Origin of the sequence: Pseudomonas sp. AOB-7 (assembly GCF_003696305.1) — a bacterium.
Lineage (GTDB): Bacteria > Pseudomonadota > Gammaproteobacteria > Pseudomonadales > Pseudomonadaceae > Aquipseudomonas.
Genome location: NZ_RFFK01000002.1, coordinates 109,315 through 166,309 on the forward strand (window position 1 = coordinate 109,315; position 56,995 = coordinate 166,309).

Genomic DNA, 56,995 nt, shown 5'->3' on the forward strand with positions numbered 1-56,995 from the left:
CGACAGGGGGCGGCCGGCGAGCCAGGCTGATCGCCGGCAAGCCGGCTCCCACAAGGGTTTCTGATGCAGCAACGAAAACGGCGCCCGCAGGCGCCGTTGTCTTTACTGCAGGGCAGCTGTCACTTGCCGGCCCAGCGCTTGAGCACCAGGGTGGCGTTGGTGCCGCCGAAGCCGAAGCTGTTGCTCATCACGGTGTCGAGCTTGGCGTTCTCCACGGTCTTGAGCTGGATCGGCAGGTCGGCCAGTTCCGGATCGACTTCCTCGATGTTGGCCGAGGCAGCGATGAAGTTGCCTTCCATCATCAGCATGCAGTAGATCGCTTCCTGCACGCCGGCGGCGCCCAGGCTGTGGCCGGACAGGCTCTTGGTCGAGCTGATGGCCGGCGCCTTGTCGCCGAACACCTCGCGCACCGCGCGGCTTTCGGCGACGTCGCCGACCGGGGTGGAGGTGCCGTGGGTGTTGAGGTAGTCGATCGGCGTGTCGACGGTGGCCAGGGCCTGCTGCATGCAGCGCACCGCGCCTTCGCCGCTCGGCGCGACCATGTCGTAGCCGTCGCTGGTGGCGCCGTAGCCGACGATTTCGGCGTAGATCTTCGCGCCGCGGGCCAGGGCGTGTTCCAGCTCCTCGACCACCACCATGCCGCCGCCGCCGGCGATGACGAAACCGTCACGCTTGGCGTCGTAGGCGCGCGAGGCCTTGTCCGGGGTTTCGTTGTACTGGGTGGAGAGGGCGCCCATGGCGTCGAACAGGAAGCTCTGGCTCCAGTGTTCTTCTTCGCCGCCACCGGCGAACACCACGTCCTGCTTGCCCATCTGGATCTGCTCCATGGCGTGGCCGATGCAGTGAGCGCTGGTGGCGCAGGCCGAGGAGATCGAGTAGTTCACGCCCTTGATCTTGAACGGCGTGGCCAGGCAGGCGGAGACGGTGCTGCCCATGGTGCGCGGCACGCGGTACGGGCCGACGCGCTTGACGCCTTTCTCGCGCAGGATGTCGAGGGCTTCCATCTGGTTGAAGGTGGAGGCGCCGCCGGAACCGGCGATCAGGCCGGTGCGCGGGTTGGAGACCTGTTCCTCGCTGAGGCCGGCGTCCTTGATCGCCTGCTCCATGGACAGGTAGGCGAAGGCGGCGGCGTCGCCCATGAAACGGTAGACCTTGCGGTCGATCAGCTCTTCCAGGTTCAGGTCGACCGAACCGGAGACCTGGCTGCGCAGGCCCATCTCGGCATAGGACGGGTTGAAACGGATGCCCGACTTGCCGGCACGCAGGCTGGCGGCTACGGCTTCTTTGTCAGTGCCCAGGCAGGAAACGATGCCCAGACCGGTGATCACTACACGACGCATGTGCAAGTCCTTCAGAAACTGTCGGTGGAGGTGAACAGGCCGACGCGCAGGCCTTCGGCGCTGTAGATCTCGCGTCCGTCGACGCTGACGCTACCGTCGGCGATGCCGAGGATCAGCGAGCGGCTGATGGTGCGCTTGATATGGATGTTGTAGGTGACCTTCTTCGCCGTCGGCAGCACCTGGCCGAAGAACTTCACTTCGCCCGAACCCAGAGCGCGGCCGCGGCCGGGGTTGCCCTGCCAGCCGAGGTAGAAGCCGACCAGCTGCCACATGGCGTCGAGACCGAGGCAGCCGGGCATGACCGGGTCGCCCTCGAAGTGGCAGCCGAAGAACCACAGGTCCGGATTGATGTCGAGCTCAGCGACGATTTCGCCCTTGCCGTGCTTGCCGCCGGTTTCGCTGATGTGAACGATGCGGTCGATCATCAGCATGTTCGGGGCGGGCAGTTGCGCGTTCCCCGGACCGAACAGTTCGCCGCGGCTGCAGGCGAGCAGGTCTTCCCGGGTATAGGCGTTTTGTCTTGTCATGCGAGCTCCTCAATTGTCCCCACGCTTCTAAGGCTGGGCGAATCGTCCTGGCCGGCCACGCCTGGTAGGCGTCTGCCGGCAGCCTAGTCATAGACTGTTGCGTTGTGGTGAAAGTCACAGCGCGGTGAGTACAGTTGTACTCCGCTGCCGCGGCCTTGTCACAGCCGCCGGCATTTCTCCTTGTAACCCCGCCACCGCGCCACTGCCACTCGCCTATGGTCGGGGTGGCAGCCAGCGCTGCAGGATGTGTTGCAGATCCGCGCGCTTGAAGGGCTTGGCCAGGTAGTCGTTCATCCCCGCGGCCAGGCAGGCCTCGCGGTCGCCCTGCAGGGCGTTGGCGGTCAGGGCGATGATCGGTATCTGCTGGCCTCTGGCCTGCTGGCGGATCTGCCGGGTGGCTTCGTAGCCGTCCATCAGCGGCAGCCGGCAATCCATCAGGATCGCTGCGTAATCGTGCTGGGCGAAGCTGTGCAGCGCCTGCTGGCCGTCGCCGACCAGGCTGACCCGGTAACCCAGGCTGCGCAGCATGGCTTCGATCACCGTCTGGTTGACCGGGTTGTCCTCCACCAGCAGCACCGGTTGGCCGTCGCCGCCCGGCTTGAGGCTCTCGCTGGCCTGTTCCTGTTCGCTGCGCTGGCGGAACGGCAGGGGAATCTCCAGGGTGAACACCGAACCGGCGCCGACCTCGCTATCGGCGCGCAGGGTGCCGCCCATGCGTTCGGCCAGGGTGCGCGCGATGGGCAGGCCGAGGCCGGTGCCGCCGTAGCGGCGGGAGATCGAGGTATCGGCCTGCTGGAAGGCGTCGAACATGTGCTCCAGGCGCTCGGCGTCGATGCCGATGCCGCTGTCGTGCACCGCGCAGGTGAACCACAGCACCTGCTCGTCCAGCGGTTGCCAGCGGGTTTCCACGCGGATGCCGCCATCTTCGGTGAACTTCAGCGCATTGCCGATCAGGTTGACCAGGATCTGCCGGATGCGCGTGGGGTCGCCGCGCATCTCCAGCTGCTCCAGCCCCGGCTGGCTGTCCAGTTGCAGCTGCAGGCCGCGCTGCTGGGCGCTGTGCTGGAACACCTGGATCGAGCCCTGCAGCAGCTCCGGCAGGTTGAAGGGGATGGCCTCGAGCTCCAGCGCGCCGCGCTCGATACGGGAGAAGTCGAGGATGTCGTTGATCACCTTGAGCAGGTGCTCGGTGGATTCGGTGGCCAGCGCCGCGTACTCGGCCTGCTCGTCGTTGAGACTGGTGGTCTCCAGCAGCTGCAGCATGCCCAGCACGCCGTTCATCGGCGTGCGCAGCTCGTGGCTCATCATCGCCAGGAAGTCGGACTTGGCGCGGTTGGCCTGCTCGGATTCCTCGCGCGCCTGGATCAGTTCGGCGATTGCCTGCTGCTGCTCGCGGCCGCTGCGATCCAGGGCGCTGGCGAGGTCGTTGATGTGCCGCGCCAGGTCGGTCAGCTCGTCGTTGCCGCGCTCGGCCAGCGCCGGGCGGTAGTCGCCGGCCTGGATGCGTTCCAGGGCCTGGCCCATGGCGCTCAGCGGCTGCGCCAGGCGGCGGGCCAGGCGGCGGGCGAGGAGGAAGGTCAGCAGCAGGGCCAGCAGCGACAGCACCCCGGCCTTGAACAGGATTTCCTGCTGGCGGGCGTTGAAGGTGTCGTTGGACATGCCCACCACCACCCGTCCCAGGTAGCCGTCGGCGAGCGTCTTGCCGTGCGGCACCGCAGTTTGCGCGCCGGATGGCGGGCGCTGCAGGCGGATCGGCGCCTGGAACACCTCCACCTGCGGCGTGCTGTGGCCCTGTTCCTTGGGCCGCTCGACGTAGACCAGGATGTTGTCGTCGCGGTCGCGCACCTCGGCGAAGCGCACGTCCGGCGTGCTCAGGGTGGCGCGCAGCAGGTTTTCCAGGGTGCCCAGGTTGCCGTTGAGCACGCCGTACACGCTGGCCGGGGCCAGCTGGTTGGCGATCAGCTGGCCGGTGTGGCCCTGCTCCTGGCGCAGGTCCTGCAGGCGGGTGAAGGTGAGAAAGCCGGTCAGCAGCAGGGTCAGCAGCAGGGCCGGGCCGACGCTGATCAGCTGGGTACGCGTGTGGATGTTCCAGCCGCGGCGCTGGCTCATGGTCGTACTGTCCCTGTCGGAGTGCGGCGCTGCCGGCGGCTGTAGCGGGCAGGGCGGGGCAAGGGGCTGCCTGTGGGCACGGGTCGTCCTTGGCAAATTACGTCGAGCCGGCATGTTAACCGACCCGGCGCGCTTTGCCAGCGCCAGGCGCGCGCACTCTGCACCATTTCGCGTTTGCCCGCCGGGACCGATGCGGCACGGCGAACTTTTGCCCTGGCCGGTCACTCGCGGCTCCGTATAATGCCTGCAGACCGCCATCGCGCATGGCCCCACTCGGAAGTGTTATGACAGAGCTTCAACCCATTGCCGTACTCGGCGGCGGCAGCTTCGGCACCGCCCTGGCCAATCTGCTGGCGGAGAACGGCCAGCGCGTCCTGCAGTGGATGCGCGACCCCGAGCAGGCCGAGCAGATGCGCCGCAGCGGCGAGAATCCGCGCTACCTCAAGGGCGTCAAGCTACACCCGGGCATCGAACCGACCAGCGACCTGGCCGGCGCCCTGCAGCAGGCCGAGCTGGTGCTGGTCGCGCTGCCCTCCAGCGCCCTGCGCGAGGCGCTGCAACCGGTGGCCGGATTGCTCGCCGGCAAGCTGCTGATCAGCACCACCAAGGGCATCGAAGCCAAGACTTTCAAGCTGATGAGCCAGATTCTCGAGGAAATCGCTCCCGATGCGCGCATCGGCGTGCTGTCCGGGCCGAACCTGGCCAAGGAAGTGGCCGAGCACGCGCTGACCGCCACGGTGATCGCCAGCGAGGACGAAGCACTCTGCCTGCGCGTGCAGCAGGCCCTGCACGGTCGCACCTTTCGCGTCTACGCCAGCGCCGACCGCTTCGGCGTCGAGCTGGGCGGCGCGCTGAAGAACGTCTACGCCATCATGTCCGGCATGGCCGCGGCCCTCGGCATGGGCGAGAACACCAAGAGCATGCTGATCACCCGTGCCCTGGCCGAGATGACCCGCTTCGCCGTCAAGCTGGGGGCCAACCCCATGACCTTCCTCGGCCTGGCCGGGGTGGGCGACCTGATCGTCACCTGTTCGTCACCGAAAAGCCGCAACTATCAGGTCGGTTTCGCCCTCGGCGAAGGCCTCAGCCTGGACGAGGCGGTGCAGCGCCTGGGCGAAGTCGCCGAAGGGGTCAATACTCTCAAGGTGCTCAAGGCGCGCGCCGAGGAGCTGGAGGTGTACATGCCGCTGGTCGCCGGGCTGCACGCCATCCTGTTCGAGGGGCGCACGCTGGCGCAGGTGATCGAGTTGCTGATGCGCGGCGAACCCAAGACCGACGTCGATTTCATTCCCACCGCGGGTTTCTAAGGAGCAAGTGATGAACGATGAGAAGCAGGAGCTGGAACGCGAGTCGATCCTGTTGCGCATTCTGTGGATGGTGATCTTCGTCATCGTCTGGCAACTGGCCGAGCTGCTGCTCGGCGCCGTGGTGCTGCTGCAACTCGGCTATCGCCTGTTCTACGGTGCGCCGAACGCCAGCCTGCTGGGTTTCGGCGACAGCCTCAGCCAGTACCTGATGCAGATCGGCCGTTTCGGCACCTTCAACAGCGACGAGAAGCCCTGGCCGTTCGCCGACTGGCCGACCCCGCGCGCGCCGCAAGGCGAGGCCGCCCATAGCATCCCGCCGGCGCCGCACCCGGTGCGCGACGAGGAGCCGAAGCTGTGAGGCTGTGGCTGTTGCGTCACGGTCAGGCCGAGCCGCAGGCCGCCAGCGATGCCGTGCGCGAGCTGACCGCCCACGGCCGCAAGGAGGTGCTGCAGGCCGCCGCGCAATTGGCCGGACGGCCGCTCACGGCGATTCTCGCCAGCCCCTACGTGCGCGCCCAGCAGACCGCCGAACTGGTGCGCGGCGCGCTGGGTTTCGCCGGCGCGGTGGGCACCGTGCCCTGGCTGACGCCGGACAGCGACCCGCGCGAGGTGCTCAAGTACCTCGACGAGCGCGAAGGCGCGGAAATGCTGCTGGTCAGCCACCAGCCGCTGATCGGCGCCCTCGGCGGCCTGCTGGTGCATGGCAATCGCCAGGAGCCGCTGCCGATGCGCACCGCCAGCCTGGCCGAGCTCGACGGCGATCTGCCGGCGGCCGGGCTGATGGAGCTGCTGGCGCTGATCCATCCGCATTGATCCCGCGACACGCGGTTGTAGCCGGCTAGCCGGGCGACCGGGGAAACATTTCTTAACTTGCGCCGTCCTTGTCTGCGTGGAATAGTCGACCAAGCAAGTGCTTGGTTGACCCCCATAAAAACAACAAGGAGGAAGCCCTGTGGCCGATGCGATCCGTCTGCCGCTCGAGCTGTTCTACGAGCGTGAAGCAAAGCACCCGAACAAACGCTACATGGTCCAGCCTCTCGGCGGCGGCCAGCTGCTGGAGCTGAGCTGGGCCGAGGTGGGCGAACAGGCGCGGCGCGCCGCCCACTGGTTGCGCAGCCGCGAACTGGCGCCGGGCAGCCGCATCGCCATCGTGTCGAAGAACTGCGCGCACTGGATAGTCGCCGACCTGGCGATCTGGATGGCCGGGCACGTCTCGGTGCCGCTGTACCCCAACCTCACCGCCGAGTCGATGCGCCAGGTGCTGGAGCATTCCGAAGCGGCGCTGGCCCTGATCGGCAAGCTCGACGACTGGCCGGCCATGGCGCCGGGGCTGCCCGCCGGGCTGCCGACCGTCAGCCTGCCGCTGCACCCGCCGGGCGAGTTCGACTACAGCTGGGACGACCTGCAGCGCTGCGCACCGATCCAGGACGACCCCAAGCCCGCGGCCAACCAGCTGGCCACCATCATCTACACCTCCGGCACCACCGGCACGCCCAAGGGGGTGATGCACCAGTTCGGCAATTTCGGCTTCGCCGCCAGCAATGCCATCGAGCTGTTCGGCGTCGGCGAGGACGACCGCCTGCTGTCCTACCTGCCACTGTGTCACGTGGCCGAGCGGATGTTCGTCGAGCTGGCATCGATCTACGCCGGGCAGACGATCTTCTTCGCCGAGAGCCTGGACACCTTCCTCGACGACCTCAAGCGCGCCCGGCCGACGGTGATGTTCGGTGTGCCGCGCATCTGGACCAAGTTCCAGATGGGCGTGTACGCCAAGATGCCGGCGCACAAGCTCGACCGCCTGCTGAAACTGCCGCTGATCGGCCGCCTGGTCGGCAGGAAAGTGCTCGCCGGGCTCGGCCTGGACTCCGTGCGCTACGCGCTGTCCGGCGCCGCGCCGGTGCCCGAGGCGCTGCTCAACTGGTATCGCCGCCTGGGCCTGGAAATCCAGGAGGTCTACGGCATGACCGAGAACTGCGGCTACTCCCACGTGTGCCGGCCGGGCAAGTTCAAGCAGGGCTGGATCGGCCAGAACAGCCCCGGCGTGGAGGTGCGCATCGCCGAGGACGGCGAGGTGCAGGTGCGCAGCGGCGCCACCATGCAGGGCTACTACAAGGACCCGGTCAAGACCGCCGAGACCCTCACCGAAGACGGTTTCCTGCGCACTGGCGACAAGGGCGAGCAGGACGCCGAGGGCAACCTGCGCCTGACCGGGCGGATCAAGGAGATCTTCAAGACCAGCAAGGGCAAGTACGTGGCGCCGGCGCCCATCGAGAACCGTCTCGGCGAGCATTCGCGCATCGAGCAGGTCTGCGTGGTCGGCGACGGCCTGCCACAACCCCTGGCGCTCTGCGTACTGTCCGAGGCGGGCCGCCAGGAGGCCGCCAACGACAGCCGCGGCGCGCTGGAAAGCAGCCTCAAGGCACTGCTCGAGGAGGTCAACCGGCGTCTCGACCAGCATGAGCGGCTGCAGGGGTTGGTGCTGGTCAAGGAGGTCTGGGCGGTGGAGAACGGCTTCCTCACGCCGACCCTGAAGATCAAGCGCAACGTGGTCGAGGGCGCCTACGGCGCGCGCTTCGCCGAGTGGCAGCAGCGCAGCGAAGCAGTGCTCTGGCACGAGTGAATGTGAGCGGGCCGGCGGCGTCGGCCCGGTTTCCCGACAGCATTAGGAATGCCCCATGAGCCTGTGGCGACAAGCCCCCGATCTCGATGCGCTCAACGCCTTGCAGAAACACACCATCGGCGAGTTGCTGGGCATCCGCTTCGAGTCTTTCGATGATGATTCGCTCAGCGCCAGCATGGCGGTCGATGCGCGTACCCACCAACCCTACGGCCTGCTGCACGGCGGTGCCTCGGTGGTGCTGGCCGAGACCCTCGGCTCCACCGCCAGCTACCTGTGCATCGACAGCAGTCGCTTCTACGGCGTCGGCCTGGAGGTCAACGCCAACCATCTGCGCGGCCTGCGCACAGGGCGCGTGCATGCCGTGGCGCGGCCGGTGCATCTGGGGCGCACCACCCACGTCTGGGACATCCGCCTGAGTGGCGACGACGGCAAGCCCAGCTGCATCTCACGCCTGACCATGGCCATAGTGCCCTTGGGCGAGCAGCCGCCCAAGGCATGAGCGGGCGCCGCCGATAGTTCTGGCCATAGCGCCGCCATCAATGGCGGTTACGGTCATTGCCGCGGCGGCGGGGCTGCCGGAAAATCGCCCGGTGTTCATTTTGCGAGCGCCGCGCATGCCGCAGCCGATCTTCTTCGCCCACGCCAACGGTTTTCCCTCGGCCACCTACGCCAAGCTGTTCGCCGCCCTGGCGCCGGACTACCGGGTGCGCCACCTGCAGCAGCACGGCCACGATCCGCGCTTTCCGGTGGACGACAACTGGGCCAACCTGGTCGCCGAGCTGATCCATCACCTGGAAGGCGGCGACGAGCCGGTCTGGGGCGTCGGCCATTCCCTCGGCGGCGTGCTGCATTATCACGCCGCGTTGCTCAGGCCGGAGCTGTACCGCGGCGTGGTGATGCTCGACTCGCCGCTGCTGACCCTGGCCGACCGCATGGTGATCCGCGCCGCCAAGCGCTTCGGCTTCATCGACCGCATCACCCCGGCCGGGCGTACCCTGGGCCGGCGCGAGGCCTTCGCCGACCCGGCCGAGGCGCGCGACTACTTCGCCGCGAAGAGCCTGTTCCGCCGCTTCGATCCCGAATGCCTGGACGCCTACGTGCGCCATGGCCTGCAGCCGGCGGGGCAGGGGCTGCGCCTGAAGTTCGATCCGGCCACCGAGATCAGCATCTACCGCAGCGTGCCGCACACCGCACCGGGTCGCCCGCAGCAGCTGGCGGTGCCGCTGGCCATGGTCCGCGGCCGCCACAGCAGGGTGGTGCTGCCGCATCACGCCCGCCTGCTGCGGCGCATGCCGCGCGGCGAATACTTGAGCCTGCCGGGCGGCCATATGTTCCCCCTGGAGCGCCCGCAGGCCACCGCCGAGCTGCTGCGCCAGCTGTTCGCCCGTTGGGCCGGCCCGCTTGAGGAGTCCGCATGAGCGCCTGTTTCGAAGAAGTCCGCCTGAGCCTGCCGCATATCGAGCTGGCCGCCCATCTCTACGGCCCCGAGGACGGCCTGCCGGTGCTGGCCCTGCACGGCTGGCTGGACAACGCCGCCAGCTTCGCCCGACTGGCGCCGAAGCTGGACGGACTGCGCATCGTCGCCCTGGATTTCGCCGGCCACGGCCATTCCGAACACCGCCCGGCGGGCGCCGGCTACGCCCTGTGGGATTACGCCTACGACGTGCTGCAGGTGGCCGAGCAGTTCGGTTGGCAGCGCTTTTCCATCCTCGGTCACTCCATGGGCGCGATCACCGCGGTGCTGCTGGCCGCTGCCATGCCCGAGCGCATCGCCCGCCTGGCCCTGATCGACGGCCTGGTGCCCTATACCGGCGAGGCCGACACTGCACCGGCGAAACTCGGCGAGGCGTTGCGCGCCAAGCTCGCCCTGGATGGCAAGCGCAAGCCGGTGTACGCCGAGGTGGCGCGAGCCGTCGAGGCGCGCATGAAGGGCGTCGGCGCGGTCAGCCGCGAGGCCGCCGAACTGCTCGCCCAGCGCGGCCTGATGCCGGTGCCCGGCGGCTACACCTGGCGCACCGACGCCCGCCTGACCCTGGCTTCGCCCTTGCGCCTGAGCTGGGCCCATGCCCAGGCCTTCGTCCGCGCCCTGCAATGCCCGGTCAGCCTGGTGCTGGCCGAGCAGGGCATGATGCAGGCGCAGCCGGCGGTGCAGCAGCTGCTGCAGGGGCTGCCGTTCGAGGTGCGCCGCCTGCCGGGCGGCCACCACCTGCACCTGGACGACGAGGCCGGCGCGCAACGTGTCGCGGATTGTTTCAATCCATTTTTGCGCTCGCCTTGACTTGCCGACGGCTCATGGGGAAAGGTGTGGCGGTCTGCCATGGAGGATCGCATGATCGACCTGTATACCGCCGCCACCCCCAATGGGCACAAGGCATCCATCGCCCTGGAGGAACTCGGCCTGCCTTATCAGGTGCACGCCCTCAGTTTCGAGCGCAAGGAGCAGAAGGCCGCGGCCTTTCTGCGTATCAACCCCAACGGCCGCATTCCGGCCATCGTCGATCGCGACAATGACGACTTCGCCGTGTTCGAGTCCGGCGCCATCCTCATCTACCTCGCCGAGAAGACCGGCCAACTGCTGCCCAGCGATGCCAAGGGACGCTCGCGGGCGCTGCAGTGGCTGATGTTCCAGATGGGCGGGGTCGGCCCGATGCAGGGCCAGGCCAATGTGTTCTTCCGCTATTTCCCGCAAAAGCTGCAGGGCGCCATCGACCGCTACCAGCACGAGACCCGCCGCCTCTACGAGGTGCTCGACGTGCGCCTGGGCGAGGTCGAATACCTGGCCGGCGACTACAGCATCGCCGATATCGCCACCTTCCCCTGGGTGCGCGTGCACGACTGGGCCGGCGTCTCGCTCGACGGGCTGACGCATCTGCAGCGCTGGCTGGACGCCATCGCGGCGCGCCCGGCGGTGCAGCGCGGCCTGCAGGTGCCGCAGCGCGAGGTCGACGAGGCGCGCCTGGTAAAAGCCGCGCAAGCGATGCTGATCCAATGAGGGCGCGTATGAAAGGTTTCGCCCTAGTGGCCGCGCTGCTGGGCAGCGGCGGCGTGCTGGCTGCCGATCTGCCCGGCAGCCGCGACCTCGACAGCCTGCCGCGTTTTCCGGCGAGCACGATCGTTGCCTACAAGGAACGCCCGAGTCTGGAGCGCATCTACCCGCAGGGCTCGATCCGCCGCATCAGCGGGCGCCTGCGCTACGAGCGGGAGATCCTGGCGCAGGGCCGGCACGCCGCGGTGACCTACGAGCTGCCGCGCACCCACAGCGCCGACCAGGTATTTACCAGCGCGCGCGAGTCCCTGCTGGAGCAGGGCGCCGAGCTGCTCTACTGGTGCAAGGGGCGCGAATGCGGCGCCAGCAGCCTGTGGGCCAATTCGGTGTTCGGCAACGCCACCCTGTACGGTTCCGACGACCAGCAGGCCTATGCGCTGCTGCGCCTGGCCGAGCCCAACCACGACAGCCTGCTGGCGCTGTACAGCATCACCCGCGGCAACCGCCGCGCCTACCTGCATGCCGAGCAGCTGGATGCCGAGGCGCCGCTGGGCGAGCTGCTGCCGACCCCGGCGACCCTGCTGCGCCAGCTGCGCAGCGACGGCCTGCTGCAATTGCCGGACGCAGCCCGGGCGGACAGCGCCTGGGTCGAGGTGCTGGCGCGCAGCCTCAACCTCGACAGCACGCTGCGCGTCAGCCTCTCCGGCAGCCAGGCGCAGGCCTGGCGCGAGGCACTGATCGCCCAGCGCGTGCGCGAGGCGCGTCTGGAACTCGGCGAGGGTGCCGGCGAAGCCCTGGCGGTGCGTCTATTGCGCTAAGCTGCGCGGCACAACCAGGCACATCCAGAGCGCCCTCCAGGGGCGCTCTGTCGTTGCAACGAAGGGAGTTTCGGGTCATGGCCACTAACGATCGTCTGCTGGTGCAGATTCTGCTGCTCGGCCTGCTGGCCGCCAGCCTCTGGGTATTGGCGCCGTTCTGGTCGGCGCTGTTCTGGGCCGCGGTGCTGGCCTTCGCCAGCTGGCCGCTGATGCGTCTGCTGACCCAGGCGCTGCAGGGGCGGCTGTCGCTGGCCGCGGGCATTCTCACCTGCGGCTGGGTGATCCTGGTGGCGGTGCCGCTGATCTGGCTGGGTTTCAACCTGGCCGATCACATCAAGGACGCCAACGCGTTGATCAAGGACCTGCAGGTCGAGGGCCTGCCGCCGCCGCCGAGCTGGCTGGTCGGCCTGCCGCTGGTGGGCGAGCGCCTGGCCACTCTGTGGCTGACCATCGACCAGCAGGGCGCGGCCTTCTTCGCCACCCTGCGGCCCTACCTCGGCCAGGTCGGCAACTGGCTGCTGGCGCGCAGCGCCCAGCTCGGCGGCGGCATGCTGGAGCTGGGCCTGAGCCTGGTGCTGGTGTTCTTCTTCTACCGCGACGGCCCGCGCCTGGCGGTGTTCGTGCACAGCCTGCTGGAACGGCTGATCGGCGAGCGTGCCGACCACTACCTGGAGCTGGTGGCCGGCACCGTGCAGCGGGTGGTCAACGGCGTGATCGGCACCGCCGCGGCCCAGGGCCTGCTGGCGCTGATCGGCTTCTGGATCGCCGGGGTGCCGGGGGCGCTGGTGCTGGGCATTCTCACCTTCGTCCTCAGCCTGGTGCCGATGGGCCCGCCGCTGGTGTGGATACCCGCCACCGCCTGGCTGGTGTGGCAGGGCGAGTACGGCTTCGCCCTGTTCCTCGGCGCCTGGGGCATGTTCGTCATCAGCGGCGTGGACAATATCCTCAAGCCCTATCTGATCAGTCGCGGCGGCAACCTGCCGCTGGTGGTGGTGCTGCTCGGGGTGTTCGGCGGCATCCTCGCCTTCGGCTTCATGGGCCTGTTCCTTGGCCCGACCCTGCTGGCGGTGGCCTACAGCCTGCTCAGCGACTGGGTGGCGGAGAAGGCACCGCCAGCCGAGCCCCCGGTCGACGGGCCGCTGTCGGCCGCGGAGCGCGGCGATTGAGGCCGTTCAGCGCTCACGCTCGTAGCGCTCGAGGGTGTCGCGGGCGATCTGGCGGCCGAGCATGATCAGCTCCGGCGCCTTGTAGAACTCGAAGAAACGGCACACGCGCTTGGGCACGTTGATCAGGATGTCCGGCGGGTAGCCGGCGATCTTGTATTGCGCCAGCGAGGTCTGCATCACCTCGAAGCTCTGGTTGACCAGCTCCAGCAGCGAGGCCGGGCCGCTGAACTCGGCGACCCGCGAGCCGCTGGCGGATTTCGGCACGGCGCCGGCGGCGTTGCGGTTCGGCGCCGCGGCCGGGCCGATGGCGTCGGCCTGTTGCTGCTCGGCGGCCAGCAGCAGCACGTCGTCCTCGCTCTTGCGGCGGAAGCTCGGCAGGCGCGAGCCGAGCGTGGTCATCAACTGGTCGATGCGCCCCTTGAGCGCGGCCGGCCGCTCGATCACCGGCAGCTGGTAGTGGCTCTGGTTGGTGGCGTTGAGGTTGACCGCGATGATCAGGTCGCAGTGGCTGGACACCACCGGCACGATCGGCAGCGGGTTGAGCAGGCCGCCGTCGACCAGCATGCGCTTGCCCTGGATCACCGGGGTGAACAGGCTGGGAATCGCCGCCGAGGCGCGCATCGCCTGGTGCAGGCAGCCTTCCTGGAACCAGATTTCCTGCTGGTTGGTGAGGTCGGTGGCGACCGCGGTGAAGGGGATCGCCAGCTCCTCGATATTGATCTCGCCGACTATGTCGTGGATGCGCCCGAACACCCGTTCGCCGCGGATGGCACCGAGGCGGAAGCTGACATCGATCAGGCGCAGCACGTCCAGGTAGTCCAGGCTCTCGGTCCACTCGCGGTACTCGCGCAGCTTGCCGGCAGCGAAGATGCCGCCGACCACCGCGCCCATCGAGCAGCCGGCGATGCAGCCGATCTCGTAGCCGCGCGCCTGCAGCTCCTCGATCACGCCGATATGCGCGTAGCCGCGCGCGCCCCCCGAGCCCAGTACCAGCGCCACTTTCTTGCTCATAGGAAAAATCCCCCGTCGATGTTTCGACCTTACTCGCGCAAAGGCGCTGCGCCAAGGCGGTCTTTGCTAGAATCCGCCGCCAGTCGTCGATGCAAGAGAGAGACATGAGCGAGCCGATTCGTTTGACCCAGTACAGCCACGGCGCCGGTTGCGGTTGCAAGATTTCCCCCAAGGTGCTGGAGGTGATCCTCGCCGGCAGCGGCGCGCAGAACCTCGACCCGCGTCTGTGGGTCGGCAACGCCTCGCGAGACGATGCCGCGGTCTATGCCATCGACGAAGAGCGCGGGGTGGTTTCCACCACCGACTTCTTCATGCCCATCGTCGACGACCCCTACGACTTCGGCCGCATTGCCGCGACCAACGCCATCAGCGACATCTATGCCATGGGCGGCGACCCGCTGATGGCCATCGCCATTCTCGGCTGGCCGGTCAACCTGTTGGCCCCGGAGGTCGCCCGCGAGGTGATCCGCGGCGGCCGCGCGGTGTGCGACGAGGCCGGCATTCCGCTGGCCGGCGGCCACTCGATTGACGCCCCCGAGCCGATCTTCGGCCTGGCGGTGACCGGCCTGGTGGACAAGCGCCATATGAAGCGCAACGACACCGCCACCGTCGGCTGCCAGCTGTACCTGACCAAGCCGCTGGGCATCGGCATCCTCACCACCGCGGAGAAGAAGGCCAAGCTGCGCAGCGAGGACGTCGGCCTGGCGCGCGACTGGATGTGCACCCTGAACAAGCCCGGCAGCCGCTTCGGCAAGCTCGCCGGGGTCAAGGCGATGACCGACGTCACCGGCTTCGGCCTGCTCGGGCACCTAGTGGAAATGGCCGATGGTAGCGGCCTCAGCGCGCGCGTGGAGTTCGCCAGGGTGCCGCGTCTGGACAGCGTCGAGCATTACCTGGAGCAGGGCTGCGTGCCCGGCGGCACGCTGCGCAACTTCGACAGCTACGGCGACAAGATCGCGCCGCTACCGGAGCTGGCCAAGCTGCTGCTGTGCGACCCGCAGACCAGCGGCGGCCTGCTGATCGCCGTGGCGCCGGAAGGCGAGGCCGAGTTCCTCGCCGTCGCCGCCGAGCTGGGCCTGCAGCTGGCGCCCATCGGCGAGATGGTCGAGCGACAGCGCCACGCGGTCGAGGTGCTGTGATGCGGGACAACAGCGCCGACTACCGCGACATCTTTCTGGGCGACCGGCCGATGATGGACGCCCGCGCGCCGGTGGAATTTCTCAAGGGCGCCTTCCCCGGGGTGGTCAACCTGCCGCTGATGGACGACCTCGAGCGGCAGAAGGTCGGTACCTGCTACAAGCAGCGCGGCCAGCAGGCGGCCATCGAGCTGGGCCACCAACTGGTCAGCGGTACGCTGAAGGACGAGCGCATAGCGGCCTGGGCGGCCTTCGCCAAGGCCCATCCGGACGGCTACCTGTACTGCTTTCGCGGCGGCCTGCGCTCGCAGATCGTCCAGCAGTGGCTCAAGAGCGAGGCGGGTATCGACTACCCGCGGGTGATCGGCGGCTACAAGGCGATGCGCGGCTTTCTCCTGGAAACCAGCGAGCAGGCGGTGGCAGAGTGCGACTTCGTCCTGGTCGGCGGCATGACCGGCACCGGCAAGACCGAGGTGATCGGCCAGCTGGACAACGCCCCGGACCTCGAAGGCCACGCCAACCATCGCGGCTCCAGCTTCGGCAAGCGCGCCAGCGCCCAGCCGGCGCAGATCGATTTCGAGAACGCCCTGGCCATCGACCTGCTCAAGCGTCGCGCGCGCGGCCAGCGGCAGTTCGTGCTGGAGGACGAGGCGCGGCTGATCGGCCGCTGCTCGCTGCCGCTGCCGCTGTACCAGGCCATGCAGGACTACCCGCTGGTGTGGCTGGAGGACAGCCTGGAGCATCGCGTCGAGCGCATCCTCAAGGCCTATGTGGTCGAGCTGTGCGCCGAGTTCGTCGCCGTCCACGGCGAGGAGGGCGGATTCGCCGCCTTCGCCGCGCGCCTGCGCGAGAGCCTGGCCAATATCACCCGGCGCCTCGGTGGCGAGCGTTATCAGCGTCTGGCGGCGATCATGGACCAGGCCCTGGGCGAGCAGGCCGCCGCCGGCCAGGTCGACACCCACCGCGGGTGGATCGAGGCGCTGCTGGTGGAGTACTACGATCCGATGTACGTGTTCCAGCGCGAGAGCAAGGCCGGGCGCATCGAGTTCGTCGGCGAGCAGCAGGCGGTGGTGGACTATCTGCGTCAACGCGCCGGGCGCTGAAGCGGGCACTTTCCCCGGGCGCCGGCGTCCTACACTGGGTCAATCCGTAGTCATGTCCTTGTAAGGAGTGTGGTCGATGAAACATTGGATCTGTTTGCCAGTAATGGCCCTGGTGCTGAGCGGTTGCGCCGGCAAGACGGTGTACCGCGACACCTGCGCCAATCAGCTGGACGCGGCCTGGAAGGAGCTGAGCATCGCCGAGGCCGAAGGCTTCGCCGGCACGGTCAGCTACTCCAAGGCGCTGTCGCTGCTCACCGCGGCCAAGACCCAGCAGCAGTTCGAGGCCTACGAGGGCTGCACCAGCAAGGCCGAGCGGGCGCGCTTCTACATCCGCGAATCGCGAGCGGGGCGCTGATGCAGCTCGACTTCGCCACGCTGAGCCCGCTGGAGGCCTACCGCTGGCTGGCCGCCAGCGTCACCCCGCGGCCCATCGCCTGGGCTTCCACCCGCTCCCCGCAAGGGGTGGCCAATCTGGCGCCGTTCAGCTTCTTCCAGGTGATCAGCGACAACCCGCCGACCCTGCTGGTCAACGTCAACACCCGCGACGACGGCAGCCTCAAGGACAGCCTGCGCAACGCGCAGGCCAGCGGCGAACTGGCGATCCAGTTGGTCAGCTTCGCCCAGGCCGAGGCGATGAACGCCAGCGCGGCGATACTGCCGCACGAGGTCAGCGAGTTCGCCCATTGCGCCATCGCCAGCCTGCCGTGCGAGCGCATCGACGTGCCGCGGGTGGCCGGCGCGCCGGTGACCTTCGAGTGCCGGGTGGCGCAGATCCAGCCCTATCCGGCGGCGAATCCCAACTGCCACCTGATCTTCGCCGAGGTGCTGCTGGCGCATATCGACGACGCGGTGCTCAGCGAGCAGGGCCGCCTCGACCCGCTCAAGCTCGACCTGATCGGCCGTCTCGGCGGCAGCGCCTACTGCCGCACCACCGAGCTGTTCCAGATGCAGCGGCCATGAATCCGCTCTGGAAACGACCTTCAGTTAGCTGATCCTGCCATTTCAGGCCCTGCTGGCTTGTCGCCAGCAGGGCGGCGCTCCTATGTTCGGCCATTCGCGGCGAGCAGTAGGCGGGGATGGTCATGGGGAGCGCGTGGAGCAATCGGCTGGCCAGTCTGAGCACGGCCAGCAAACTGATGCTGGGTTTCGCCCTGGTGCTGGGGCTTACCGCGCTGGTGGCCGGCACCGGGCTGCTGGCGCTGCGCGAGGTGAATGCCGGGGCGGCGCTGCAGCAGCGCATGAGTGCACTCGGCGAGCAGCTGCTGCACATGCGCCACAGCGAGCAGGCCTTCGCCCTGGCCGGCGATCCGCAGCAGGCCGCGCGCCTGGCCGAGCAGGCCGAGGCGATCCTGCAGGCCTGCGCCGCCCTGCAGGGCGAACTGGACGAAGGCACCGCCGCGATCCTGGCGCCGCTGGCGCCGGCGCTGGCCGACTACCGCGCCGCCTTCGCCCGTTACGTTGAACTCACCGACAACATGCAGTTGGCGCTGCAGGCCGCCGACTGGCTGGTGGTCAGCGCCGCCAACAGCCTGGAGCTGCTGCAGGAGGGCCTGGCCGAGGACGGCGTCGACCTGCTCAAGCGCAGCCAGGGCGAGCAGGGCGGCGAGGCGGTGCTGCAGGCCGGGCAGGTCGGCAAGATTCACCAGTTGCTGTTACAGGCACTGGACCAGGCCCGCCAGCGTCTGGAGGCGAGCCGCCGCAGCGAAGTGCTCGAGCGGGTCGAGATCGCCCAGGCCGGCGAGGCCCAGGCGCTGGCCGCCGAACTGCGCGATGCGCTGAGCGATCCCGGCTACGCTGCGGTGCTCGGCGAGGTGGTGGTCAATGTCGACTCCTTCAACGAGCGGCTCAAGGAATACGCCGAGCAGCTGCAGCAGCAAAAGCAGGTCTACCTGCAGCTGGTGGCGCAGATCGAACAACTGCTCGGCCAGGTCGAGCAGGCCCTCGGCGCCCAGCGCCAGGCCATGCAGGCCGCGCAGCAGGCGAGCAGCGCCCTGATCCTGCTGGCGGCGGCCCTGGCCCTGCTGGTCGGCCTGGGGGCCGCGCTGGCCATCAGCCTGGCCATAGTGCGGCCGCTGAAACGGGTGATCGGCCTGGCCGAGCGCATCGCCGCCGGCGACCTGAGTGCGCGCATCGAAATCGACCGGCGCGACGAGATCGGCCAGCTGCTCGGCGCCATGCAGGCCATGGCCGGCAACCTGCGCGAGATGGTCGGCCGTCTGCAGGGCGGGGTGACCCAGCTGTCCAGCTCGGCGCAGTCGCTGTCGACGGTGACCGAGCAGACCCGCCAGGGGGTCAACGGGCAGAAGCTGGAGACCGATCAGGTGGCCACCGCCATGAGCCAGATGACCGCCACCGTGCACGAGGTGGCGCGCAACGCCGAGGCCGCCGCGGTTTCCACCGAGCAGGCCGATCGGCGCGTCGACAGTGGCAGCCAGGTGGTGCGCCAGACCCTGCAGCGCATCGACCAGCTGGCCGGCGCGATGGACGCCACCACCGCCAGCATCCAGCGCCTGAGCCAGGACACCCAGCGCATCGACGCGGTGCTGGAGGTGATCAAGAACGTCGCCGAGCAGACCAATCTGCTGGCGCTCAACGCCGCCATCGAGGCGGCGCGTGCCGGCGAGCAGGGCCGCGGCTTCGCCGTGGTCGCCGACGAGGTGCGCGCCCTGGCCAAGCGCACCCAGCAGTCCACCGCCGAGATCGAGGCGCTGATCGCCGCGCTGCGCGAGGGCAGCCGCCGCGCGGTGGCCGACATGGCGCAGAGCGCCAGCCTGGTGAGCCAGACGGTGGAGGGCGCCAACCAGACCGAGGGCGCGCTGACGGCCATCGCCGAGGCGGTGGCGCGGATCTTCGAGATGAACCAGCAGATCGCCGCGGCGGCCGAACAGCAGACGGCGGTGGCCGAGGAGATCAACCGCAGCGTCACCTCGATCCGCGATATCGCCGATCAGTCGGCCAGCGCCATGGAACAGACCGCCGCCTCGAGCATCCAGCTGGCCGAGCTGGGCCGCGAGCTGCAGGGCATGGCCGGGCATTTTCGTCTGTAAGGGCGGGCGCGCTCACAGTTTCGTCAGCAAAGATTGCATAGCACTTTGCCGCACTTGAGTGGCCCAGTAGCATCGGCGGTCTGCATAAGGAGCCAACGATGCGAAGCAAACTGGACGCCTGCCTGGACTCGGTCAATCAGGTGCTGCTGGGCAAGGAGGCGCAGGTGCGCCTGGCGCTGACCTGCCTGCTGGCGCGCGGTCACCTGCTGATCGAAGACCTGCCCGGCATGGGCAAGACCACCTTGAGCCATGCTCTGGCGCGGGTGCTGGGGCTGAGCTTCCAGCGTATCCAGTTCACCTCCGACCTGTTGCCCGGCGACATCCTCGGCACCTCGGTGTTCGACAAGGACAGTGGCCAGTTCGTCTTCCACCCCGGGCCGATCTTCGCCGAGCTGGTGCTGGCCGACGAGATCAACCGCGCCACGCCGAAGAGCCAGAGCGCGCTGCTCGAGGCCATGGAAGAGGGCCAGGTGACCATCGAGGGCGCCACCCGACCGCTGCCCGAGCCGTTCTTCGTCATCGCCACGCAGAACCCGGTGAGCAGCGGCGGCACCTTCGCCCTGCCGGAGTCGCAGCTGGACCGTTTCCTCATGCGCCTGTCGCTGGGTTATCCGGCCCAGGCGGCGGAGAAGGCGCTGCTGCTGGGCGACGCGCGGCGCGAGCTGCTGCCGCGGCTGCAAGCGATTCTCGACCATGCCGAGCTGGCCCGGCTGCAGGCCGAGGTGCCCAGGGTGCGCGCCAGCGATGCGCTGATCGATTACGTGCTGCGCCTGGTCGAGGCCACCCGCAGCCAGCCGCAGTTCGCCTGGGGCCTGTCGCCGCGCGCCAGCCTGGCGCTGCTGGCCGCGGCGCGGGCCTGGGCGCTGCTGGCCGAGCGCGACTACGTGATCCCCGAGGACGTGCAGGCGGTATTGCCGTCGGTGGTCGGTCACCGCCTGCGCGAGCGCGCCGACCCCACCGGCCACGGCGGCGGCAGCCTGGTGCAGTGGCTGCTGCGCGAAGTGCCGGCGCTCTGATGCGTGCCGCGCTGAAACCGCTGTGGGGCCGCTGGCTGGCGCGGCGCATTCCGCCGGCGGCCAGCGTGCGGCTCAATCAGCGGCGCATCTTCATCCTGCCCACTCGGGTCGGCGCCGCCTATGGCCTGGCCCTGCTGCTGATGCTGCTGGTCGGCATCAACTACCAGAACAGCCTGGCCTACGGCCTGACCTTCCTGCTGATGGCGGTGTTCGTGGTCGCCATCCTGCACACCTATCGCAACCTGGCCGGGCTGGTGCTCAAGGCCGGCGGTGGCGGCGCGGTGTTCGTCGGCGAGCAGGCGCGCTTTCGCGTGCGTCTGGAAAGCCGCGAGCGCGAGCACCAGGCCGTGGCCTTGGGGTGGCCGCCGGCCGAGCTGCTGGCGCGCGACGTGCCGCGCCAGGGCCAGGCCGAGCTGGAGCTGAGCCTGCCGGCGCAGCGCCGCGGCTGGCTGCGCCCAGGCCGGCTGCGGGTGGAGAGCCGCTTTCCCCTCGGCCTGCTGGTGGCCTGGAGCTGGGTCGATCTGGATCAGGCGGTGCTGGTCTATCCGCGGCCGCTTGCGGGCGAGCTGCCGTTGGCCGCCGGCCTGGGCGCCGAGGACGAGGAGGGCATGCGCGCCCGCGGCCAGGGCTCCGACGATTTCCAGGGCCTGCGCGACTACCAGCCGGGCGACTCCAAGCGGCGCCTGGACTGGAAGGCCTACTCGCGCGGCCAGGGCCTGCTGGTCAAGGAGTTCGCCATGCTCGGCGGGCGCGACCTGTGGCTGGACTTCGAGCAGTTGGGCGGCGATGCGGAGCTGCGCCTGTCGCTGCTCTGTCACTGGGTGCTGCAACTGGCGGAGCGGCAACAGGCGTTCGGCCTGCAGCTGCCGGGGCAGGTGATCGCCCCGGACTCCGGCGAAGGCCATCGCGACGCCTGCCTGCGCGCCCTGGCGCTGTTCGGTGAGCCGGCATGAGCACACTGCCGGGCATTCCGCGCATTGCCCTGACCTGGCTGCTGGTGGCCCAGGTGCTGGTGATCCTGCCGCATCTGGTGCACCTGCCGCTGTGGATGGTCGCCCTGTGGCTGGGCGCCGCCGCCTGGCGCGTGCAGATCTTCCGCATGCGCGCGCGCTACCCCAACGGCTGGGCCAAGGGCGGTCTGATGCTGCTGGTGCTGGCCGGCGTGCTGCTGTCGCGCGGCACCCTGGTGGGGCTGGACGCGGCGGTGGTGCTGCTGATCGCCACCTTCGTCCTCAAGCTGGTGGAGATGCGCAGCCGGCGCGACGCCCTGGTGCTGATCTTTCTCGGCTTCTTCTGCGTGGTGACCGCCTACCTGTTCGACGACGGCATCCTCGCCGCGCTGTACAGCCTGCTGCCGGTGACCGCGCTGCTCGCCGCGCTGGTGGGGCTGCAGCACAGCGGTTTCGCCGAGCGGCCCTGGCCGACCCTGCGCCTGGCCGGCGGCCTGCTGCTGCAGGCGCTGCCGCTGATGGTTCTGCTGTTTCTGTTCTTCCCGCGCATGGGCCCGCTGTGGTCGCTGCCGATGCCCAGCGACAAGGGCGTCACCGGGCTGTCCGACAGCATGGAGCCGGGGGAGATCGCCGAGCTCAGCCGCTCCTCGGCGCTGGCCTTTCGCGCCAGCTTCGACGGCCCGATACCGGAGCGCCACGCGCTGTACTGGCGCGCCTTGACCCTGGAGCGCTTCGACGGCCGGCGCTGGTCGCAATCCAGCTACGCCGAGCTGCCCGCGACGCCGCAGTGGCGCCAGGCGGGCGAGCCGCTGGACTACAGCATCGTCATGCAGCCCAGCGGCAAGCCCTGGCTGTTCGCCCTCGACGTCGGCGAGCTCGCGCAGGGCGACAGCCGCATGATGAGCGACTTCCGCTGGCAGCGGCGGCGCCCGGTGGATCGCCCCTTGCTCTATCAGGTGCGCTCCTGGCCGCAGGCACTGCGCGAGGCGGACGCCGAACCGCCGGCGTTGCGCCGCGCGCTGCAACTGCCCGAGCAGGGCGATCCGCGTAGCCGCGCCTGGGCCGCCGAGCTGCAGCGTCAGCATCCGCAGGCCGATGCGTTGGTCGCCGCGCTGCTGCAGCATTTCAACCGCGAGCCCTACGTCTACACCCTGCGCCCGCAGCCGCTGGGCGCGGACAGCATCGACGACTTCCTGTTCAACACCCGCCGCGGCTTCTGCGCCCACTACGCCGGGGCCATGACCTTCGTCCTGCGCGCCGCCGGCATTCCCGCGCGGGTGGTGGCCGGCTACCAGGGCGGCGAGCTCAACCCCGGCGGCAACTACATCCAGGTGCGCCAGTTCGATGCCCACGCCTGGGTCGAGTACTGGCAGCCAGGCCGCGGCTGGCGCAGCGTCGATCCCACCTTCCAGGTGGCGCCGCAGCGCATTGAGCAGAGCCTGGAGGAGGCGCTGGCCGAGGAGGACGGTTTTCTCGACGACCAGCCCTTCTCGCCGCTGCGCTACCGCGAGCTGGCCTGGCTCAACCAGTTGCGCCTGAGCTGGGAAAACCTCAACTACGGCTGGCAGCGCTGGGTGCTGGGCTACCAGGGCGAGCAGCAGTTGCAGCTGCTGCAGCGCTGGTTTGGCAGCCTCGACTGGCAGCGCCTGGCGCTGGCCCTGGTCGGCAGCGGCACGCTGCTGCTCGGCCTGCTGGCGCTGTGGTTGCTGAGGCCCTGGCAGCAGCGTCGCGACCCGCAGCGCCAGGCCTTCCGCCGCTTCGAGCAGCTGCTGGCGCGGCACGGCGTGCGGCGCCAGGCGGGCGAGGGGCCGCGTGCCTTCGCCGAGCGAGCGGGTCGCGAACTCCCGGCCCAGGCCGCAGCGATCCAGGCCTTTGCCCGCTGTTTCGAGGCCCAGCGCTACGCCGGCCAGCCCCCCTCGCGGGCGGCCCTGCGCCAGGCGCTGGGTGAGTTGCGCAGGGCTTTGCCCTGGCGCCTGTTGCGCTAGGGCGCGGTCTCGCAATAATCACCTGGGGGTGCGCCGTGCGCTGTGCGCACCGCGAGCGACGGGATGCCCGGTGCGCATGGCCTGGGCGGCCCCGCGACAGCCTACGAGCCGGCGTCAGCGCAATATGCTGCTGCGACGGCGCGTGGGGTGGATGACGCTCTTTTCATCCACCCTTGGTCCGGCAGTGGTGAATGACCGATCCGAGTAAGGGGACGTGCGTATGAAGGGGTTCGTCGAGCGGATTCTGGCCCGGGTGCTGGCGTTGCAGGTGCGTCTGTACGCCTGCCAGGCGCGTCTGGCAGGCGCCACCGACGCGGAAGCCCTGCACGATCTGCGCATCGCCCTGCGCCAGCTGCGCAGCCTGCTGCGACCCTTGCGCGGTTTGCCGGCGGTGGACGCGCTGGAGCAGGGCGCCGCCGTGCTGGGGCGCCTCAGCGGGCCGTTGCGCGACCGCGAGGTGCTGACGGCCGAGCTGCGTCGCCTGGGGCTGAGCGAGTTGGCCCAGGCCGGCGAGGCGCGGCGGGTCGCCGGACATGCCGCCGTCGCCGCCAGTCGCGAGCTGGCCGACTTGCAGCTGCTGCTCGATGCCTGGCCGGGCAACTGGCGCCAAGCCGCAGCCGAGGGCCAGCTGCGCGGCGTGGGCAAGCGCATCCGCCGCCGTTTGCGCCGTCAGCAGCGCCAGCTGGCGCGTGCCCTGCGCGACCCGGCGCACGACCGCCACCGCCTGCGCCTGCTGATCAAGCGGGTGCGTTACGCCGCCGAGGCCTATCCGCTGCATAGCGGCCTGGACGCCGCGACGCAGGGCCGGTTGAAGCACGCGCAGAGCGAGCTGGGCGACTGGCACGATCACCTGCAATGGCTGGCGCAGAGCGATTCCAGCGAGGCCCTGCAGTCCTGCCGCGCGGCCTGGTTGCAGGCCCAGGCGGCAGCCGAACGGCGCGCGGACGAGGCGCTGCTGGCGCTGCATGGCGACTTCCTGCTGGATAAATAAGGCGACATTTTCGCCGGAACTATGGCCGAATAACCATCCTTTCGGCCTATCGTTCGGCCTCCACCATCCCCTAAGATCGACGCCATCTATCGTTTGCGAGGTGGCTATGACCTTTTCCGAATTGCTGCAGGCCGTGCGTACCAACCCCGAGGCGCTGGTGATTCCGTCGCTCTGGGGCCAGGGGCGCGCCAGTTTCGGCGGCCTGGTGGCGGCGCTGGCCTTCGAGGCCATGCGCGCCAAGGTGCCGGCAGGGCGCCCGGTGCGCTCGCTGGCCATCACCTTCGTCGGCCCGGTGGCGGCGGACGTGCCGGTGAGCTTCCAGGCCGAGGTGCTGCGCGAGGGCAAGGCGGTCAGCCAGCTGTGCCTGCGCGCGGTGCAGGACGGCCAGGTGGTGACCATGGTGCAGGGCAGTTTCGGCGCCGCGCGGGCCTCGGCCATCGACGTGGCGCCGCTGCCGGCACCGCAGATCGAGCCGGCCGAGCGTTGCCAGGAGCTGCCGTACCTGCGCGGCGTCACCCCCGAGTTCACCCGCTTCCTGGCCATGCGCTGGGGCATCGGTGGCATGCCCTTCACCAACAACCCTTCGCGGCAGATGGGCGGCTGGGTACGCCTGCGCGGCGAGACCGAGCCGCAGGCACTGAGCGAGGCGCATCTGCTGGCGCTGGTCGATGCCTGGCCGCCGGCGGTGCTGCCGCATTTGAAGAGCCCGGCGCCGGGCAGTTCGCTGACCTGGACCATCGAGTTCGTCCAGCCGCTGCGGGAGCTGAGCACCGAGCACTGGTGCCTGTACCGCGCCGAGATCGAGCACGCCCGTGACGGCTACGGCCATATCGCCGCAGCGCTGTGGAGCCCGGCGGGCGAGTTGATCGCCATCAGCCGGCAGACGGTGACGGTATTCGGCTGAATCAGTGCCGCTTGCGCCGGCGCCAGGCGCGCCACCAGGCGCCGCTGAAGAGAAAGCGCGGGAAGGTCACGCACTGTTCCAGCAGCAGGCGTTTGACCGCATCGCGCTTGCCGGCGAAGGGCTCCGGCGCCTGCTGCTCGAAGCGGTGACCCTGGCGCTGCAGGGCGAGGGCGGCCAGCAGGCCGATGGTGCCCAGTGCCAGGGGTACGAAGCCCAGACGCCACAGGCCGATCAGTAACAGCGCGGCCGACAGCAGAAACAGCGGCACGGCCAGCAGGTGCAGCAGCAGGTTGGTCGGGTGCCGGTGCTGCTCGGCGTAGTGGCGCCATTGCCAGGCCAGCAGGTTGGGGCGGCGTTTGCTCATGCTGCATTCCTCTGGGTCATGCAGCGAGTCTGGGCCGGCCGCCTGGGCCCCGGCGAATTGCCCCTGGCTATGGTGCAGATAGGCTCAAACCTAAAGGCCTGCTATAGGCGCAGCTGGCGGATCGCCTGGCTCAGCTCGCCGGCCAGCTCGGCCAGTTGCTGGCTGGTGGCGGCGGAGTCGAGGGTCTGGCCGACGGTCTGCTCGGTGACGTCGCGGATGCCCACCACCGAACGGCTCATCTCCTCGGCCACCTGACTCTGCTGGGCGGCGGCCACGGCGATCTGGGTGTTGCTGTCGCGTATCAGCGCCACCGCGGCGGTGATCGCCGCCAGCGCCTCGCCGGCTTCCTGCGCCAGCTGCACGCAATGGTTGGCGCTGTCGGAACTCTCGCGCATGAACTCCACGGCGTCGCGGGTGCCGGCCTGCAGGTTACCGATCATCTGGGTGATTTCGTCGGTGGAGTCCTGCACCCGCTTGGCCAGGTTGCGCACCTCGTCGGCCACCACGGCGAAACCGCGGCCCATATCGCCGGCACGCGCCGCCTCGATGGCGGCGTTGAGCGCCAGCAGGTTGGTCTGCTCGGCGATGCCGTGGATTACCCCGACCACTCGGTTGATGTGCTGGCTGTCCTCGGCCAGGCGCTCGATAGTGCCGGCACTCTGCTGCACGCCGCGCGACAGCCCGGCGATGGACTGCTCGACGCGACCGACCGCGGCCTGGCCTTCGCGGGCCAGCTGGTCGGCGTTGTGCGACTGGTCGCGGGTGCTGCCGGCGTGTTCGGCGATGTGCTGCACGGTGGCCGACATCTCATTGATCGCGGTGGCCGCCTGGTCGGTCTCGCTCTGCTGGTCGAGCATGCCCTGGCGCACCGCGCCCATGCGCTCGGCCATGCTGCGGGTGCCGCTGTCCAGTTCGGCGGCGACCTGGCCGACGGTGCCGACCACACGCTGGTAGCCGGCCTGCATGGCGTTGAAGGCGGCGGCCATCTGGCCGACCTCGTCGCGGCCCTCCAGCGGCACGCGCAGGGCCAGGTCGCCGCTGCGCTCGACCTGCAGCATCACGTCCTTGAGGGTGTTGAGGTGGCTGAGCAAAAAGCGGATCAGCAGCTGCGAGGCGGCCAGAAGCAGCAGCATCAGTCCGGCCACGGCGCCGGCGTAGGCCAGTGCGTGCTCGGCGAACAGCTGGCGCAGGCCGGGCGCGCGGGTCAGCAGGGCCAGGCGGCGACCGTCGCTCAGGGTCACCAGCTGCGCGCCGATCAGCGGGGATTCGCTCAGCCATGCGTCGTGCGCCAGCGCCTGCCAGCCGCTGGCGTCGGCCTGACCCAGGGCGCCGGGCAGGCGTTCGCCATCTTGCAGCGTGCGCAACTGCGCGAGGGCCGGTAGCGCCGCCTGCGCCGGCCAGTGCGCCAGCAGGCGCGCCTGCTCGGCCGCGGCCTGGCGGGCATCGACGGCACGTGCGCGTTGTTCGGTATGCAGGGCGAACAGCACCAGCAGCAGGCTGGTGGCGAAGGCCACGGCGTTGACCGCCCAGAACTTGTACTTGAGGGAAATATCGCTGATCCAGGCGCCCATGCTTTGTAGTGTCCGCGTACGACAGCCGCTATTGGCCAAATGCCAGCAGTGTCGTCGAGGCCCGGAGCGCAAGTGTTGACCGGGATCAAGACTCCGCTGCGGCGCGCTCCGGCAGTGGCGGCAGGGCGAAGAAGGCGCGGGCGCAGGCGGTGGTTTCGGCGGCCAGCTGCGCCTGGCTCTGGCCGCGGTGCAGCGCCACCTCGCGCAGCACTTCGCCAAGGAAGGCCGGCTCGTTACGGCCGTTTTTCGGCTTGGGTCGCAGGCTGCGCGGCAGCAGGAAGGGCGCGTCGGTCTCCAGCATCAGACGGCCGCTGGGGATGTCCTTGAGCAGCGGATGCAGGTGGGTGCCGCGGCGCTCGTCGCAGACCCAGCCGGTGATGCCGATATGCAGGTCGAGATCCAGATAGGCGTAGAGCGCCTGGCGCTCGCCGGTGAAGCAGTGCACCACCGCCGCCGGCAGCCGGTCGCGAAAATCGCGGAGTATCTCCAGCAGGCGCTGGCTGGCCTCGCGCTCATGCAGGAACACCGGCATATTCAGCTCGGCGGCCAGCGCCAGCTGCTGCTCCAGGGCCTTCTCCTGCAGCGGTCTGGGGGAGAAATCGCGGTCGAAGTCCAGTCCGCATTCGCCCACTGCGCGCACCTCGGCTTCGCCCAGCAGGGCCTTGAGCCTGTCGGCGCTGGCGCCGTTCCAGCTGCTGGCGTCGTGCGGATGCACCCCGGCGGTACTGAACAGCCGCTCGCCGCTGCCGTCCAGCCGTCGGCACAGCGTCAGGCTGGCTTCGCTTTCGGCCAGACTGGTGCCGGTCAGCAGCATCTGGCAGACGCCGGCGGCGTAGGCGCGCGCGAGCAGGGCTTCGGCCTGCGCGGCGAGGCTGGGATGGGTCAGATTGACGGCGATATCGATGAGTTGCATGGTGCCACCTGGTCTGGGCGAAGGGGGAGCATAGCAGAAGCATTCCGTTCGTCAGAAAGGCAATTAGAAACAATAAGTTGGCGACGCTTTTTAAGATTGATGCAAGGTTGCGGGCTGGCGCCGCCGGCGCCAGCTGTGCGACCCTCCGCGCCCCGCGCGAAGCTTGGGAACTTGTTTCGCGGGTTGTGCTCTGAGTCCGGCGGCCTGCCGCCCATCCCTGGAGAATCGATGTCGCGATTGCTGTTGATCCTGTGCCTGCTGGCCCTGCTGCCGCTACCGGCGAGCGCGCGCCTGATCGGCCCGCCGGAAGTCGGCACTCAGGCCCGCAGCGCCCGCGACCTGCCGGCGATCCGCAGCAGCGGCGAGCTGCGCGTGCTGGTCAACCAGAGCCGCAACAGCTCGGGCTCGGTCAAGGGCCAGAGCATCGGCGTCGAGTACCACCGCCTGCGCGCCTTCGAGCAGTACCTCAACCGCAACGCCCGCGACGGCCGCAGCCTGCGCCTGAAGATCATCCCCAAGGCCAAGGACCAGCTGCTCGGCGCCCTGCAGCGCGGCGAGGGCGATCTGGTGGCGCCGGGCGAGCTGCTCAACGTGCGTGCCGGGCGCGACGTCAGCGCCAGCGCGGCGATCCGTCGCGAGGTGCCGCTGGTGTTGGTGGCGAAGCAGGGCAACCGGCATTACCGCAGCCTCGAACAACTGGCCGGGCGCAGCCTGTCGCTGCCGGCCGGCAGCGCGGTGGGCGAGGCGCTGCGCAAGGTCAACCAGCAACTGGCGGCGCGCAAGCTGCCGCCGATCGTGGTGGAGTGGGTCGACCCCAGTCTGGCGGTGGAGGACGTACTGGAAATGGTCCAGGCCGGCATCTTCGAGCGCACCGCGGTGGAACTGCCGATCGCCGAGCGCTGGGCCAAGGTGATGCCCAAGCTCAGGGTGGACAGGCACCTGGTGCTGGCGCGCGACGGCGACATGAGCTGGTTCGTGCGCCCGGATGCGCCGATGCTGCGCGCCAGCATCGACCGCTTCTTCAGCGGCTACCAGAACCCGGCTGACCAGGACGCCGCCTTCCAGCGCGTCTACCGGCGTCTGTACAAGGTCCATTCGCCGCTCGGCCGCACCGAGCGCCAGCGCCTGGAGCGGGTGCGCCCGGTGCTGCAGCAGCATGCCGAGCGCCAGGGCTTCGACTGGCTGCTGCTGGCGGCGCTGGCATTCAAGGAGTCGACCCTCAACCCCTCGGCGCGTGGCGCCAGCGGTGCCACCGGGCTGATGCAGATCACCCCGGCGGCGGCGCGCGCCGTCGGCGTGAGCAATATCGCCAGCCTGGACGGCAATGTGCTGGCCAGCAGCAAGTACCTGGCGATGATCCGCCGCACCTTCTTCAACAGCCCGCAGCTCAACGAGCGCGAGCGCATGGCCTTCGTCCTGGCAGGCTACAACCTCGGCCCGCAGCGGGTGCAGAGCCTGCGCGCCGAGGCACGCAGGCGCGGCCTCAATCCCAATCAGTGGTTCTTCCAGGTGGAGCGGGTGGCCATGGAGCAGATGGGCATGGGCGTGGTGAGTTATGTGAATGCGGTGAATAAGTACTACCTTGCTTATGACCGTGAGCGCTATTTGCTCGAACCGCATAGACAGCGCCTGACGGCCAACTAAATATCTATAAATTCGATATTAATTAGCGTTTTTTTGCTGTTTTTAAATCGAATTAATTGGTTATTCTGTGCGCCATCAACTCCCACACACGAAGGAAGCGCTGTAATGAACAACCTGATCAAGAGCATCACCGCCACCCAGGCCGGCTTCGGCATCACCATCCTGCGTATCGTCGCCGGTATCACCTTCGCCGCCCATGGCGCGCAGAAGCTGTTCGGCTGGTTTGGTGGCTATGGTCTGGACGGCGTGGCGCAGTGGATGGAAAGCATCGGCCTGACGCCGGGCTACCTGATGGCGCTGGGGGCCGGTAGCGCCGAGTTCTTCGGCGGTGTGGCGCTGATCATCGGTCTGCTGGTACGCCCGGCTGCGGTGGTGCTGGCGGTGACCATGCTGGTGGCCATCTTCACCGTGCACTTCGCCAACGGTTTCTTCATGAGCAACAACGGTTACGAGTTCGCCCTGGCGCTGCTGGCCATCAGCGTGGCGCTGGTGTTCGAAGGGGCCGGCAAGCTGTCGGTGGATGGCAAGATCGCTCGCTGATTCAATCCGGCAACAACGAGAAGGCCCCCACATGCGGGCCTTCTTGCGTTCAGCTGCGAGCTTTCAGGCCGTAGCGGCTTGCTCGGCCTTTTTCTCCTGCGCGGTGACCTGCTGGGCCAGCTCGATCATCTGCTCGCGCATCCAGCGGTTGGCCGGGTCCTGATCGGTGCTTTCGTGCCAGTACAGATGGGTTTCCAGCGCCGGCACGTCGCCGACCGGCAGCGTCACGTGATGCAGGTGATGACGGCGGGCGAAGCGCTCCGGCACGGTGATCACCATATCGGTCTGCAGCATCACGCTGCTGGCCATCAGGTAGTGCTGCGAGCGCAGGGCGATCTTGCGCTGGATGCCCATCTTGCCCAGGGCCAGATCCACGTAGCCCAGACCGCTGCGGCGGCTGGAAATATGGATGTGGGTCAGCGACAGGTACTCGTCGAGGCTGATCTTGTCCTTGGCCAGCGGGTGGCCTGGGCGCATGGCGCAGACGTAGCGGTCATCGAGCAGCTTGACGTGGCGCACCTGCGGGTCGGTGTTGAGCGGCGCGTCGACGGCGAAGTCCAGGCGCCCGGCGGCCAGCTCCTTGGTGGTTTCGCGGCGTTTGGCCAGAAAGCTCTCGATGCACACGTTCGGCGCCAGGCGGCGCAGGCGCTGGAACAGCGGCGGCAGGAGAATCTGCTCGGAGAGGTCGGTCATGCTGATGCGGTAGGTCTTGTTCGCCTGCTGCGGGTTGAAGGTGCGGCTCTCCTGCACCGATACACGCAGCAGCTGCAGGGCATTGCGCACCGGGCCGATGATGTTCTGCGCCATCGGCGTCGGCACCATGCCCTGGGCGGTGCGCACGAACAGCGGGTCGTTGAAGGTCTCGCGCAGGCGGGCCAGGGCGTTGGACACCGCCGGCTGGGTGATGCCGACGATCTGCCCGGCACGGGTCAGGTTGGCCTCGGTGTAGATGGCGTCGAAGACGATGAAGAGGTTCAGATCCACCTTGGTCAGGTTCATGCCGGATGCGCTCCAGGGCTGTCGATATCAATCGATCATATATCGGTTATGAATGTTCATACACACTAAAAATAGGTTCGATAAATCTTAGGCGCTGTTCTAGCATCTTTTCCACAACCGCACAGCCAAGAAGGTAGCCCCCATGGATTTCGCCTACTCCCCCAAGGTTCAACAGCTGCGTGAGCGCGTCACGGCGTTCATGGAAGCGCACGTCTACCCGGCCGAAGCGGTGTTCGAACGGCAGGTGGCCGAGGGCGACCGCTGGCAGCCCACCGCGATCATGGAAGAGCTGAAGAACAAGGCCAAGGCCGAGGGCCTGTGGAACCTGTTCCTGCCCGAGTCGGACTACGGCGCCGGCCTGAGCAACACCGAGTACGCGCCGCTGGCCGAGATCATGGGTCGCTCGCTGATCGGCCCGGAGCCGTTCAACTGCGCCGCGCCGGACACCGGCAACATGGAGGTGCTGGTGCGCTACGGCAACGAGGCGCAGAAGCGGCAGTGGCTGGAGCCGCTGCTGTCCGGCGAGATTCGCTCGGCCTTCGCCATGACCGAGCCGGGTGTGGCCTCGTCCGACGCCACCAATATGCAGGCCAACGCCCGCCGCGAAGGCGACGAGTGGGTGATCAACGGCCGCAAGTGGTGGACCTCCGGCGCCTGCGATCCGCGCTGCAAGGTGATGATCTTCATGGGCCTGACCAACCCGGACGCGCCGCGCCACCAGCAGCATTCGATGATTCTGGTGCCGATGGACGCCCCCGGCGTCACCGTGCTGCGTCCGCTGCCGGTGTTCGGCTACGACGACGCGCCGCACGGCCACGCCGAGGTGCTGTTCGAGAACGTGCGGGTGCCCTACGAGAACGTGCTGCTCGGCGAGGGGCGCGGCTTCGAGATCGCCCAGGGTCGCCTCGGCCCGGGCCGCATCCACCACTGCATGCGTTCGATCGGCATGGCCGAACGGGCCCTGGAGCTGATGTGCAAGCGCGCCGTGAGCCGCACCGCCTTCGGCAAGCCGCTGGCACGCCTGGGCGGCAATATCGACCATATCGCCGACTCGCGCATGGAGATCAACCAGGCGCGCCTGCTGACCCTCAACGCCGCCTACATGATGGACACCGTCGGCAACAAGATCGCCGCCAGCGAAATCGCCCAGATCAAGGTGGTGGCGCCCAACGTGGCGCTCAGGGTGATCGACCGGGCGATCCAGATGCATGGCGGCGCCGGGGTCTCCAACGACTTCCCGCTGGCCTACTGGTACGCCATGCAGCGCACCCTGCGTCTGGCCGACGGCCCGGACGAGGTGCACCGCGCCGCCATCGGCAAGTACGAGATCGGCAAGTACGTGCCGCGCGACGTGATGAAAGCCAGCCGCTGAATCAGGCGCTGAAAAGGACGAGGCCCGCATTTTTGCGGGCCTCGTCGTTTATGTCGGTTGCGACCCCTTGTCGTCGGAGTTCCGTGCCTGATCCAACCAGCCGAGGCGCATGTGCAACTGCGCGGCGAAGGCGCGCGCGGCCAGCTCCTCGTGAAAGGTCAGCGCGCGGCGGCCGACGCGCACCTGCCACAGGCGCTGGCCGCCACGTTCCAGCTCATCTATGCGTACATCCGCCATGCTTCAACTCTGTTGTCGATCGAGACTGGCCCGGTCGCGGGTTCTCAGCAGGGAGAGGATCACGCCGCCGGCCAGCAGGCCCAAGGTTACGCCAAGCGAGAGCAGGGCGGGAACCTTGACCAGGTCGTGGAGGAAGATCTTGCCGCCGATGTACATCAGCACCAGCGCCAGGGCGTACTTCAGGTAGATGAAGCGGTGCATCAGCGCGGCCAGGGCGAAATACAGCGAACGCAGGCCGAGGATGGCGAAGATGTTCGAGGTGTAGACGATGAAGGGGTCCTGGGAAATGGCCAGCACCGCCGGCACGCTGTCGACGGCGAACACCAGGTCGGCCAGCTCGATCAGCACCAGCGCCAGCAGCAGCGGCGTGGCGTGCAGCAGCGGCTTGCCGCTGACCTGGTCCTTCAGGCGCACCAGGAAGTGGCCCTCGTGCAGCTCGTCGGTGACCCGGATATGCCGGCGCAGGAAGCGCAGCAGCGGGTTCTGCGCCAGGTCCGGGTGATGTTCCTGCTCGTGCTCGCTGCGCAGCATCTTGAAGCCGCTGAACAGCAGGAAGGCGCCGAACAGGTAGAGAATCCAGTCGAACTGCTGCACCAGCGCCGTGCCCAGGCCAATCATGATGGCGCGCAGCACTATCACCCCGAGGATGCCCCAGAACAGCACGCGGTGCTGGTAGCGGCGGGGGATGTTGAAGTAGCCGAGGATCATCGCCATGACGAAGACGTTGTCCATCGACAGCGACTGCTCGACGAGAAAACCGGTGTAGTACTCCAGCGCCTTGGTCGCGCCGAGCTGCCACCAGATCCAGCCGCCGAAGGCGACGCCGACGCTGAAGTAGCCCGAATACAGCAGTAGGCTCTCGCGCATCTCGATTTCGTGCTGGTCGCGGTGCAGCACGCCAAGGTCGAGCACCAGCAGGGTGACGATCAGCACGAGAAAGGCCAGCCAGAACCAGCCGGGGGTACCGAACAGCGGGGTGGTGAAAAAGGCGAGTAGAGCGTCCATGAGCCCTCCCTAAATGTCTGCCTGAGTTGAATATCGACTCAGTGACTCCGACATCACGGTGAGAGCTCACCGCCAGAGGGGCCCGGCGTCACGCTCAGACAGGCTAGCGCTTAACCCGGCAAGCCTCAAGCCAGGCCGCGGTTTTGCCTCACTTGCCGCTTGCAACTCTAGTAGACCCAGACCTCGACCCGGCGATTGCGGATGCGCCCGTGGTCTTCGCTGTTGGCCGCCACCGGCAGCTCGTCGCCGAGACCGGTGATTTCGCGAAACAGCACGCCCTGCCTGGCCAGCTCACGGCGCACGGCCATGGCCCGTAGCTTGGACAGCAGCTCGGCGCGGGCCGGGTCGCTCTTGGCGTCGCCGAAGCCCACCAGCACCACCTGGTTATGCAGCTTGTCGTGGCGCTTGAGGTAGTCCAGCACCCGTGCCAGGTCGCGCTGGGCCTTGGTGTCCAGGCTGGCGCTGCCTTCCTGGAAGCGGAAGTTCACCGACAGGCGCTGCGCCCGCTCGGCCAGCTGGCGATAGCCGGCCGGCATCTGTGCGCTGGGCTCGACGCGGATCGCCTGCACCGTCTGGGCGATGAAGCCGCTGGCGTCGACTATGGCCTGGCCGCGCGGGCTGTGGGCGAAGTCGATCAGCGCCTGGGCCCAGGGGTTGTCCGGTTGCGGCTGGTTGTAGAGGAACAGCCGGCGCGACAGCGGGTAGTCCTCGGTGGCGATCAGCGTGGTGCTCGGCGGCATCGGCTGCGAGTCGCCGGCGGCGATGGCCACCGCCTTGGCCTGGCGGATATAGGGTAGGCCGATAAAGCCGATGCCCTGCGGATCGCCGCTGACCGCATCGGATAACTGGGTGCTCGACTCGAAGCGCTGGGCGCCGGCGGCGAGGCTGCGCCCGCCCGGTGCCAGCACCAGCTCCTTGAAGGTGTCGTAGGTGCCGGAGTTGTCGTCGCGGGCGTACAAACGCACCGCCCCGGGGTTGCCGCCCAGTTCGCGCCAGTCGCCGATCTCGCCGGCGAACAGCTGCGCCACCTGTTCGACGCCGAGCGCCGCGATGGGGTTGCTCGGGTGCAGGATGATGGCCAGGCCGTCGATGGCGATCACCTGTTCGGCCTGCGCGCTGCGCAGATCGCCGAGGGCGGCCAGGGCGGTGGCTTCGCCGTCCTTGATCGGCCGCGACGAGGCGGCCAGGTCCGCCGTGCCGTCCTTGAGCGCGGCGAAGCCGGTGCCGGAGCCATGGGCGGCGACCTCGACTATCACCGTGCGGCCGTCGGCGTGGCGCGCCAGCAGGCGCTGTTCGTTCTCCGCCGCGCCGGCCTCGCTGCGGATATCGCGCAGACCCTGGGCCTCGAACAGGCCCTTGACCAGTTCCGGGCCGAGCTTGGCGCCGATGGTGTTGGAGCCCTGCAGGCGCAGCACCGGCTGCCCGCCCTGCGAGGCGGGCAGGGCGGCGAACACCGACAGCGGCAGGGCGTAGCAGATGAAGCCGAGGACCAGCAGGGACAGGGTGCGACTCCAGAGGTCGCGGTCGACGGCGGACGGGGCGCGCGGCATGCGGCAGACACCTTCTGTGGGTGATGGAGAGTGCCGCGCAGATTAAGTCAGTCAGGTTTCAGTGATATGACGGCGCTGGGGCGCGCCGTATAGGCTCTCAGCCCAGTTCCAGCCAGATCGGCGCATGATCCGAGGGCTTGTCCATGCCGCGCAGCTCGTAGTCGATGCCGGCGTCCTTGAGCCGGCCCTGCAGCGCCTGGCTGGCGAGGATCACGTCGATGCGCAGGCCGCGCTTGGGCTCGTCCTCGAAGCCGCGGCTGCGGTAGTCGAACCAGCTGAAGCGGTCATTCACCCCGGGGTTGAGCTGGCGGAAGCTGTCGACCAGGCCCCAGTTCTTCAGGGTCGCCAGCCACTCGCGCTCCTCCGGCAGGAAGCTGCACTTGCCGGTCTTCAGCCAGCGCAGGCGGTTGGGTTCGCCGATGCCGATGTCGCAGTCCTCGGGGCTGATGTTGATGTCGCCCATCACCACTAGCGCCTGCTGCGGATCGAAGCGCTCGACCAGCAACTGCTGCAGGTCGGCGTAGAAGCGCTGCTTGGCGGGGAACTTGACCGGATGCTCGCGGCTTTCGCCTTGCGGGAAGTAGCCGTTCATCACGGTCACCGGCTGGCCCTGGGCGTCGGTGAAGGTGGCGTAGATAAAGCGCCGCTGGGCGTCCTCGGCGTCGCCGGGAAAGCCCTTGTGCAGGTTCTGCGGTTCCTGGCGCGAGAGCAGGGCGACGCCGTAATGACCCTTCTGCCCGTGGTAGTGCACGTGATAGCCGAGCTGGCGGATCTCGGCCTCGGGGAATTGCTCGTCGGCCACCTTGGTTTCTTGCAGGCCGATCACGTCCGGCTGGTGCTTGTCGATCAGGGCCTGCAGCTGATGGGGGCGGGCGCGCAGGCCATTGATATTGAAGGAGACGATTTTCATGGGCGGCGAGTCCTGGGCAAAAGGCGATGCTAGCCGATCCGCCGCGCTCGCGGCCAGCGCCTGGCAGGGCCCCGGCGGCGGTGCTAAGTTGGCTGTGACGCGCCCGACCGCACAACGCATAACAACAGAGGTCCGCCATGCCCCATAACGCTCCTGCCGAAGTCCGCATGCTCGACGGCGGCTACGCCCGCGAAGTGCGTTCGCTGCTCTACCACGCCTACCGCCACGAGCCGACCTTCGCCTACCTGTTCGAGGCCGAGCGGCCGGGCTTCGACCAGCGGGTGCGGGCCACGGTGCGCGAACTGGTGCAGCAGCACTTCGCCGAGGAGCTGCCGGCCATCGGCCTGCTGCTCGACGACCGGCTGATCGGCACCGCGCTGATCGCCCCGCCGCAACGGCGCCTGGATATCACCGAGAGCTGGGGCTGGCGTCTGCGCATGCTGCTGAGCACCGGTTTCCGCTGCACCAAGCGCTACCTCGAATACCACGACGCGGTGCTCGCCTGCCTGCCGCCGGGGCCCTATCACGTGCTGCCGCTGCTCGGCATCCATCCCGAGTTCCAGGGCCAGCACCGCGGCGAGCAACTGCTCGAAGCGCTGCACGACTGGTGCGCCGAGGATGCCGGCTCGCAGGGCGTGGTGCTGGACACCGGCAATGCGCGCTACCTGGATTTCTACAAGCGCCAGGGTTACGAGGAAATCGGCGAACTGGCCATCGGCCCGGTGGTGGAGCACGTGTTCTTCCACCCCAATCCGCAGCCGGTGGCGCGGGCCCGCGCCTGAACCCTGGCTGTCACCGCCGTTCTCCACCGCTCTAGCTCGCCGTCCGCTCCGTGATAGCATCCCCGGCCATGAGCGTATATGGACATATCCGGCGCAGCCTGGCGCTGCTGCTGATCAGCACCGGCGCCCTCGCCGCCGGTGAGCTGGACGTGCGCATCAGCCCGGCCAATGCGGCCCTCAAGGCCAATATCGAAGGCTACGTGGGCAGCCTCGAGGGCCGCGACGGCCAGGCGCTGCGGCGCTTGCGCCGGGTCGCCGAGGCCGAGGCGGACAAGGCCGCGCAGGCGCTGGGCTATTACCAGGCGCGCATCCGCAGCCGCATCGAGGAGGGCGAGACGCCGCGCCTGGTATTGGAGGTGGAGCCCGGCGAACGGGTGCGCCTGCGCAGCGTCGACATCCGCATCGAAGGCCCGGCCAGCGAGCTGGCCGCCTTTCGCCTGCCCAGCGCCAGCCGCCTGCAGCCCGGCGCGGTACTGCACCACGGCCGCTACGAGGACGCCAAGCGGCTGATCCAGAACCAGGCCTCGCGCTACGGCTTCTTCGACGGCCGCTTCTCCCGCCAGCGCCTGGATATAGACCCCGCCGCCGGGGTCGCCGATATCGAGCTGGTGTACGTCAGCGGGCCGCGCTACCGCCTCGGCGACCTCGCCTTCAGCGGCGACTTTCCCTTCGACGAGGCGCTGCTGCGGCGCATGGTGCCGTTCCAGGCGGACACCCCCTACGATTCCGAGCTGATCGCCGAGCTGTACCAGGCGCTGCAGTCCAGCGGCTACTTCGAGTCGGTGCGCATCGATGCCATTCCCACCCAGGCCGAGCAGCTGCGCATTCCCGTGGCGGTCGCGCTGGTGACCCGCGAGCCGCGCACCCTGGGCCTGGGTGTGGGGTTCTCCACCGACGTCGGGCCGCGCCTGCGCGGCTCCTGGACGCGCCACTGGCGCAACCCGCAGGGTCATAGCTACGGGGTGGAGACCGAGCTGTCGGCGCCAAGGCAGAACCTCGGCCTGTGGTACGACATGCCCCGCGACCCGCCGTTGACCGACAAGCTGCGCCTGGCCGGCGGTTACCAGTACGAGGAACTGGCCAGCAAGGACAGCCTCAGCCGTCTGCTCACCCTCGGTCCGGAGTGGCACAGCCAGCGCGCCGGCGGCTGGCAGCGGGTGCTGTCGCTCAAGTGGCAGCGCGAGGAGTACCGTCTGGGCGACGACTCCGGCCTGAGCACCCTGCTGATGCCGGGCGTCAGCTATTCGCTGCTGCGCAGCGACAACCGCCTCGATCCGCGGCGCGGCTATCGCTTGCAGTTCGATGTCTCCGGCGCGGTGGACGGGGTGCTCTCCGACGCCAACGTGGTGCACGGCAACGTCATGCTCAAGGGCCTGACCACGGTGCTGGACAACCATCGCCTGCTCGGCCGCGTGCAGCTGGGCGGCACCGAAACCAACGGCTTCTCCGGCGTGCCGCCGTCGCTGCGCTTCTTCGCCGGCGGCGACCAGAGCGTGCGCGGCTACGACTACCAGAGCCTGTCGCCGGAGAACGACCGCGGCGACAAGATCGGCGGCCGCTACCTGTTCGCCGCCAGCGCCGAGTACCAGTACAGCCTGACGGACAAGTGGCGCCTGGCGACCTTCGTCGACCAGGGCAACGCGTTCAACTCGCTGGACTTTCCCACCCTCAAGACCGGCGTCGGCTTCGGCCTGCGCTGGGTCTCGCCGGTCGGCCCGCTGCGTCTGGACCTGGCCCATGCGCTGGACGACGAGGGCGGCGTGCGCCTGCACTTCTCCATGGGGCCGGAACTATGAGGCGCGCACTCAAGTGGCTGGCGGCGGGGCTGCTGAGCCTGGCGCTGCTGCTCGGTGCGGCAGTGCTGGGCCTGCTGGGGACCCAGGGTGGCAGCCGCTGGCTGCTGGCGCAGGTACCGGGGCTGACGGTGGAGAACTTCAGCGGCCGGCTCGGTGCGGCCTGGCAGGCCGATGCGCTGCGCTGGCAGCAGGACGGGCTGCGCGCCGAGCTGCACCAGGTGGATTTCGCCTGGTCGCCGGCCTGCCTGCTGCGCCTGAGCCTGTGCCTGGATCGTCTGCACCTGCGGCAGGTCGTGCTGAACCTGCCCGCGAGCGGGGAGGCGAGCGGCGAGCCGCTGCGCCTGCCGCAGTTGAAGCTGCCGCTGCGCCTGCAACTGGGTGATATCCAGCTGGGTGAGTTGCGCCTCGACGGCCAGGCCCAGTTCAGCGAGCTGAGCCTGATCGCCGCCTGGAACGAGCAGGGCGTGACGTTGCAGCGCCTGAGCCTGCGCCGCGACGAGCTCAGCCTCGAACTCAGCGGCGAGCTGACCCCGCAGGGCGACTGGCCGCTGGCCGTCAGCGGGCGCCTGCAGTTGCCGGAGGTGGACGGCAAACCCTGGCAGCTGGCGCTGCAGGTTGGCGGCGAGCTGCAGCGCAGCCTGACCCTGCAGGCCGACAGCACGGGCTATCTGGAGGCGCGCCTGGTCGGCGAGGTGCAGGCCCTGGCCGAGCACCTGCCGGCCGAGCTGCGCCTGAGCAGCGGCGACTTCGCGCCCAGCAGCGCCTTGCCGCCGACCCTGCGCCTGCAGCAGCTGGAGCTGCGCGCCACCGGCGATCTGGCCAGCGGCTACCGCATCGACGGCGACGCCAGCCTGCCGGCCGAGCAGGCGCCGATCGGCGTGCGCCTGCGCGGGCGCGTCGAGGCCCAGGGCGCGGATATCGAGCTGCTGCGCCTGCAGGGCGACGCCGAGCAGCACCTGCAGCTGCAGGGCCGCCTCGACTGGCGCGAGGCCTTCGCCGCCGACGCCAAGCTGGACTGGCAGGCCTTCCCCTGGCAGCGCCTGTACCCGCTGGAGCAGGCGCCGCCGGTGAGTCTGCAGCAACTGCAGGCCGAATTCAGCTACAGCGGCGGCAACTACCTGGGCAACTTCTCCGGACAGCTGCAGGGGCCGGCCGGCGCCTTCAGCCTGAGCAGCCCGGTCAGCGGCGATCTCGAGCAGATCAGCCTGCCGCAGCTGCAGCTGCGGGCCGGCCAGGGCAAGCTCGACGGCGTGCTCAAGCTGGGCTTCGCCGCGGGCATCGACTGGCAGGCCATGCTCCAGCTCAGCGAACTGGATCCCGGTTACTGGCTGGCCGAGATGCCCGGCCGGCTCGGCGGGCCGCTGAACAGCCGCGGCAGTTTCAGCGAGGGCCGCCTGCAGGCGCAGGCCGATATCGACCTGGCCGGGCGCCTGCGCGGCCAGCCCGCGCAGCTGCAGGTACAAGGCGCCGGCGCCGGCGAGCAATGGCAGGTGCAGCGCCTGCTGGTGCGTCTGGGCGACAACCGCCTGAGCGGACAGGGCGCACTGGATCAGCGCCTGCGCGGCCAGCTGCAACTGGCGTTGCCGCGCCTCGGTCAGCTCTGGCCGGGCCTGCAGGGCCAGGTGCAGGGCAGCCTGGAACTGGCCGGTACGCTGCAGGCGCCGCAGGGCCGGTTGCAGCTCGGCGGTGAGCGCCTGGCCTTCGGCGAGCCCAGCCTGCGCCGTCTGCAGCTGGACGCTAGCCTGGATGCCCTTCAGCAGGGCAGGCTGGCGCTGCAGGCGCGCGGCATTCGCCTCGGCGACACCTATCTCGGCCGTCTGCAGGCCAATGGTCAGGGCGATGCGCGGCGCCAGGCGCTGCAGCTGGATCTGCAGGGCCCGCTGCTGCAACTGGCCCTGGCGCTGGACGGTAACCTGAGCGAGCAGGGCGACTGGCGCGGGCGCATCGCCCGCGGGCGCATCCAGAGCGGCGGCCAGGACTGGCAGCTGCAACAGCCGGCGGCGCTGCAGCGCCTGGCCAGCGGCCAGCTGAGCCTGGGCGCGCATTGCTGGCGGGCCGGCGATGCCAGCCTGTGCGGCGGTCAGCAGCGCCTGGCGCCGCAGCCGAGCCTGGATCTGCGCCTGGAGAATTTCCCCCTGGCCAGCCTGCAACCCTGGCTGCCGGCGGATTTCGCCTGGCAGGGGCGGCTCGACGGCCGGCTCGAGCTGGAGCTGCCGGCCAGCGGCCCCAAAGGGCGCATCCTGCTGGATGCCGGCGGCGGCAGCCTGCGCATTCGCCAGCCGGAGCAGGACGAGTGGCTGGATTTCCCCTACACCAGCCTGCGCCTGGACAGCACGCTGCGCCCGCAGCGGGTGGACAGCGAGCTGCGCCTGCTGAGCGAACGCCTCGGCGAACTGAGCCTGCAGGCGCAGCTCGATCCTCGTCCAGCGCACAAGCCGCTCAGCGGCCAGTTCCGCCTGACCGGTTTCGACCTGGCCGTGCTGCGGCCCTTCGTGCCCATGGCCGAGCGCCTGGAGGGGCGCCTGCAGGGCAGCGGTACGCTGTCCGGGCCGCTGCTGGCGCCGCAGGTCGATGGCCAATTGCGCCTGGACGATGGCGAGCTGGCCGGCAGTGAACTGCCGCTCAGCCTGCAGGCGCTGCAGCTGCAGGCGCTGATCGCTGGCGAGCGGCTGCAGCTGGCCGGCGACTGGCGCAGCGGCGAGCAGGGGCGCGGCAACCTGCGCGGCGAGCTGAGCTGGGCAGAGGGGCTGAGCGGCGATCTGTCCGTGCAGGGCCAGCGCCTGCCGCTGAAGGTCGAGCCCTATGCCGAGCTGGAAGTGGAGCCGGACCTGCAGTTGCAGCTTCGCGCCCAGCAACTGGCGGTGCGCGGCAAGGTCGGCATCCCGCGCGGGCAGATCAGCGTGCGCGAGCTGCCGGCCTCCACCGTCAAGCTGTCCGGCGATGCGCGGGTGGCCGGGCGCGAGACGCCGCTGGAGGAGGAGGCGCTGGGCATCGCCATGGATGTCGATGTCGAGGTCGGCCAGGACAAACTGGCCTTCCGCGGCTTCGGCCTGAGCGCCGACCTGCGCGGGCGCGTGCATATCGGCGACGACCTCGACACCCGCGGCGAGCTGGACCTGGTGAACGGCCGCTATCGCGCCTACGGCCAGCGTCTGACCATCCGTCGGGCGCGCCTGCTGTTCACCGGGCCCATCGATCAGCCGTTCCTCGACGTCGAGGCGATTCGCCGGGTGGACAATGTGGTCGCCGGCATCCGCCTGTCCGGCAGCGCCGAGCAACCCAGCACCACGGTGTTCGCCGAGCCGGCGATGAGCCAGGAGCAGGCGCTGTCCTACCTGGTGCTGGGCCGGCCGCTGGGGCAGGGCAGCGGCGACAACAACATGCTCGGCCAGGCCGCGCTGGCCCTGGGCCTGGCCGGCAGCAGTTCGCTGACCAGCAGCCTGGCCAGCAGCCTGGGCATCCAGGATTTCCAGCTCGACACCGAGGGCAGTGGCATCACCACCAGCGTGGTGGCCAGCGGCAACCTCACCGAGCGCCTCAGCCTGCGCTACGGCGTCGGCGTGTTCGAACCGGCCAATACCATCGCGCTGCGCTACCAGCTCGGCCGCAGGCTCTATCTCGAGGCCGCCAGCGGCTTGGCCAGTTCCCTGGACCTGTTCTATCGGCGCGATTTCTAGCCGGCGTGGAACTGCTCTGGCTTTTCCGGGGTCGAGCCGGCTTAGCTAGGTGTTTCGTGCGGCTTTTCCCCAACCGTTTGGAGAATGGTCGCGTTAACTTTTTTCTAAATAGTGAAAAGAACTTATTTCGTCTTCGTATACTTAGCCGCCCCCTCGATCCGGTAACCCTGGTGCAGCGCGGGGCGGTGACGAAAAAACGGCACTGTCTATCCGGCAGTCGATCACGCGACGGGTACCCAACCGCGCAACTACAAGAATAAGGACCCTTCAATGGAAGCCATAACCAACTTGGTGAACCAACTCAACGGCCTGGTCTGGGGCCCACCCATGCTGGTGCTGATCCTCGGTACCGGGCTGTTTCTCATGCTGCGCCTGAAGTTCATGCCGCTGGCCAAGATCGGCCCCGGCTTCAAACTGATGTGGCAGGGGCGCAAGAAAGACGACGAAGAAAGCGGCGAGATCAGCCCGTTCCAGGCACTGATGACTTGCCTGGCCGCCACCGTCGGCACCGGCAACATCGCCGGCGTGGCCACCGCCATCTTCCTCGGCGGCCCCGGCGCGCTGTTCTGGATGTGGTGCACCGCGCTGGTGGGCATGGCCACCAAGTACTGTGAAGTGGTACTGGCCGTGCACTATCGCGAGAAGGACGACCGCGGCGAGCACGTCGGCGGCCCGATGTACGCGATCAAGAACGGCCTGGGCGCCAAGTGGGCCTGGCTCGGCGGCGCCTTCGCCATCTTCGGCGGCCTGGCCGGCTTCGGCATCGGCAACATGGTGCAGGTCAACTCCATGGCCCACGCCCTGGAAACCACCTTCAGCGTGCCGCTGTGGGTCACCGGCCTGGTGACCATGGTGTTCGTCGGCCTGGTCATCCTCGGTGGCATCAAGCGCATCGGCAAGGTCGCCGCCTCGCTGGTGCCGGCCATGTGCGTGGCCTACATCGTCGCCTCCATCGTCGTGCTGGTGGTCAACGCCAGCCAGATTCCGGCGGCCTTCGAGATGATCTTCACCTACGCCTTCACCCCGATCGCCGCCACCGGTGGCTTCGCCGGTGCAGCGGTGATGGCGGCGATCCGCTTCGGCGTGGCCCGCGGCATCTTCTCCAACGAGGCGGGCCTCGGCACCGCCGGTATCGCCCAGGCGGCCGGCACCACCAGCAGCCCGGTGCGCTCGGGGATGATCGGCATGCTCGGGACCTTCATCGACACCATCATCATCTGCTCGATGACCGGTCTGGCGATCATCTGCTCCGGCGTGTGGACCAGCGGCGCCAGCGGCGCGGCACTGTCGGCGGCGGCCTTCGAGTCGGCCATGCCGGGCATCGGCGGGGCGATCCTGACCATTGCCCTGGTGGTATTCGCCTTTACCACCATCCTCGGCTGGAGCTACTTCGGCGAGAAATGCTGGGAATACCTGGTCGGCACCAAGGCGATCCTGCCGTTCCGCCTGGTCTGGGTCGTCGCGGTGCCGTTCGGCGCCATCGCCCAGCTGGACTTCGCCTGGCTGCTGGCCGATACCCTCAACGGCCTGATGGCCATCCCCAACCTGCTCTCGCTGCTGTTGCTGAGCCCGGTGGTGGTGGCGCTGACCCGCGAGTACTTCGCCAAGCAAGCGAATGTGTCGCCAGTGTCGGCAAAGTAGTCTGACCTCCGGGTCAGCTTGATCCACAGCCTGACGAGGGCGCGTTCTAGGCTTGCCAAAAGCCCGGATCGCGCCCTTACTCTTCTACCCTCACTTCGCAGAAAAGGATTCTCCCCATGGCGCAAGTCACCCTCAAAGGCAACCCGGTTCCGGTCGACGGTCAACTGCCGCAGGTCGGTCAGCAAGCACCGGCCTTCAGCCTGGTCGGCAAGGACCTCGGCGACGTCAGCCTGGCCAGCCTGGCCGGCAAGCGCAAGGTGCTGAACATCTTCCCCAGCATCGACACCCCGACCTGCGCCACCTCGGTGCGCAAGTTCAACGCTGAGGCCGCGCAACTGGCCAACACCGTGGTGCTGTGCATCTCCGCCGACCTGCCGTTCGCCCAGGCGCGCTTCTGCGGCGCCGAAGGTCTGGACAACGTGATCAACCTGTCGACCATGCGCGGCGCCGATTTCCTCAAGAACTACGGCGTGGCCATCGCTGGCGGCCCGCTGGCCGGCGTCGCCGCCCGTGCGGTGGTGGTGCTGGACGAGAACAACAAGGTGCTGCACAGCGAGCTGGTCGGCGAGATCGCCGACGAGCCGAACTACGCGGCGGCCCTGGCGGTACTCAAGTAACCGCCCGTGCTGGAACGACGGCCTGCTCTGCAGGCCGTTTTTGTTTGTGCCGGCCATCGCCCATGGCCCGGATGCAAACCGGGAAAGAGCGGCGCCCTGCCAGCCCGCTCGCGGATGGCATCCGGGCTACGCACTGCGGGCCGTTTTGCAAACAGTTGGTAACGTAAGAGGAGCGTAAAAAGCGGGTAAATGGGCTTTGCTTGCCGGGTGTCAGTGCTTATCGTTCCGACTCCCTCAAGAAGTGACCCGTCCCCGCCATGTCCGTTACCGCCTCGACCGCCTCGAAAACCTCCCGCCAGTGGCTGATCGGCCTGAGTCTGCTCGCCGTGCTGCTGCTGTTGCTCTGGTGGTTCTGGCCGAGCGAGGCGCAGGCGCCGATGGGCGCTGGCCGCTTCGGCGACCTGGGGCCAGTGCCGGTGCGGGTGGCCGAGGTGCGCCGCGACGACTTCGCCGTCGAGCTCAAGGCCCTCGGCACGGTCACCGCCTACAACACGGTCAACGTGCGTTCACGGGTGGACGGCGAGCTGGTCAAGGTGCTGTTCGAGGAGGGCCAGCAGGTCGAGGCCGGCGATCTGCTCGCGGTGATCGACCCGCGTCCTTATCAGGCGGCGCTGCAGCAGGCCCAGGGCGCGCTGCAGGAGCAGCAGGCGCAGTTGAAGAACGCCGAGCTGGACCTGGCCCGCTACCAGGGCCTGTACGCCGAAGACAGCATCGCCAAGCAGACCCTCGACACCCAGCAGGCGCTGGTGGGCCAGTACCGCGGCAGCCTGCAGAGCTACCAGGCGGATGTCGCCACGGCCAGGCTCAACCTCGACTTCACCCAGATCCGCGCGCCGATCTCCGGCCGTCTCGGGCTGCGCCAGCTGGACGTCGGCAACCTGGTCAGCGCCGGCGACACCACGCCACTGGTGGTGATCACCCAGACCCTGCCGATCGCGGTGACCTTCACCATCCCCGAGGGCGACCTGCCGGCGGTGCTGCAGCGCACCCGCGGCGGCGCGACCCTGGCGGTGGAGGCCTGGGACCGCGGCGAGCGGCTGAAACTGGCCGACGGCGTGCTGGAGAGCCTGGACAACCAGATCGATACCGCCACCGGCACGGTCAAGCTCAAGGCGCGCTTCGCCAATGCCGAGCAGATGCTGTTCCCCAACCAGTTCGTCAACGTGCGCCTGCGCGTGGAAACCCGCGAAGCGGCCACCATCATCCCCTCGGCGGCCGTGCAGTTCGGCGCCCAGGGCACCTTCGTCTACGTAGTCGACGAGGGTGGCAAGGTCAGCCTGCGGCCGGTGACCATCGCCGCCAGCGACGCCGAGCGCAGCCTGGTGGCCGGCGGCGTGCAGCCCGGCGAACGGCTGGTGCTGGAGGGCACCGACCGCCTGCGCGACGGCAGCCAGGTCGAGGTGATCGACCCGGCCGTGGTGCACAGCCCGGACGGTGCGGCGCATCAACCGCTGAGCGAGGGCGGCAAGCCGGGCCGGGGCGAGCGTTCTGCCAAGCCGCGGAACGACGCATGAACATCTCCCGCCCCTTCATCCTGCGGCCGGTCGCCACCACGCTGCTGATGGTGGCGATCTTCCTCAGCGGCCTGATCGCCTACCGCCTGCTGCCGGTGTCGGCGCTGCCGGAGGTGGACTACCCGACCATCCGCGTGCTGACCCTCTATCCGGGCGCCAGCCCGGAGGTGATGACCAGCGCGGTGACCGCGCCGCTGGAGCGCCAGTTCGGCCAGATGGCCGGCCTCAAGCAGATGTCCTCGACCAGCTCTGGCGGCGCCTCGGTGATCACCCTGCGCTTCAACCTGGAGGTATCCCTGGCGGTGGCCGAGCAGGAGGTGCAGGCGGCGATCAACGCGGCGAGCAACCTGCTGCCCGGCGACCTGCCGGCGCCGCCGGTGTACAACAAGGTCAACCCGGCCGACACCCCGGTGCTGACCCTGGCGGTCAGCTCGGCGAGCCTGCCGCTGCCGCGGGTTTTCGACCTGATCGATACCCGCCTGGCGCAGAAACTGGCGCAGACCAGCGGCGTCGGCCTGGTCACCCTGGCCGGCGGTCAGCGCCCGGCGGTGCGCATCCGCGTCAACCCCGAGGCTTTGGCCTCCTACGGCCTGAGCCTGGCCGACGTGCGCAATCTGATCACCGCCAGCAACGTCAACCAGCCCAAGGGCAACTTCGACGGGCCGACGCGGGTTTCCCAGCTCGACGCCAACGACCAGCTGAAATCCGTGGCGGAATACCGCGAGCTGATCCTGACCTACCAGAACGGCGCGGCGCTGCGCCTGAAGGACGTCGCCGAGATCATCGATGGCGCCGAAAACGAGCGCCTGGCGGCCTGGGCCAACCGCAACGCCGCGGTGCTGGTCAACGTGCAGCGCCAGCCCGGGGCCAACGTGATCGAGGTGGTCGACCGCATCCAGACCCTGCTGCCGCACCTGACCGAAGGCCTGCCGGCCAGCGTCGAGGTCAAGGTGCTCACCGACCGCACCCAGACCATCCGCGCTGCGGTGCGCGATGTGCAGCACGAACTGCTGCTGGCCATCGCCCTGGTGGTGATGGTGACCTTCCTGTTCCTGCGCAAGTTGTCGGCGACCATCATCCCGTCCATCGTCGTGCCGCTGTCGCTGATCGGCACCTTCGGCGTGATGTACCTGGCCGGCTTCACCATCAACAACCTGACGCTGATGGCGCTGACCATCGCCACCGGTTTCGTGGTCGACGATGCCATCGTCATGCTGGAGAACATCGCCCGTCACCTGGAGGAGGGCGAGACGCCACTCAACGCCGCGCTCAAGGGCGCCCGGCAGATCGGCTTCACCCTGGTCTCGCTGACCCTGTCGCTGATCGCCGTGCTGATCCCGCTGCTGTTCATGGCCGACGTGGTCGGGCGACTGTTCCGCGAATTCGCCATCACCCTGGCGGTGGCCATCCTGATTTCCCTGGTGGTGTCGCTGACCCTCACGCCGATGATGTGCGCGCGCCTGCTCAAGGTCGAGAAGCCCGAGGACGAAGGGCGCTTCTACCGCGTCGCCGGCGCCGTCATCGACGCCATGATCGCGCGCTACGGCGTCTGGCTGACTTGGGTACTCAGGCACCAGCCGCTGACCCTGCTGGTGGCGGTGGCCACCCTGGGCCTGACCGTGCTGCTCTACCTGGCGGTGCCCAAGGGCTTCTTCCCGGTGCAGGACACCGGGGTGATCCAGGGCATTTCCGAGGCGCCGCAGTCGATTTCCTTCGCCGCCATGAGCGAGCGCCAGCAGCGCCTGGCCGACGTCATCCTGCGCGACCCGGCGGTGGCCAGCCTGTCCTCGTCCATCGGCGTCGACGGCGACAACCCGACGCTCAACAGCGGCCGTCTGCTGATCAACCTCAAGCCGCATGCCGCGCGCGACGTCACCGCCAGCGCGGTGATCGAGCGCCTGCGCCCCGAGCTGGCGCGGATTCCCGGCATCGAGCTGTACATGCAGCCGGTGCAGGATCTGACCATCGAGGACCGCATCAGCCGCACCCAGTTCCAGTTCACCCTGGAGTCGCCGGACGGCGCGCTGCTGGAGCAGTGGACGCCGCGCCTGGTCGAGGCGTTGCGCCAGCAGCCGGCGCTCACCGACGTGGCCAGCGACCTGCAGAACCGCGGCCTGCAGGTGTACCTGCAGATCGACCGCGACGCCGCCGCGCGTCTGGGCATCAGCGTCGGCGACATCGACGACGCGCTGTACGACGCCTTCGGCCAGCGCCAGATCAGCACCATCTACACCCAGGCCAGCCAGTACCGCGTGGTGCTGGAGAGCCGCGACGGCGGGCGCATCGGCCTGGCGGCGCTGGAGCAGATCCACGTCGCCACCGGCGACGGCCAGCAGGTGCCGCTGGCCTCACTGGCGCGCATCGAGGAGCGTCCGGCCAGCCTGCTGGTCAACCATATCGGCCAGTTCCCGGCGGTGACCCTGTCGTTCAACCTGGCCCCGGGGGTGTCGCTGGGCGAGGCGGTGGCGGTGATCGAGCGGGTGGAGCAGGAGATCGGCCTGCCCGGCGCCATCGACACCCAGTTCCAGGGCGCCGCCGAGGCCTTCCGCGCCTCGCTGAGCTCGACCCTGCTGCTGATCCTGGCGGCCATCGTCACCATGTATATCGTGCTCGGCGTGCTCTACGAGAGCTATATCCACCCGATCACCATTCTCTCCACGCTGCCCTCTGCCGGGGTCGGCGCCTTGCTGGCGCTGCTGTTGACCGGCAACGACCTGGGCCTGATCGCCATCATCGGCATCATCCTGTTGATCGGCATCGTCAAGAAGAACGCGATCATGATGATCGACTTCGCCCTGGAGGCCGAGCGCAACCAGGGCATGGCGCCGCAGGATGCGATCTACCAGGCGGCGCTGCTGCGCTTTAGGCCGATCCTGATGACCACCCTGGCCGCGCTGTTCGGCGCCATCCCGCTGATGCTGGCCTCGGGCTCCGGCGCCGAGCTGCGCCAGCCGCTGGGCCTGGTGATGGTCGGCGGCCTGCTGCTCAGCCAGCTGCTGACGCTGTTCACCACGCCGGTGATCTACCTGTACTTCGATCGTCTGTCGCGCCGCGTCAGCGGGCGCAGCGCGGCGGGACTGGCGGTCTAGATGAACCTCTCCGCCCCCTTTATCCGTCGCCCGGTGGCGACCCTGTTGCTGAGCCTGGCGATCATGCTGCTCGGCGGCGTCAGCTTCGGCCTGCTGCCGGTGGCGCCGCTGCCGCAGATGGATTTCCCCACCATCACCGTGCAGGCCAGCCTGCCCGGCGCCAGCCCGCAGATCATGGCCTCGACCGTGGCCACGCCGCTGGAGCGCTCGCTCGGCACCATCGCCGGGGTCAGCCAGATGAACAGCCGCAGCAGCCAGGGCAACACGCGGATCATGATCCAGTTCGACCTGGACAAGGACATCAACACCGCCGCGCGCGAGGTGCAGGCGGCGATCAATGCCGCGCGCGAGCTGCTGCCCAGCGGCATGCGGACCATGCCCAGCTACCGCAAGATCAATCCGTCGCAGGCGCCGATCATGGTCATCTCGCTGACCAGCGCGACGCTCAACAAGGGCCAGCTGTACGACGTCGCCTCGACCATCCTGGCGCAGAAACTGGCCCAGGTCGGCGGCGTTGGCGAGGTGCAGGTCGGCGGCAGTTCGCTGCCGGCGGTGCGGGTGGCGCTGGAGCCGCGCCTGCTGGATCAGTACGGCATCGCCCTCGACGAGGTGCGCCAGACCATCGCTGCGAGCAATGCGCTGCGCCCCAAGGGCGCGGTGGAGGACGCGCAGCGCCGCTGGCAGGTGCAGGCCAGCGACCAGCTGGCCAAGGCCGCCGACTACCTGCCGATGATCATCCGTTATCAGGACGGCGCCGCGGTGCGCCTGGGCGATGTGGCCACGGTCAGCGACGGCGTCGAGGACCGCTACAACAGCGGCTTCTTCAACGACCAGGAAGCCGTGCTGCTGGTGGTCAACCGGCAGAGCGGGGCGAATATCCTGCAGACCATCGCCGATATCCGCGCCGAACTGCCGGCGCTGCGCGAGGTGATTCCGGCCAGCGTGCAACTGGAGGTGGCGATGGATCGCTCGCCGGTGATCCGCGCCACCCTGCACGAGGCCGAGCAGACCCTGCTGATCGCCGTGGCTCTGGTGATTCTGGTGGTGCTGGCCTTCCTCGGTCGCTGGCGGGCGGCGCTGATTCCGGCGCTGGCGGTGCCGGTGTCGCTGATCGGCAGCTTCGCAGCCATGTACCTGCTGGGATTCTCGCTGAACAACCTGTCGCTGATGGCGCTGATCATCGCCACCGGCCTGGTGGTGGACGACGCCATCGTGGTGCTGGAGAACATCTCGCGGCACATTCATAACGGCGAGAAACCGATGGACGCGGCGTTCAAGGGCGCCCGCGAAGTCGGCTTCACCCTGCTGTCGATGAACCTGTCGCTGGTCGCGGTGTTCGTCTCCATCCTGTTCATGGGCGGCATAGTCGAGCGGCTGTTCCGCGAGTTCTCCATCACCCTGGCGGTGGCCGTGGTGATCTCCCTGGTGGTGTCGCTGACGTTGACGCCGATGCTCTGCGCACGCTGGCTCAAGGCCGAGGCCGAGCAGCCGCAGGGCCGCCTGCAGCAGTGGGGCGAGCGCCTGCAGAACCGCGTGCTGGCCTTCTACGGGCGCAGCCTGGACTGGGCGTTGCGTCACTCGCTGCTGATGCTGCTGAGCCTGCTGGCGACCATCGCGCTGAACGTCTACCTGTTCGTCAGCATTCCCAAGACCTTCATGCCGCAGCAGGACACTGGCCAGCTGATCGGCTTTATCCGCGGCGACGACGGTCTGTCGTTCCAGGTCATGCAGCCGAAGATGGAGATCTTCCGCAAGGCGGTGCTGGCCGACCCGGCGGTGCACAGCGTGGCCGGCTTCATCGGCGGCAGCGGCGGGATCAACAACGCCTTTATGATCGTGCGCTTGAAGCCCGTGGGTGAGCGTGAGGCGTCCGCGCAGCAGGTGATCAACCGCCTGCGCGCCAGCGTGCCCAAGGTGCCGGGCGGGCGCATGTTCCTCATGCCGGACCAGGACCTGCAGATCGGCGGACGCGAGGGGCGCAGCTCGGAGAACGAGTACATGCTGCTGTCGGGCGACCTCGACGTGCTGCGCCAGTGGCTGCCGAAGGTGCGCGAGGCGCTGCGCGCGCTGCCCGAGCTGACCGATATCGACGCCAAGGAAAACGAGGGCGCCCAGCAGATTCGCCTGGTGGTGGACCGCGAAGCGGCGCAGCGCCTGGGCGTGGAGATGAGCATGATCACCGCGGTGCTCAACAACGCCTTCAGCCAGCGCCAGGTGTCGACCATCTACGAGGCGCTCAACCAGTACAGCGTGGTGATGGAGATCAACCCGCTGTACGCCCAGCACCCCGAGGCGCTCGACCAGATCCAGCTGATCACCGACGCCGGCGCGCGTGTGCCGCTGTCCACCTTTGCCCGCTGGGAGCGCAGCCTGGAGGAGGACCGGGTCAACCACCAGGGCCAGTTCGCCGCCGAGAACATCGGCTTCTCCCTGGCCGAAGGGGTGAGCCTGGACCAGGCCAGCCGCGCCATCGAGGCGGCGGTGGCGCGGCTCGGCCTGCCCGGCGAGGTGCAGGGCATGCTCGGCGGCACCGGCGCGGCCTTCCAGCAGACCCAGGACAACCAGCCGCTGATGATCCTGCTGGCGCTGGTGGTGGTGTACATCGTCCTCGGCGTGCTCTACGAGAGCTACATCCATCCGCTGACCATCCTCTCCACCTTGCCCTCGGCCGGCGTCGGCGCCTTGCTCGCGCTGCAACTGGTGGGCATGGAGTTCAGCCTGATCTCGCTGCTGGGGCTGTTCCTGCTGATCGGCATCGTCAAGAAGAACGCCATCCTGATGGTCGATCTGGCCCTGCAACTGGAACGCGGCGAGCGCCTCAGCCCGCAGGAATCCATTCGCCGCGCCTGCCTGCTGCGCTTTCGGCCGATCCTGATGACCACCTTGGCCGCGATTCTCGGCGCGCTGCCGCTGGTGCTGGGCAGTGCCGAGGGTTCGGAGATGCGCCAGCCGCTGGGCATCACCATAGTCGGCGGCCTGCTGCTCAGCCAGCTGCTGACCCTCTACACCACGCCGGTGATCTACCTCTACTTCGACCGCCTGCGCCACCGCGTCAACCGCTGGCGCGGCGTGCGCACCGATGCTTCGTTGGAAAATCCGCTATGACCCAGGCTCCTGTCGGCAAAACCCTCCTGTCCCTGTTGCTGGCCGGCGTGCTGAGTGGCTGCATGCTCGGCCCCGACTACCAGCGCCCCGAGCTGGCGGCGCCCATGCAGTTCAAGCAGATCGAAGGCTGGAAGGCGGCCAGCCCCGGCGACGCCCTGGAACGCGGCGCCTGGTGGGAGCTGTACGGCGACGCCGAACTGAACGCGCTGGTCGAGCGCCTGCGGCTGTCCAACCAGAACCTGGCCGCCGCCGAGGCCCAGTACCGCCAGGCCCGCGCCCTGGTGCGCGGCGCGCGCGCCAGCTTCTACCCGAGCCTGTCCGCCAGCGGCGGGGTGACCCGCGCGGGGCAGGGCGGCGGCGACAGCACCATCAGCACCGGCGACGGGGTGAGCGTCAGCGGCTCGAACGCCGCGCGCATCTCCAAGACCTACGAGCTGGGCCTCAATGCGGCCTGGGAGCTGGACATCTGGGGCAAGCTGCGCCGCGGCCTGGAGTCCAGCCGCGCCGAATACGACGCCAGCGCCGCCGACCTGGCCGCCGCGCGCCTGAGCCTGCAGAGCGAGCTGGTGCAGAACTACCTGCAGTTGCGCGTGCTGGATGAGCAGAAGCGCCTGCTCGATGCCACCGTGGCCGCCTACGCCCGTTCGCTGCGCCTGACCGAGAACCAGTACCGGGCCGGCATCGTGCCCAAGTCCGACGTGACCCAGGCCATCACCCAGCTCAAGAGCACCCAGGCCCAGGCCATCGATCTCGAGTGGCAGCGCGCCCAGCTGGAGCACGCCATTGCCGTGCTGGTCGGCGCCAGCCCGGCCGAACTGTCCATCGCCGCGCGCGACGGCGTGCCGGGGCTGCCGCAGATCCCCGTGGCGCTGCCCTCGCAGCTGCTCGAACGGCGCCCCGACGTGGCTGCCGCCGAGCGCCGGGTGATGGCAGCCAACGCGCAGATCGGCGTGGCCGAGGCCGCCTGGTTCCCCGATCTGACGATCTCGGCCAGTGGCGGCTACCGCGGCAGCAGCTTCGCCGACTGGATCGAGGTGCCCAACCGTTTCTGGTCGCTCGGCCCGCAACTGGCATTGAGCCTGTTCGACGGCGGCGCCCGCCGCGCCGAGCTGGAGCGTACCGAGGCGGTCTACGACCAGACTGTGGCGCAGTACCGCCAGGCCGTGCTCGACAGCTTCCGCGAGGTCGAGGATCAGCTGGTGCAGCTGCGCGTACTGGAGCAGGAGAGCGAGGTGCAGCAGCAGGCGCTGGACGCCGCGCGCGAATCGCTGCGCCTGATCGAAAACCAGTACCGCGCCGGCACCGTGGACTTCAACAGCGTGGTCAACGTGCAGGCCACCGCGCTGAGCAACGAGCGTTCCAGCCTGACCCTGCTCGGCAGCCGGCTTACCGCCAGCGTGCAGCTGATCGCCGCCCTCGGCGGCGGCTGGCAGCTCGAGCAATTGCATGAAAGCGACGAGCGGGCGACGAACAGCAGCTCGACTCGTTAGTCAGGTGTTTTTTGCCCTCACCCGGAAACGGGCTTTCCGCTAAGATTCGCGCTCTTGTCGTCAATGCTTGCAACTGGCCATCAGGGATTCGGAGCGCGCGCCGCTCCGCGGTCGGCGCAACGCCTGTAGAGAGTTTCGATGCTGATCGGTAGTTACGATTTATCCCTGGTTGTGCTGTCGCTGTGCGTGGCCATCCTGGCGTCCTACACGGCGCTCGATCTGGCCGGACGCATCGCCAGCGCCAAGGGCATCGCCCAGTCGCTGTGGATCGCCGGCGGCGCGGTGGCCATGGGCATCGGCATCTGGTCCATGCACTTCGTCGGCATGCTCGCCTTCAGCCTGCCGATCCCCTTGGGTTACGACCTCGCCATCACCCTGCTGTCGCTGGCCATCGCCATGCTCGCCTCGGGCTTCGCCCTGTGGCTGGTCAGCCAGCCCGAGCTGCCGGCCTGGCATCTGGGCCTGGGCGCACTGGCCATGGGCGCGGGGATCGGCGCCATGCACTACATCGGCATGGCGGCGCTGCGCATGCAGCCGGGGATCGACTACGACCCGCTGCTCTTCGCCCTGTCGCTGCTGATCGCCGTGCTCGCCTCGGGCGCGGCCTTGTCGATCGCCTTTCGCCTGCGCCGCGACACGCCCTACGTGCGCCTGGCCCGCGGCGGCGCGGCGGTGATCATGGGCATCGCCATCGTCGGCATGCACTTCACCGGCATGGCCGCGGCGAACTTCCCCGCCGGCAGCTACTGCGCCGCCGCCGGCAGCGGCCTGGACAGCGGCTGGCTGGCCAGCCTGGTGGTGGTAGTGACCCTGGCGGTGCTGGCCATCGCGCTGCTCACCTCGATCCTCGACGCCCGCCTGGAGGTGCGTACCGCGCTGCTCAGCAGCTCGCTGGCCAAGGCCAACGCCGAGCTGACCCAGCTGGCCCTGCACGATGGCCTGACCAAGCTGCCCAACCGTCTGCTGCTGGAAGACCGCATCGGCCAGGGCATGCTCAAGGTCGGCCGCAACGGCGGCCATTTCGCCCTGCTGTTCATGGACCTGGACGGCTTCAAGCCGGTCAACGACGCCTTCGGCCATCATGTCGGCGACCAGCTGCTGGTGGCCGTGGCTCAGCGCCTGCGCGCCCATCTGCGCGCCCAGGACAGCCTGGCGCGGATCGGCGGCGACGAGTTCGTCCTGCTCGCCGAGCTGCGTCAGGCGCAGGACGCGGCCAACCTCGCGGGGCAGGTGGTCAGCCTGCTGAGCCAGCCGTTTCTGGTCGAGGGGCACGAGTTGCGCGTCTCCACCAGCGTCGGCATCGCTCTCTACCCGGGCGACGGCAGCGACCAGCAGGAGCTGCTGATCAACGCCGACGCGGCGATGTACCACGCCAAGGGCCTGGGCAAGAACGGCTACAGCTTCTTCGAGCGCTCGATGAACACCAACGCGCGCCAGCAGCTGCAGCTGCTGCACGACCTGCGTGCGGCGCTGGAGCGCGGCGAGTTCCGTCTCTACTACCAGCCCAAGTTCGCCACCGGCAGCGAGCGCATGATCGGCGCCGAGGCGCTGCTGCGCTGGCAGCATCCGCAGCAGGGGCTGCTGGCGCCGGATCGCTTCATCGGCCTGGCGGAGAAGACCGGGCTGATCATCGCCATCGGTGACTGGGTGCTGGACGAGGCCTGTCGGCAGATGCGGCTGTGGTACCAGCAGGGGCGCAGCGACTGGCGGGTGGCGGTGAACCTGTCGGCGCTGCAGTTCTGCCACGGCGAGCTGGTCGACAGCGTGCGCCAGGCCCTGGCGCGGCATGAGCTGCCGGCCAACTGCCTGACCCTGGAGATCACCGAGAGCACGGCGATGCACGATGTGAACGCCAGTCTGGCGATTCTCCAGCAGCTATCGGCCATGGGCGTGGACATCGCCATCGACGACTTCGGCACCGGCTATTCCAGCCTGCTCTACCTCAAGCGCCTGCCGGCCAACGAGCTGAAGATCGACCGCGGCTTCGTCCGCGATCTGCAGCACGACGGCGACGATGCCGCGATCGTCTCGGCCATCGTCGCCCTGGGCCAGGCGCTGAACCTGCGCATCGTCGCCGAGGGCGTGGAGACCCGCCAGCAGCAGGCCTTCCTCACCGAGCTGGGCTGCGACTCGCTGCAGGGCTACCTGCTCGGTCATCCGCTGCCGCCGGAGCAGTTGCCGGCGGCCTGAAGCGCCTTGGCGGGATTCCGCCAGGCTAGTCGCGGTGCTTGCGGTTGACCGTCTGCGCGGCCTTGATCACATCGCTGCCGATCGCCGTTTCGAACTGCTGCCACACCGGGCGCATGGCGTCGCGCCAGGCCTGGCGCTGCTCGGCGCTGAGTTCGAGCACCTGGCTGCGTCCGGAGTCAAGGATGCGCTGGCGATCGGCCTGGTTGGCGGCCTCGGCCTGGCGGTTCACCGCGTAGGTGACTTCGTCGATGATGCCTTCCAGTTCCATGCGGATCTGGTGCGGAATGCCGTACCAGAAGCGCGAGTTGCTCACCAGCATGTAGTCCAGCACGCCGTGGTTGGTCTCGCTGATGAAGGGCTGCACCTCGTGCAGCTTCTGGCTATGGATGTTCGACCAGGGGTTTTCCGCGCCCTGCACCTGGCCGCTCTGCAGCGCCTTGAACACTTCGGCGAACGGCAGCTTCTGCGCGCCTGCACCGAGCTGGCGGAACTGCGCCTCGAGCACCACCGAGGGCTGGATGCGGAAGCTCAGACCATTGGCGTCGCCGGGCATCTGCAGCACGCGGGTGGCGGACAGCTGCTTCATGCCGTTGTGCCAATAGGCCAGGCCGACGATGTTGTGATCCTCCATCGAGCGCAGCAGCTGGCGGCCCTTGGCGCGCTTCTGGAAGCGGTTGACCGCGTCGAGGTCGTCGAACAGGAAGGGCAGGTCGAACACCTGCAGCTGCTTGGTGTACTGCTCGAACTTGGCCAGCGAGGGCGCCAGCAGCTGCACCTCGTTGTTGCGCAGGGCCTCCAGCTCGTTGGCGTCGCCGTACAGGCTGGAGTTGGGGTAGACCTCGACCCTGACCTTGCCGGCCAGGCGCTCCTCCACCAGTTGCTTGAACAGCAACGCGCCCTGGCCCTTGGGGGTGCCGTCGGCGACCACGTGGGAGAACTTGATCAGGATGGCTTCGTCGGCCTGGGCGCCGAG

General features: G+C 68.7%; 46 protein-coding genes and 1 pseudogene (1 of these 47 cut by a window edge). 34 read left to right on the top strand and 13 right to left on the bottom strand.

Annotated elements, in window-relative coordinates:
- Positions 1 to 119: 119 nt before the first annotated feature.
- The 3 genes from fabB to EA796_RS04955 all read right to left on the bottom strand — a co-directional run bounded on the left by fabB (position 120) and on the right by EA796_RS04955 (position 3,976).
- Complete coding sequence (gene fabB, locus EA796_RS04945; protein WP_021443687.1) at positions 120 to 1,340, bottom strand: beta-ketoacyl-ACP synthase I; 1,221 nt, start codon at positions 1,338 to 1,340, stop codon at positions 120 to 122.
- Positions 1,341 to 1,351: 11 nt separating this feature from the next.
- The gene (gene fabA / locus EA796_RS04950) at positions 1,352 to 1,867 is read right to left on the bottom strand and encodes a 3-hydroxyacyl-[acyl-carrier-protein] dehydratase FabA (protein ID WP_021443686.1); all 516 of its coding nucleotides are present in this window, start codon (positions 1,865 to 1,867) and stop codon (positions 1,352 to 1,354) included.
- Positions 1,868 to 2,080: 213 nt separating this feature from the next.
- Positions 2,081 to 3,976, bottom strand: coding sequence for a response regulator (locus EA796_RS04955; protein WP_178082536.1), 1,896 nt, complete (start codon positions 3,974 to 3,976; stop codon positions 2,081 to 2,083).
- Positions 3,977 to 4,260: 284 nt separating this feature from the next.
- Between EA796_RS04955 and EA796_RS04960 the strand changes: the two genes are divergently transcribed.
- The 10 genes from EA796_RS04960 to EA796_RS05005 all read left to right on the top strand — a co-directional run bounded on the left by EA796_RS04960 (position 4,261) and on the right by EA796_RS05005 (position 12,873).
- On the top strand, positions 4,261 to 5,283 hold the full coding sequence (locus EA796_RS04960) for an NAD(P)H-dependent glycerol-3-phosphate dehydrogenase (protein ID WP_122107759.1): 1,023 nt from the start codon (positions 4,261 to 4,263) through the stop codon (positions 5,281 to 5,283).
- Positions 5,284 to 5,293: 10 nt separating this feature from the next.
- Positions 5,294 to 5,641, top strand: a complete 348-nt coding sequence (locus EA796_RS04965; protein WP_122107760.1) for a DUF4389 domain-containing protein — start codon at positions 5,294 to 5,296, stop codon at positions 5,639 to 5,641.
- Positions 5,638 to 6,096 carry a phosphohistidine phosphatase SixA gene (sixA, locus tag EA796_RS04970; protein ID WP_122107761.1) on the top strand — a complete coding sequence of 153 codons (459 nt, stop codon included), beginning with the start codon at positions 5,638 to 5,640 and terminating at the stop codon, positions 6,094 to 6,096. Before EA796_RS04965 ends, sixA begins: the two co-directional genes overlap by 4 nt.
- Before the next feature lie 139 nt (positions 6,097 to 6,235).
- Entirely contained in the window at positions 6,236 to 7,903 is a 1,668-nt protein-coding gene (locus EA796_RS04975) for an AMP-binding protein (RefSeq protein ID WP_122107762.1), read from the top strand.
- Positions 7,904 to 7,958: 55 nt separating this feature from the next.
- Entirely contained in the window at positions 7,959 to 8,402 is a 444-nt protein-coding gene (locus EA796_RS04980; protein ID WP_122107763.1) for a hotdog fold thioesterase, read from the top strand.
- 115 nt (positions 8,403 to 8,517) lie between these two features.
- Entirely contained in the window at positions 8,518 to 9,321 is an 804-nt protein-coding gene (locus EA796_RS04985; RefSeq protein WP_122107764.1) for an alpha/beta fold hydrolase, read from the top strand.
- The gene (locus EA796_RS04990) at positions 9,318 to 10,181 is read left to right on the top strand and encodes an alpha/beta hydrolase (protein ID WP_122107765.1); all 864 of its coding nucleotides are present in this window, start codon (positions 9,318 to 9,320) and stop codon (positions 10,179 to 10,181) included. Before EA796_RS04985 ends, EA796_RS04990 begins: the two co-directional genes overlap by 4 nt.
- Positions 10,182 to 10,232: 51 nt before the next feature.
- Positions 10,233 to 10,895: a glutathione S-transferase family protein gene (locus EA796_RS04995; RefSeq protein WP_122107766.1), complete on the top strand. Its 663-nt coding sequence runs from the start codon at positions 10,233 to 10,235 to the stop codon at positions 10,893 to 10,895.
- 8 nt (positions 10,896 to 10,903) lie between these two features.
- A complete protein-coding gene (locus EA796_RS05000; RefSeq protein WP_122107767.1) occupies positions 10,904 to 11,707 on the top strand; it encodes a DUF4892 domain-containing protein in 804 nt (267 codons plus the stop codon).
- A 77-nt stretch (positions 11,708 to 11,784) separates the two neighbouring features.
- Positions 11,785 to 12,873, top strand: a complete 1,089-nt coding sequence (locus tag EA796_RS05005; RefSeq protein ID WP_021444575.1) for an AI-2E family transporter — start codon at positions 11,785 to 11,787, stop codon at positions 12,871 to 12,873.
- Between the two features lie 6 nt (positions 12,874 to 12,879).
- On the opposite strand, the gene EA796_RS05010 is transcribed toward EA796_RS05005, so the two are convergent.
- Entirely contained in the window at positions 12,880 to 13,884 is a 1,005-nt protein-coding gene (locus EA796_RS05010; RefSeq protein ID WP_122107768.1) for a patatin-like phospholipase family protein, read from the bottom strand.
- A gap of 104 nt (positions 13,885 to 13,988) precedes the next feature.
- On the opposite strand from EA796_RS05010, the gene selD reads away from it, so the two are divergent.
- The 11 genes and pseudogenes from selD (at position 13,989) to EA796_RS05060 (ending at position 25,016) form a co-directional block, all read left to right on the top strand.
- Positions 13,989 to 15,023, top strand: coding sequence for a selenide, water dikinase SelD (selD, locus tag EA796_RS05015; RefSeq protein ID WP_122107769.1), 1,035 nt, complete (start codon positions 13,989 to 13,991; stop codon positions 15,021 to 15,023).
- Positions 15,023 to 16,123, top strand: a complete 1,101-nt coding sequence (mnmH, locus tag EA796_RS05020; RefSeq protein WP_122107770.1) for a tRNA 2-selenouridine(34) synthase MnmH — start codon at positions 15,023 to 15,025, stop codon at positions 16,121 to 16,123. Before selD ends, mnmH begins: the two co-directional genes overlap by 1 nt.
- 76 nt (positions 16,124 to 16,199) lie before the next feature.
- A complete protein-coding gene (locus EA796_RS05025; protein WP_122107771.1) occupies positions 16,200 to 16,478 on the top strand; it encodes a hypothetical protein in 279 nt (92 codons plus the stop codon).
- Positions 16,478 to 17,083 carry a flavin reductase family protein gene (locus tag EA796_RS05030; RefSeq protein WP_122107772.1) on the top strand — a complete coding sequence of 202 codons (606 nt, stop codon included), beginning with the start codon at positions 16,478 to 16,480 and terminating at the stop codon, positions 17,081 to 17,083. Before EA796_RS05025 ends, EA796_RS05030 begins: the two co-directional genes overlap by 1 nt.
- A 1,001-nt stretch (positions 17,084 to 18,084) precedes the next feature.
- A pseudogene (locus tag EA796_RS23630) lies at positions 18,085 to 18,315 on the top strand (HAMP domain-containing protein); the annotation flags it as partial.
- Positions 18,316 to 18,456: 141 nt separating this feature from the next.
- On the top strand, positions 18,457 to 19,170 hold the full coding sequence (locus EA796_RS23635; RefSeq protein ID WP_371921459.1) for a methyl-accepting chemotaxis protein: 714 nt from the start codon (positions 18,457 to 18,459) through the stop codon (positions 19,168 to 19,170).
- 98 nt (positions 19,171 to 19,268) lie between these two features.
- A complete protein-coding gene (locus EA796_RS05040) occupies positions 19,269 to 20,186 on the top strand; it encodes a MoxR family ATPase (protein WP_122107773.1) in 918 nt (305 codons plus the stop codon).
- Positions 20,186 to 21,139 (top strand): DUF58 domain-containing protein, encoded by a 954-nt coding sequence (locus EA796_RS05045; protein ID WP_122107774.1) that lies wholly within the window; start codon positions 20,186 to 20,188, stop codon positions 21,137 to 21,139. Before EA796_RS05040 ends, EA796_RS05045 begins: the two co-directional genes overlap by 1 nt.
- Positions 21,136 to 23,121 carry a DUF3488 and DUF4129 domain-containing transglutaminase family protein gene (locus EA796_RS05050; protein WP_122107775.1) on the top strand — a complete coding sequence of 662 codons (1,986 nt, stop codon included), beginning with the start codon at positions 21,136 to 21,138 and terminating at the stop codon, positions 23,119 to 23,121. The genes EA796_RS05045 and EA796_RS05050 overlap by 4 nt, the downstream gene beginning before the upstream one ends.
- Positions 23,122 to 23,341: 220 nt before the next feature.
- Positions 23,342 to 24,112 (top strand): CHAD domain-containing protein, encoded by a 771-nt coding sequence (locus EA796_RS05055; protein ID WP_122107776.1) that lies wholly within the window; start codon positions 23,342 to 23,344, stop codon positions 24,110 to 24,112.
- A gap of 106 nt (positions 24,113 to 24,218) precedes the next feature.
- Positions 24,219 to 25,016 (top strand): acyl-CoA thioesterase II, encoded by a 798-nt coding sequence (locus EA796_RS05060; RefSeq protein WP_122107777.1) that lies wholly within the window; start codon positions 24,219 to 24,221, stop codon positions 25,014 to 25,016.
- Position 25,017: 1 nt separating this feature from the next.
- Here EA796_RS05060 and EA796_RS05065 read toward each other — a convergent pair whose 3' ends face one another.
- The 3 genes from EA796_RS05065 to EA796_RS05075 form a co-directional block, all read right to left on the bottom strand.
- Positions 25,018 to 25,380, bottom strand: coding sequence for an Mpo1-like protein (locus EA796_RS05065; RefSeq protein WP_122107778.1), 363 nt, complete (start codon positions 25,378 to 25,380; stop codon positions 25,018 to 25,020).
- Between the two features lie 101 nt (positions 25,381 to 25,481).
- On the bottom strand, positions 25,482 to 26,951 hold the full coding sequence (locus tag EA796_RS05070; RefSeq protein WP_122107779.1) for a methyl-accepting chemotaxis protein: 1,470 nt from the start codon (positions 26,949 to 26,951) through the stop codon (positions 25,482 to 25,484).
- 85 nt (positions 26,952 to 27,036) lie between these two features.
- Entirely contained in the window at positions 27,037 to 27,864 is an 828-nt protein-coding gene (locus tag EA796_RS05075) for a TatD family hydrolase (RefSeq protein WP_122107780.1), read from the bottom strand.
- Positions 27,865 to 28,092: 228 nt separating this feature from the next.
- On the opposite strand from EA796_RS05075, the gene EA796_RS05080 reads away from it, so the two are divergent.
- Both EA796_RS05080 and EA796_RS05085 read left to right on the top strand, forming a co-directional pair.
- A complete protein-coding gene (locus EA796_RS05080) occupies positions 28,093 to 29,508 on the top strand; it encodes a transglycosylase SLT domain-containing protein (RefSeq protein ID WP_122107781.1) in 1,416 nt (471 codons plus the stop codon).
- Positions 29,509 to 29,613: 105 nt separating this feature from the next.
- Positions 29,614 to 30,048 (top strand): DoxX family protein, encoded by a 435-nt coding sequence (locus tag EA796_RS05085; RefSeq protein ID WP_003240729.1) that lies wholly within the window; start codon positions 29,614 to 29,616, stop codon positions 30,046 to 30,048.
- 63 nt (positions 30,049 to 30,111) lie between these two features.
- Here EA796_RS05085 and EA796_RS05090 read toward each other — a convergent pair whose 3' ends face one another.
- A complete protein-coding gene (locus EA796_RS05090) occupies positions 30,112 to 31,047 on the bottom strand; it encodes a LysR family transcriptional regulator (RefSeq protein WP_122107782.1) in 936 nt (311 codons plus the stop codon).
- Between the two features lie 142 nt (positions 31,048 to 31,189).
- Between EA796_RS05090 and EA796_RS05095 the strand changes: the two genes are divergently transcribed.
- Entirely contained in the window at positions 31,190 to 32,419 is a 1,230-nt protein-coding gene (locus EA796_RS05095) for an acyl-CoA dehydrogenase (protein WP_021446006.1), read from the top strand.
- 48 nt (positions 32,420 to 32,467) lie between these two features.
- Here EA796_RS05095 and EA796_RS05100 read toward each other — a convergent pair whose 3' ends face one another.
- The 4 genes from EA796_RS05100 to xthA form a co-directional block, all read right to left on the bottom strand.
- Entirely contained in the window at positions 32,468 to 32,656 is a 189-nt protein-coding gene (locus EA796_RS05100; protein WP_122107783.1) for a hypothetical protein, read from the bottom strand.
- 3 nt (positions 32,657 to 32,659) lie between these two features.
- Positions 32,660 to 33,661, bottom strand: coding sequence for a TerC family protein (locus tag EA796_RS05105; protein WP_122107784.1), 1,002 nt, complete (start codon positions 33,659 to 33,661; stop codon positions 32,660 to 32,662).
- Between the two features lie 167 nt (positions 33,662 to 33,828).
- Positions 33,829 to 35,211, bottom strand: coding sequence for a substrate-binding domain-containing protein (locus EA796_RS05110; protein WP_122107785.1), 1,383 nt, complete (start codon positions 35,209 to 35,211; stop codon positions 33,829 to 33,831).
- Between the two features lie 97 nt (positions 35,212 to 35,308).
- Positions 35,309 to 36,121 (bottom strand): exodeoxyribonuclease III, encoded by an 813-nt coding sequence (gene xthA / locus EA796_RS05115; RefSeq protein ID WP_122107786.1) that lies wholly within the window; start codon positions 36,119 to 36,121, stop codon positions 35,309 to 35,311.
- A 137-nt stretch (positions 36,122 to 36,258) separates the two neighbouring features.
- Here xthA and EA796_RS05120 point away from each other — a divergent pair, with 137 nt between their 5' ends.
- From EA796_RS05120 to EA796_RS05165, 10 genes are all read left to right on the top strand, one after another.
- Positions 36,259 to 36,903 carry an N-acetyltransferase gene (locus EA796_RS05120; RefSeq protein ID WP_031303986.1) on the top strand — a complete coding sequence of 215 codons (645 nt, stop codon included), beginning with the start codon at positions 36,259 to 36,261 and terminating at the stop codon, positions 36,901 to 36,903.
- A 68-nt stretch (positions 36,904 to 36,971) separates the two neighbouring features.
- Entirely contained in the window at positions 36,972 to 38,699 is a 1,728-nt protein-coding gene (locus tag EA796_RS05125) for an autotransporter assembly complex family protein (protein ID WP_122107787.1), read from the top strand.
- The gene (locus EA796_RS05130; protein WP_122107788.1) at positions 38,696 to 42,376 is read left to right on the top strand and encodes a translocation/assembly module TamB domain-containing protein; all 3,681 of its coding nucleotides are present in this window, start codon (positions 38,696 to 38,698) and stop codon (positions 42,374 to 42,376) included. Before EA796_RS05125 ends, EA796_RS05130 begins: the two co-directional genes overlap by 4 nt.
- 270 nt (positions 42,377 to 42,646) lie before the next feature.
- Positions 42,647 to 44,017, top strand: a complete 1,371-nt coding sequence (locus tag EA796_RS05135) for a sodium:alanine symporter family protein (protein ID WP_122107789.1) — start codon at positions 42,647 to 42,649, stop codon at positions 44,015 to 44,017.
- 116 nt (positions 44,018 to 44,133) lie between these two features.
- Entirely contained in the window at positions 44,134 to 44,634 is a 501-nt protein-coding gene (gene tpx / locus EA796_RS05140) for a thiol peroxidase (RefSeq protein WP_122107790.1), read from the top strand.
- Between the two features lie 257 nt (positions 44,635 to 44,891).
- Entirely contained in the window at positions 44,892 to 46,148 is a 1,257-nt protein-coding gene (locus EA796_RS05145; protein WP_122107791.1) for an MdtA/MuxA family multidrug efflux RND transporter periplasmic adaptor subunit, read from the top strand.
- A complete protein-coding gene (locus EA796_RS05150; RefSeq protein WP_122107792.1) occupies positions 46,145 to 49,237 on the top strand; it encodes an MdtB/MuxB family multidrug efflux RND transporter permease subunit in 3,093 nt (1,030 codons plus the stop codon). Before EA796_RS05145 ends, EA796_RS05150 begins: the two co-directional genes overlap by 4 nt.
- The gene (locus EA796_RS05155; RefSeq protein ID WP_122107793.1) at positions 49,238 to 52,342 is read left to right on the top strand and encodes a multidrug efflux RND transporter permease subunit; all 3,105 of its coding nucleotides are present in this window, start codon (positions 49,238 to 49,240) and stop codon (positions 52,340 to 52,342) included. It abuts the gene before it with no gap.
- Positions 52,339 to 53,832, top strand: a complete 1,494-nt coding sequence (locus tag EA796_RS05160; protein WP_122107794.1) for an efflux transporter outer membrane subunit — start codon at positions 52,339 to 52,341, stop codon at positions 53,830 to 53,832. Before EA796_RS05155 ends, EA796_RS05160 begins: the two co-directional genes overlap by 4 nt.
- 138 nt (positions 53,833 to 53,970) lie before the next feature.
- On the top strand, positions 53,971 to 56,022 hold the full coding sequence (locus EA796_RS05165; protein ID WP_122107795.1) for a bifunctional diguanylate cyclase/phosphodiesterase: 2,052 nt from the start codon (positions 53,971 to 53,973) through the stop codon (positions 56,020 to 56,022).
- A 25-nt stretch (positions 56,023 to 56,047) separates the two neighbouring features.
- On the opposite strand, the gene EA796_RS05170 is transcribed toward EA796_RS05165, so the two are convergent.
- On the bottom strand, positions 56,048 to 56,995 hold the 3' portion of the coding sequence (locus tag EA796_RS05170) for a TRAP transporter substrate-binding protein (RefSeq protein WP_122107796.1). Its footprint extends 60 nt past the window's final position; only the last 948 of its 1,008 coding nucleotides appear in the window; the start codon falls outside the window, past its right edge; its stop codon occupies positions 56,048 to 56,050.

What these genes read in the sequence shown, in the direction of transcription:
- EA796_RS05055 (WP_122107776.1), top strand. Translation starts at nt 23,342, where the DNA reads ATGAAGGGGTTCGTCGAGCGGATTCTGGCCCGGGTGCTGGCGTTGCAG.
- EA796_RS04985 (WP_122107764.1), top strand. Translation starts at nt 8,518, where the DNA reads ATGCCGCAGCCGATCTTCTTCGCCCACGCCAACGGTTTTCCCTCGGCC.
- EA796_RS04965 (WP_122107760.1), top strand. Translation starts at nt 5,294, where the DNA reads ATGAACGATGAGAAGCAGGAGCTGGAACGCGAGTCGATCCTGTTGCGC.
- EA796_RS05130 (WP_122107788.1), top strand. Translation starts at nt 38,696, where the DNA reads ATGAGGCGCGCACTCAAGTGGCTGGCGGCGGGGCTGCTGAGCCTGGCG.
- EA796_RS05005 (WP_021444575.1), top strand. Translation starts at nt 11,785, where the DNA reads ATGGCCACTAACGATCGTCTGCTGGTGCAGATTCTGCTGCTCGGCCTG.
- EA796_RS04960 (WP_122107759.1), top strand. Translation starts at nt 4,261, where the DNA reads ATGACAGAGCTTCAACCCATTGCCGTACTCGGCGGCGGCAGCTTCGGC.
- mnmH (WP_122107770.1), top strand. Translation starts at nt 15,023, where the DNA reads ATGCGGGACAACAGCGCCGACTACCGCGACATCTTTCTGGGCGACCGG.
- EA796_RS05060 (WP_122107777.1), top strand. Translation starts at nt 24,219, where the DNA reads ATGACCTTTTCCGAATTGCTGCAGGCCGTGCGTACCAACCCCGAGGCG.
- EA796_RS05065 (WP_122107778.1), bottom strand. Translation starts at nt 25,380, where the DNA reads ATGAGCAAACGCCGCCCCAACCTGCTGGCCTGGCAATGGCGCCACTAC.
- EA796_RS05125 (WP_122107787.1), top strand. Translation starts at nt 36,972, where the DNA reads ATGAGCGTATATGGACATATCCGGCGCAGCCTGGCGCTGCTGCTGATC.
- EA796_RS05090 (WP_122107782.1), bottom strand. Translation starts at nt 31,047, where the DNA reads ATGAACCTGACCAAGGTGGATCTGAACCTCTTCATCGTCTTCGACGCC.
- xthA (WP_122107786.1), bottom strand. Translation starts at nt 36,121, where the DNA reads ATGAAAATCGTCTCCTTCAATATCAATGGCCTGCGCGCCCGCCCCCAT.
- EA796_RS04955 (WP_178082536.1), bottom strand. Translation starts at nt 3,976, where the DNA reads ATGAGCCAGCGCCGCGGCTGGAACATCCACACGCGTACCCAGCTGATC.
- selD (WP_122107769.1), top strand. Translation starts at nt 13,989, where the DNA reads ATGAGCGAGCCGATTCGTTTGACCCAGTACAGCCACGGCGCCGGTTGC.
- EA796_RS05085 (WP_003240729.1), top strand. Translation starts at nt 29,614, where the DNA reads ATGAACAACCTGATCAAGAGCATCACCGCCACCCAGGCCGGCTTCGGC.
- EA796_RS23635 (WP_371921459.1), top strand. Translation starts at nt 18,457, where the DNA reads ATGAGCCAGATGACCGCCACCGTGCACGAGGTGGCGCGCAACGCCGAG.
- EA796_RS05095 (WP_021446006.1), top strand. Translation starts at nt 31,190, where the DNA reads ATGGATTTCGCCTACTCCCCCAAGGTTCAACAGCTGCGTGAGCGCGTC.
- EA796_RS05100 (WP_122107783.1), bottom strand. Translation starts at nt 32,656, where the DNA reads ATGGCGGATGTACGCATAGATGAGCTGGAACGTGGCGGCCAGCGCCTG.
- EA796_RS05110 (WP_122107785.1), bottom strand. Translation starts at nt 35,211, where the DNA reads ATGCCGCGCGCCCCGTCCGCCGTCGACCGCGACCTCTGGAGTCGCACC.
- EA796_RS05000 (WP_122107767.1), top strand. Translation starts at nt 10,904, where the DNA reads ATGAAAGGTTTCGCCCTAGTGGCCGCGCTGCTGGGCAGCGGCGGCGTG.
- EA796_RS05145 (WP_122107791.1), top strand. Translation starts at nt 44,892, where the DNA reads ATGTCCGTTACCGCCTCGACCGCCTCGAAAACCTCCCGCCAGTGGCTG.
- EA796_RS04980 (WP_122107763.1), top strand. Translation starts at nt 7,959, where the DNA reads ATGAGCCTGTGGCGACAAGCCCCCGATCTCGATGCGCTCAACGCCTTG.
- EA796_RS05010 (WP_122107768.1), bottom strand. Translation starts at nt 13,884, where the DNA reads ATGAGCAAGAAAGTGGCGCTGGTACTGGGCTCGGGGGGCGCGCGCGGC.
- EA796_RS05155 (WP_122107793.1), top strand. Translation starts at nt 49,238, where the DNA reads ATGAACCTCTCCGCCCCCTTTATCCGTCGCCCGGTGGCGACCCTGTTG.
- EA796_RS05030 (WP_122107772.1), top strand. Translation starts at nt 16,478, where the DNA reads ATGCAGCTCGACTTCGCCACGCTGAGCCCGCTGGAGGCCTACCGCTGG.
- fabB (WP_021443687.1), bottom strand. Translation starts at nt 1,340, where the DNA reads ATGCGTCGTGTAGTGATCACCGGTCTGGGCATCGTTTCCTGCCTGGGC.
- EA796_RS05050 (WP_122107775.1), top strand. Translation starts at nt 21,136, where the DNA reads ATGAGCACACTGCCGGGCATTCCGCGCATTGCCCTGACCTGGCTGCTG.
- fabA (WP_021443686.1), bottom strand. Translation starts at nt 1,867, where the DNA reads ATGACAAGACAAAACGCCTATACCCGGGAAGACCTGCTCGCCTGCAGC.
- EA796_RS05080 (WP_122107781.1), top strand. Translation starts at nt 28,093, where the DNA reads ATGTCGCGATTGCTGTTGATCCTGTGCCTGCTGGCCCTGCTGCCGCTA.
- EA796_RS05120 (WP_031303986.1), top strand. Translation starts at nt 36,259, where the DNA reads ATGCCCCATAACGCTCCTGCCGAAGTCCGCATGCTCGACGGCGGCTAC.
- EA796_RS04990 (WP_122107765.1), top strand. Translation starts at nt 9,318, where the DNA reads ATGAGCGCCTGTTTCGAAGAAGTCCGCCTGAGCCTGCCGCATATCGAG.
- EA796_RS05075 (WP_122107780.1), bottom strand. Translation starts at nt 27,864, where the DNA reads ATGCAACTCATCGATATCGCCGTCAATCTGACCCATCCCAGCCTCGCC.
- EA796_RS05150 (WP_122107792.1), top strand. Translation starts at nt 46,145, where the DNA reads ATGAACATCTCCCGCCCCTTCATCCTGCGGCCGGTCGCCACCACGCTG.
- EA796_RS05135 (WP_122107789.1), top strand. Translation starts at nt 42,647, where the DNA reads ATGGAAGCCATAACCAACTTGGTGAACCAACTCAACGGCCTGGTCTGG.
- EA796_RS05045 (WP_122107774.1), top strand. Translation starts at nt 20,186, where the DNA reads ATGCGTGCCGCGCTGAAACCGCTGTGGGGCCGCTGGCTGGCGCGGCGC.
- EA796_RS05070 (WP_122107779.1), bottom strand. Translation starts at nt 26,951, where the DNA reads ATGGGCGCCTGGATCAGCGATATTTCCCTCAAGTACAAGTTCTGGGCG.
- EA796_RS05025 (WP_122107771.1), top strand. Translation starts at nt 16,200, where the DNA reads ATGAAACATTGGATCTGTTTGCCAGTAATGGCCCTGGTGCTGAGCGGT.
- EA796_RS05040 (WP_122107773.1), top strand. Translation starts at nt 19,269, where the DNA reads ATGCGAAGCAAACTGGACGCCTGCCTGGACTCGGTCAATCAGGTGCTG.
- tpx (WP_122107790.1), top strand. Translation starts at nt 44,134, where the DNA reads ATGGCGCAAGTCACCCTCAAAGGCAACCCGGTTCCGGTCGACGGTCAA.
- EA796_RS05105 (WP_122107784.1), bottom strand. Translation starts at nt 33,661, where the DNA reads ATGGACGCTCTACTCGCCTTTTTCACCACCCCGCTGTTCGGTACCCCC.
- EA796_RS04995 (WP_122107766.1), top strand. Translation starts at nt 10,233, where the DNA reads ATGATCGACCTGTATACCGCCGCCACCCCCAATGGGCACAAGGCATCC.
- EA796_RS05165 (WP_122107795.1), top strand. Translation starts at nt 53,971, where the DNA reads ATGCTGATCGGTAGTTACGATTTATCCCTGGTTGTGCTGTCGCTGTGC.
- EA796_RS05160 (WP_122107794.1), top strand. Translation starts at nt 52,339, where the DNA reads ATGACCCAGGCTCCTGTCGGCAAAACCCTCCTGTCCCTGTTGCTGGCC.